Annotated in this window: 48 protein-coding genes, 1 tRNA gene and 1 pseudogene (1 of these 50 running past the window's edge); 24 read left to right on the forward strand and 26 right to left on the reverse strand. The window is 70.6% G+C overall.

All coding sequences use genetic code 11. The features are described from left to right. Window positions 1-787: HNH endonuclease signature motif containing protein (locus EJK16_RS15445; protein WP_164737368.1), on the forward strand; the 787-nt coding region annotated here is incomplete at its 5' end. A gap of 101 nt (window positions 788-888) precedes the next feature. Next, entirely contained in the window at window positions 889-1,485 is a 597-nt protein-coding gene (locus tag EJK16_RS15450; RefSeq protein WP_127130925.1) for an isochorismatase family protein, read from the forward strand. 10 nt (window positions 1,486-1,495) lie between these two features. On the opposite strand, the gene rsmI is transcribed toward EJK16_RS15450, so the two are convergent. After that, window positions 1,496-2,329, reverse strand: a complete 834-nt coding sequence (gene rsmI / locus EJK16_RS15455; RefSeq protein WP_240646118.1) for a 16S rRNA (cytidine(1402)-2'-O)-methyltransferase — start codon at window positions 2,327-2,329, stop codon at window positions 1,496-1,498. 327 nt (window positions 2,330-2,656) lie between these two features. On the opposite strand from rsmI, the gene EJK16_RS15460 reads away from it, so the two are divergent. Next, on the forward strand, window positions 2,657-4,759 hold the full coding sequence (locus EJK16_RS15460; RefSeq protein ID WP_127130927.1) for a dolichyl-phosphate-mannose--protein mannosyltransferase: 2,103 nt from the start codon (window positions 2,657-2,659) through the stop codon (window positions 4,757-4,759). 137 nt (window positions 4,760-4,896) lie between these two features. Then, the gene (locus tag EJK16_RS15465; protein ID WP_127130929.1) at window positions 4,897-5,718 is read left to right on the forward strand and encodes an SDR family oxidoreductase; all 822 of its coding nucleotides are present in this window, start codon (window positions 4,897-4,899) and stop codon (window positions 5,716-5,718) included. On the opposite strand, the gene EJK16_RS15470 is transcribed toward EJK16_RS15465, so the two are convergent. Further along, the gene (locus tag EJK16_RS15470; RefSeq protein WP_304999950.1) at window positions 5,719-6,390 is read right to left on the reverse strand and encodes a metal-dependent transcriptional regulator; all 672 of its coding nucleotides are present in this window, start codon (window positions 6,388-6,390) and stop codon (window positions 5,719-5,721) included. 136 nt (window positions 6,391-6,526) lie between these two features. On the opposite strand from EJK16_RS15470, the gene EJK16_RS15475 reads away from it, so the two are divergent. The 3 genes from EJK16_RS15475 (at window position 6,527) to EJK16_RS19915 (ending at window position 9,851) form a co-directional block, all read left to right on the forward strand. Continuing rightward, window positions 6,527-7,765, forward strand: a complete 1,239-nt coding sequence (locus tag EJK16_RS15475) for an Nramp family divalent metal transporter (protein WP_127130933.1) — start codon at window positions 6,527-6,529, stop codon at window positions 7,763-7,765. Between the two features lie 323 nt (window positions 7,766-8,088). Beyond that, window positions 8,089-9,291: an MFS transporter gene (locus EJK16_RS15480; RefSeq protein WP_127130935.1), complete on the forward strand. Its 1,203-nt coding sequence runs from the start codon at window positions 8,089-8,091 to the stop codon at window positions 9,289-9,291. Further along, complete coding sequence (locus EJK16_RS19915; RefSeq protein WP_240646108.1) at window positions 9,216-9,851, forward strand: sodium/calcium exchanger protein; 636 nt, start codon at window positions 9,216-9,218, stop codon at window positions 9,849-9,851. Before EJK16_RS15480 ends, EJK16_RS19915 begins: the two co-directional genes overlap by 76 nt. Here the strand turns inward: EJK16_RS19915 and EJK16_RS15490 are convergent. Further along, window positions 9,806-11,632, reverse strand: a complete 1,827-nt coding sequence (locus EJK16_RS15490) for an FAD-dependent oxidoreductase (RefSeq protein ID WP_127130937.1) — start codon at window positions 11,630-11,632, stop codon at window positions 9,806-9,808. The genes EJK16_RS19915 and EJK16_RS15490 overlap by 46 nt on opposite strands. Before the next feature lie 479 nt (window positions 11,633-12,111). Next, a complete protein-coding gene (locus tag EJK16_RS15495) occupies window positions 12,112-14,088 on the reverse strand; it encodes an MFS transporter (RefSeq protein ID WP_205739796.1) in 1,977 nt (658 codons plus the stop codon). Window positions 14,089-14,657: 569 nt separating this feature from the next. On the opposite strand from EJK16_RS15495, the gene EJK16_RS15500 reads away from it, so the two are divergent. The 6 genes from EJK16_RS15500 to EJK16_RS15525 all read left to right on the forward strand — a co-directional run bounded on the left by EJK16_RS15500 (window position 14,658) and on the right by EJK16_RS15525 (window position 23,125). Further along, window positions 14,658-14,957: an SDR family NAD(P)-dependent oxidoreductase gene (locus EJK16_RS15500; protein ID WP_205739797.1), complete on the forward strand. Its 300-nt coding sequence runs from the start codon at window positions 14,658-14,660 to the stop codon at window positions 14,955-14,957. Between the two features lie 352 nt (window positions 14,958-15,309). Beyond that, window positions 15,310-16,080 (forward strand): IclR family transcriptional regulator, encoded by a 771-nt coding sequence (locus tag EJK16_RS15505; RefSeq protein WP_164737369.1) that lies wholly within the window; start codon window positions 15,310-15,312, stop codon window positions 16,078-16,080. 279 nt (window positions 16,081-16,359) lie between these two features. Further along, complete coding sequence (locus EJK16_RS15510) at window positions 16,360-17,574, forward strand: Xaa-Pro peptidase family protein (protein WP_127130941.1); 1,215 nt, start codon at window positions 16,360-16,362, stop codon at window positions 17,572-17,574. Window positions 17,575-17,585: 11 nt separating this feature from the next. Beyond that, window positions 17,586-19,370, forward strand: a complete 1,785-nt coding sequence (locus tag EJK16_RS15515) for a hydantoinase B/oxoprolinase family protein (protein ID WP_127130943.1) — start codon at window positions 17,586-17,588, stop codon at window positions 19,368-19,370. Beyond that, window positions 19,370-21,487, forward strand: coding sequence for a hydantoinase/oxoprolinase family protein (locus EJK16_RS15520; RefSeq protein WP_127130945.1), 2,118 nt, complete (start codon window positions 19,370-19,372; stop codon window positions 21,485-21,487). Before EJK16_RS15515 ends, EJK16_RS15520 begins: the two co-directional genes overlap by 1 nt. A 162-nt stretch (window positions 21,488-21,649) precedes the next feature. Further along, window positions 21,650-23,125: a cytosine permease gene (locus EJK16_RS15525; RefSeq protein ID WP_127130947.1), complete on the forward strand. Its 1,476-nt coding sequence runs from the start codon at window positions 21,650-21,652 to the stop codon at window positions 23,123-23,125. A 1,022-nt stretch (window positions 23,126-24,147) separates the two neighbouring features. On the opposite strand, the gene EJK16_RS15530 is transcribed toward EJK16_RS15525, so the two are convergent. Together EJK16_RS15530 and EJK16_RS15535 are read right to left on the reverse strand one after the other, a co-directional pair. After that, the gene (locus tag EJK16_RS15530; RefSeq protein ID WP_127130949.1) at window positions 24,148-24,777 is read right to left on the reverse strand and encodes a hypothetical protein; all 630 of its coding nucleotides are present in this window, start codon (window positions 24,775-24,777) and stop codon (window positions 24,148-24,150) included. Window positions 24,778-25,383: 606 nt separating this feature from the next. Continuing rightward, window positions 25,384-26,799 carry an FAD-dependent oxidoreductase gene (locus EJK16_RS15535; RefSeq protein ID WP_127130951.1) on the reverse strand — a complete coding sequence of 472 codons (1,416 nt, stop codon included), beginning with the start codon at window positions 26,797-26,799 and terminating at the stop codon, window positions 25,384-25,386. 325 nt (window positions 26,800-27,124) lie between these two features. On the opposite strand from EJK16_RS15535, the gene EJK16_RS15540 reads away from it, so the two are divergent. Then, complete coding sequence (locus tag EJK16_RS15540; RefSeq protein ID WP_127130953.1) at window positions 27,125-28,366, forward strand: cytochrome P450; 1,242 nt, start codon at window positions 27,125-27,127, stop codon at window positions 28,364-28,366. A 210-nt stretch (window positions 28,367-28,576) separates the two neighbouring features. Here EJK16_RS15540 and EJK16_RS15545 read toward each other — a convergent pair whose 3' ends face one another. Beyond that, entirely contained in the window at window positions 28,577-29,362 is a 786-nt protein-coding gene (locus tag EJK16_RS15545; protein ID WP_127130955.1) for an IclR family transcriptional regulator, read from the reverse strand. A gap of 51 nt (window positions 29,363-29,413) precedes the next feature. Next, window positions 29,414-30,400: a PDR/VanB family oxidoreductase gene (locus EJK16_RS15550; RefSeq protein ID WP_127130957.1), complete on the reverse strand. Its 987-nt coding sequence runs from the start codon at window positions 30,398-30,400 to the stop codon at window positions 29,414-29,416. 197 nt (window positions 30,401-30,597) lie between these two features. Between EJK16_RS15550 and EJK16_RS15555 the strand changes: the two genes are divergently transcribed. Further along, the gene (locus tag EJK16_RS15555; protein WP_127130959.1) at window positions 30,598-31,380 is read left to right on the forward strand and encodes an IclR family transcriptional regulator; all 783 of its coding nucleotides are present in this window, start codon (window positions 30,598-30,600) and stop codon (window positions 31,378-31,380) included. Between the two features lie 164 nt (window positions 31,381-31,544). Next, window positions 31,545-32,462, forward strand: a complete 918-nt coding sequence (locus EJK16_RS15560) for a hypothetical protein (RefSeq protein ID WP_127130961.1) — start codon at window positions 31,545-31,547, stop codon at window positions 32,460-32,462. Between the two features lie 152 nt (window positions 32,463-32,614). Here EJK16_RS15560 and EJK16_RS15565 read toward each other — a convergent pair whose 3' ends face one another. The 5 genes from EJK16_RS15565 to EJK16_RS15585 all read right to left on the reverse strand — a co-directional run bounded on the left by EJK16_RS15565 (window position 32,615) and on the right by EJK16_RS15585 (window position 37,501). Next, window positions 32,615-33,100: a nuclear transport factor 2 family protein gene (locus EJK16_RS15565; protein ID WP_164737370.1), complete on the reverse strand. Its 486-nt coding sequence runs from the start codon at window positions 33,098-33,100 to the stop codon at window positions 32,615-32,617. Continuing rightward, on the reverse strand, window positions 33,097-34,065 hold the full coding sequence (locus tag EJK16_RS15570; RefSeq protein ID WP_164737371.1) for an NAD(P)-dependent oxidoreductase: 969 nt from the start codon (window positions 34,063-34,065) through the stop codon (window positions 33,097-33,099). The genes EJK16_RS15565 and EJK16_RS15570 overlap by 4 nt, the downstream gene beginning before the upstream one ends. A 70-nt stretch (window positions 34,066-34,135) precedes the next feature. Then, window positions 34,136-35,254, reverse strand: coding sequence for a TRAP transporter substrate-binding protein DctP (gene dctP, locus EJK16_RS15575; protein WP_164737372.1), 1,119 nt, complete (start codon window positions 35,252-35,254; stop codon window positions 34,136-34,138). A gap of 163 nt (window positions 35,255-35,417) precedes the next feature. Next, window positions 35,418-36,902 (reverse strand): TRAP transporter large permease, encoded by a 1,485-nt coding sequence (locus EJK16_RS15580; protein ID WP_127130970.1) that lies wholly within the window; start codon window positions 36,900-36,902, stop codon window positions 35,418-35,420. Beyond that, window positions 36,899-37,501 (reverse strand): TRAP transporter small permease subunit, encoded by a 603-nt coding sequence (locus EJK16_RS15585; protein ID WP_127130972.1) that lies wholly within the window; start codon window positions 37,499-37,501, stop codon window positions 36,899-36,901. Before EJK16_RS15585 ends, EJK16_RS15580 begins: the two co-directional genes overlap by 4 nt. A gap of 172 nt (window positions 37,502-37,673) precedes the next feature. Between EJK16_RS15585 and EJK16_RS20655 the strand changes: the two are divergent. After that, window positions 37,674-38,031 (forward strand): annotated as a pseudogene (locus EJK16_RS20655) (acetyl-CoA C-acyltransferase); the annotation flags it as partial. Between the two features lie 58 nt (window positions 38,032-38,089). Here EJK16_RS20655 and EJK16_RS15590 read toward each other — a convergent pair. After that, a complete protein-coding gene (locus EJK16_RS15590) occupies window positions 38,090-38,662 on the reverse strand; it encodes a TetR family transcriptional regulator (protein WP_164737385.1) in 573 nt (190 codons plus the stop codon). 231 nt (window positions 38,663-38,893) lie between these two features. Between EJK16_RS15590 and mftD the strand changes: the two genes are divergently transcribed. Together mftD and EJK16_RS15600 are read left to right on the forward strand one after the other, a co-directional pair. Further along, entirely contained in the window at window positions 38,894-40,153 is a 1,260-nt protein-coding gene (mftD, locus tag EJK16_RS15595) for a pre-mycofactocin synthase MftD (protein ID WP_127130977.1), read from the forward strand. 1,030 nt (window positions 40,154-41,183) lie between these two features. Continuing rightward, a complete protein-coding gene (locus tag EJK16_RS15600) occupies window positions 41,184-42,140 on the forward strand; it encodes a hypothetical protein (protein WP_127130979.1) in 957 nt (318 codons plus the stop codon). Between the two features lie 274 nt (window positions 42,141-42,414). Here the strand turns inward: EJK16_RS15600 and EJK16_RS20660 are convergent, their stop codons facing one another. The 5 genes from EJK16_RS20660 to EJK16_RS15620 all read right to left on the reverse strand — a co-directional run bounded on the left by EJK16_RS20660 (window position 42,415) and on the right by EJK16_RS15620 (window position 45,481). Continuing rightward, window positions 42,415-42,543, reverse strand: a complete 129-nt coding sequence (locus EJK16_RS20660; RefSeq protein ID WP_370276066.1) for a hypothetical protein — start codon at window positions 42,541-42,543, stop codon at window positions 42,415-42,417. After that, window positions 42,528-42,743 (reverse strand): hypothetical protein, encoded by a 216-nt coding sequence (locus EJK16_RS15605; RefSeq protein WP_370276067.1) that lies wholly within the window; start codon window positions 42,741-42,743, stop codon window positions 42,528-42,530. The genes EJK16_RS20660 and EJK16_RS15605 overlap by 16 nt, the downstream gene beginning before the upstream one ends. A 128-nt stretch (window positions 42,744-42,871) precedes the next feature. Further along, window positions 42,872-43,060, reverse strand: a complete 189-nt coding sequence (locus tag EJK16_RS20335) for a hypothetical protein (RefSeq protein ID WP_240646109.1) — start codon at window positions 43,058-43,060, stop codon at window positions 42,872-42,874. 230 nt (window positions 43,061-43,290) lie between these two features. After that, on the reverse strand, window positions 43,291-43,785 hold the full coding sequence (locus EJK16_RS15615; protein ID WP_127130980.1) for a MarR family winged helix-turn-helix transcriptional regulator: 495 nt from the start codon (window positions 43,783-43,785) through the stop codon (window positions 43,291-43,293). Between the two features lie 241 nt (window positions 43,786-44,026). Next, window positions 44,027-45,481 carry a glucose/sorbosone family PQQ-dependent dehydrogenase gene (locus EJK16_RS15620; RefSeq protein WP_127130982.1) on the reverse strand — a complete coding sequence of 485 codons (1,455 nt, stop codon included), beginning with the start codon at window positions 45,479-45,481 and terminating at the stop codon, window positions 44,027-44,029. A 420-nt stretch (window positions 45,482-45,901) separates the two neighbouring features. On the opposite strand from EJK16_RS15620, the gene EJK16_RS15625 reads away from it, so the two are divergent. The 4 genes from EJK16_RS15625 (at window position 45,902) to EJK16_RS15640 (ending at window position 49,617) form a co-directional block, all read left to right on the forward strand. Further along, the gene (locus EJK16_RS15625; protein WP_127130984.1) at window positions 45,902-46,663 is read left to right on the forward strand and encodes an SDR family oxidoreductase; all 762 of its coding nucleotides are present in this window, start codon (window positions 45,902-45,904) and stop codon (window positions 46,661-46,663) included. Beyond that, a complete protein-coding gene (locus tag EJK16_RS15630) occupies window positions 46,660-47,970 on the forward strand; it encodes a CynX/NimT family MFS transporter (protein ID WP_127130986.1) in 1,311 nt (436 codons plus the stop codon). The genes EJK16_RS15625 and EJK16_RS15630 overlap by 4 nt, the downstream gene beginning before the upstream one ends. A 43-nt stretch (window positions 47,971-48,013) precedes the next feature. Beyond that, window positions 48,014-48,952 carry a 3-hydroxyacyl-CoA dehydrogenase NAD-binding domain-containing protein gene (locus EJK16_RS15635; RefSeq protein WP_127130988.1) on the forward strand — a complete coding sequence of 313 codons (939 nt, stop codon included), beginning with the start codon at window positions 48,014-48,016 and terminating at the stop codon, window positions 48,950-48,952. 77 nt (window positions 48,953-49,029) lie between these two features. After that, window positions 49,030-49,617, forward strand: coding sequence for an NADPH-dependent FMN reductase (locus EJK16_RS15640; RefSeq protein WP_127130990.1), 588 nt, complete (start codon window positions 49,030-49,032; stop codon window positions 49,615-49,617). Between the two features lie 585 nt (window positions 49,618-50,202). Here EJK16_RS15640 and EJK16_RS15645 read toward each other — a convergent pair. The 6 genes from EJK16_RS15645 to EJK16_RS15670 all read right to left on the reverse strand — a co-directional run bounded on the left by EJK16_RS15645 (window position 50,203) and on the right by EJK16_RS15670 (window position 55,323). Next, window positions 50,203-50,275 (reverse strand) — tRNA-Ala (locus tag EJK16_RS15645). A gap of 94 nt (window positions 50,276-50,369) precedes the next feature. Further along, entirely contained in the window at window positions 50,370-51,638 is a 1,269-nt protein-coding gene (locus EJK16_RS15650; protein ID WP_127130992.1) for a hypothetical protein, read from the reverse strand. 76 nt (window positions 51,639-51,714) lie between these two features. Further along, a complete protein-coding gene (locus EJK16_RS15655) occupies window positions 51,715-52,326 on the reverse strand; it encodes a GNAT family N-acetyltransferase (RefSeq protein ID WP_240646110.1) in 612 nt (203 codons plus the stop codon). Continuing rightward, a complete protein-coding gene (gene glp / locus EJK16_RS15660) occupies window positions 52,323-53,537 on the reverse strand; it encodes a gephyrin-like molybdotransferase Glp (protein ID WP_127130996.1) in 1,215 nt (404 codons plus the stop codon). Before glp ends, EJK16_RS15655 begins: the two co-directional genes overlap by 4 nt. Further along, entirely contained in the window at window positions 53,534-54,553 is a 1,020-nt protein-coding gene (locus EJK16_RS15665) for a UTP--glucose-1-phosphate uridylyltransferase (protein ID WP_205739798.1), read from the reverse strand. The genes glp and EJK16_RS15665 overlap by 4 nt, the downstream gene beginning before the upstream one ends. Before the next feature lie 98 nt (window positions 54,554-54,651). After that, window positions 54,652-55,323 (reverse strand): alpha/beta family hydrolase, encoded by a 672-nt coding sequence (locus EJK16_RS15670; RefSeq protein WP_127130998.1) that lies wholly within the window; start codon window positions 55,321-55,323, stop codon window positions 54,652-54,654. 199 nt (window positions 55,324-55,522) lie between these two features. Here EJK16_RS15670 and EJK16_RS15675 point away from each other — a divergent pair, with 199 nt between their 5' ends. Then, entirely contained in the window at window positions 55,523-56,212 is a 690-nt protein-coding gene (locus tag EJK16_RS15675) for a 5-formyltetrahydrofolate cyclo-ligase (RefSeq protein ID WP_127131000.1), read from the forward strand. A gap of 77 nt (window positions 56,213-56,289) precedes the next feature. Here EJK16_RS15675 and EJK16_RS15680 read toward each other — a convergent pair whose 3' ends face one another. Then, a protein-coding gene (locus tag EJK16_RS15680; RefSeq protein ID WP_127131263.1) for a penicillin acylase family protein crosses the window boundary here: on the reverse strand, window positions 56,290-57,389 show its 3' end. It continues 1,690 nt past the right edge of the window; the window shows 1,100 of its 2,790 coding nt (coding positions 1,691-2,790); its start codon lies beyond the right edge, outside the window — the gene reads right to left on this strand; the stop codon is at window positions 56,290-56,292.

Consider the following 57,389-nt stretch of genomic DNA (forward strand, 5'->3'; position numbering starts at 1 on the left):
CGCCCTCGTCGGGCTCGCGCACCTCGCCCTGGACTCAGGGACCCTGCGCCCCGGCGCCCGCATCCGCCCCCACCTCAGTGTCACCGTCCCCTTCGACACGCTGCAGCGCCTCGTCGCCGCAGCCGCCATCCGGGCGCACCGCCCCGGCTGCCCCACCACCGGCCCCGGCGCCGCGTTCGGCCTGACCGCCGTCCACACCGGCCCGGTAGGCCTCACCGGCACCGCCGGGGCCGCCGGGGCCGCCGGGGCCGCGGGATTCTCCGGGACCGGCGCCGGGGCGGCGGAGGGCATCGTGGCGTGTGCGGGTGGCGAGGGCTGCACCTGCGAGCCCGGCACCCTCATCGAGGCCGGCCCCGACGCTGCCGCCATGGCGGACGTGGCCGCCGCCACCTTCGAGGACGGCACGATCCTCTCCCCCGCCCTCCTAGCCCGGCTCGCCTGCGACAGCCAGATGCACCGCGTCGTCTTCGGCCCCGACTCCGAGATCCTCGACGCCGGCCGCGAACAACGCCTGTTCACCGCCGCCCAGACCCGCGCCATCATCGCCCGCGACAAACGCTGCCAATACCCCCACTGCCACGCCCCACCCGGCGAGGGCGAGATCCACCACTCCATCGCCTGGTGGGCCCAATTCGGCTCCACCAACATCAACCTCGGCGTCCTGCTCTGCTGGTACCACCACGACTGGGTCCACGCCCACGCCATCACCATCGAACGCCGCCACGGCCACTGGACCTTCCTCCGCCCGGACGGCACCACCATCGGCGATGCCACCCTCGCCGCCTGACACCGGGGGCCGGGCGGAGGTGCGGAGAATGGGAGCAGGAGCGGTGCGCGAGAATGGCGCAGGAGCCAGGCACGACAGCCGTGGCCGGGTCGGAGGTCATCATGAGTCAGAGCACGGGAGCTGCAGGCACGCGCGCACTCATCCTCGTCGACGTTCAGCCGACGTTCTGCGAGGGCGGCGCGCTCCCGACCGAAGGCGCCCACGCCGTGTCCGAGCGGGTGGGCCGGTACGCCACCCAGCATCGCGGGGACTACGCCGCAGTGGTGACCACCCAGGACTGGCACATCGACCCAGGCGACCACTTCTCCGAGACGCCCGACTTCGTCGACACCTGGCCGCCGCACGGCGTCGCGGGCACCCCGGAGGCCGAGCTCCACCCCGCGCTCGCTGGTCTGCCCCTGGACGCGTCGGTGAAGAAGGGGATGTACGCGGCCGCCTACTCCGGCTTCGAGGGCACAGACGCGGACGGCCGCACCCTGGCGCAGATCCTCGAGGCCGCCGGCATCACGGCCGTCGACGTCGTCGGACTGGTCGAGTCACACTGCGTGAAGGAGACAGCGCTCGACGCCCGCAAGCTCGGGCTGGCCACCCGCGTGTTCACCGATCTGACGGTGCCCGTCAGCCCCGAGCAGGGCGTCGCGGCCCGCGAACAGATGGCGGCGGCGGGCGTCGAGCTGACGGAGTCCGGGCAGGCGTGAGCGCGGGCCGTCAGCCCTTGCGCGCCAGGGCTGCCTGATAGAGCTCACGCTTGCCCAGGCCCGTCTCGGCGGCCACGGTGGCGGCCGCGTCCTTGAGCCCGGAGCCCGAGTCTGCGAGCGTGAGCACCCGCTCCACGTGGTCCTCGACGCGCGCGAGGACCGGCGGCGCCCCGGCCACGACGATCGTGATCTCGCCTCGCACGCCGTCACCCGCCCACGTCGCGAGCGCGCCGAGCCCGTCGCGCTTGACCTCTTCATAGGTCTTCGTCAGCTCGCGGCACACCGCGGCGGGACGGTCGGCGCCGAACGCGTCCGCCATGTCCGCGAGGGTGCCGGCCAGGCGGTGCGGTGACTCGAAGAAGATCATCGTCCGCGGCTCCGTTGCGAGCGCGGCCAGCGCGCGCGAACGGTCACCGGGCTTGCGCGCGACGAAACCCTCGAAGCAGAACCTGTCGGTGGCCAGCCCGGAGATCGCGAGCGCCGTCAGGACGGCGGACGGCCCAGGCAGGACGCTGACCCGCACGCCGGCGTCGGCGGCGACACGCACCAGGCGGTAGCCGGGGTCCGAGACGGAGGGCATGCCCGCGTCGGAGACGACGAGCACGCGCGCGCCCTCCTGCGCCGCCCTCACGAGCTCGGGTGCGCGCTCGTTCTCGTTGTGCTCCTGGTAGCTGATGAGCCTGCCCTGCACCCGCACCCCGAGCCGCCCGGCCAGCGCGCGCAGGCGCCGGGTGTCCTCGGCGGCCACGATGTCCGCCTCCTCGAGGGACCGCCGGAGCCGCGGCGGGGCGTCGGCCGCATCACCGATGGGGGTGGCGGCCAGCAGGATGACGCCCGGTGTCATGGCAGGCACCGCCGACTCGGCCGACGTCGCCGACGCGGCCTGCTCCGCGTCCGCCGGCCCGTGGTGCATGGCCTCGCCCTCCGGCCGTGGTTCACTCTCGGGCTCGACGTGGGTACTCACCGCACCAGTCTCCCCCACCAGGCGGCACCCACTGCGGGGACGGCCGGGCGGCTGGGATCGGGCGGCCCCGGCACCGCGGACCGGGCAACCGGGTCAGCGCCGTCGTCACGTTGAAGGGGACTGGGCAGCCCGACCCGCGCCGCTTTCCCGTTGGCGGGGACTGGCATCGCATCTGACACAAGGCCTGGTCCGCCTAGACTCACCGGGGTGACGACGCCCGGCCCCACGCACCGTCTCGACGGCGACGCACCCGGCCCAGGTGCCAATGAGGACAGCGCGTCCCGCGCCCCCGACGAGACCGACGGCACCGACGCCCCGATGCCGCGACGCGACACGGCCCAGGCCTCACCGGGTGCCCCCGGGGACACCGTCGCATCCCCGCCCCGAGCCGTCCTGCGGCGCAGCATCCGCGACGTCGCACCCGGGGAGCCACCTTCCGCGAACCATGGCGGCAGCCGGCGCGTCGCCACCACGGCGCCAGACACCGCAACCATCGAGGACGGCCTGCGCGACCGGCTGGGACTGCGCCCGCTCGCGGCACGCCTGGACCCCACGGCGCGCCTGTGGGGATGGGTCGGGCCGCTCGCCGTCACCGTGCTGGCCGCCGTCATGCGGCTCGTGGGCCTCAACCACCCGAGCCGCCTGATCTTTGATGAGACGTACTACGTCAAGCAGGCGTACTCCCTGCTTACGCTCGGCTACGAGGGCGAGTGGCCGGCGAAGGACGCCAACAGCCGCTTCGTCCGGGGGGACTTCTCGGACCTGTCCACGGTGGCGGACTACGTGGTCCACCCGTCGGTGGGCAAGTGGATGATTGCCGTCGGGCTGCGCCTCTTCGGCTCCGACAACGGCGCCGGCTGGCGGTTCTCCGCGGCGGTGGTCGGCACCATCTCGGTCCTGATCCTGGCCCGGATCGCCACCAGGTTCTTCCGCTCCCCCCTGCTCGGCACGACGGCGGGCCTGCTCCTGGCGATCGACGGCGTGCACCTCACGGAGTCGCGGACCTCGCTGCTCGACATCTTCCTGATGTTCTGGGTCCTGGTGGGCTTCTGGTTCGTCCTGAAGGACCGGGAGTGGAGCCGTGCCCGCCTGGCCCGGCGTGCCGCCGTCGAGCTCGGCTCCGACGGGCATCTCGGCGACCCATGGGGCCCCCGGCTCGGGCCCCGATGGTGGCTCGTCGGCGCGGGCGTCGCCCTGGGCCTGGCCACCGGCGTGAAGTGGTCCGGGCTGTACGCCGTCGCCGTCTTCGGGATCATGGTGTTCGTGTGGGACGCCTGCGCGCGCAGGGCCGTGAGCCGTCGCAGGTGGCTCGCCTCGGGAGTCGTCCGCGGTGGCGTGCCGGCGTTCGTCGCGCTGGTCCCCGTGGCGGCCCTGACCTACGTCGCGACCTGGTTCTCCTGGTTCACGCACCCGGACGCCTATCGGCGTCAGTGGGCGGCCGACCTGCGCGCCACCGGCGAGGCCGTGCCCCGCGGCTGGCTCCCCGACGCCGTGAACTCCTGGTGGGAGTACCACCTCGCGATGTGGCAGTTCCACAACAACCTCGAGTCGGAGCACGCCTACGCGGCGCACCCGGCCGGGTGGATCCTGCAGATCCGGCCCACGTCCTTCTACTGGCCCGACCCGGCCCCGCCGCCCAGCGCCTGCGGCTCGGACCGGTGCGTGCAGGCGATCACGTCGATCGGCAACCCCGTCATCTGGTGGCTTGCCGCCGCGGCGCTGGTGGTGCTCGTCTATCTCGCCGTGCGCCGCAGGGACTGGCGCGCCTGGGCGATCCTCGCCGGGTACGCGGCGATGTACCTGCCGTGGTTCGCCTACGCCCACCGCACCATCTTCACCTTCTACTCCGTCGCCTTCGTGCCGTACGTGGTGCTGTGCCTGACCTTCGTCCTGGGCTGGGCGATGGGCGTGGTCCGCCTTCCCGGTGACCGTGACGAGGACCGCGCCAACGACGAGGACCACGGCCACGACGACGCGCCAGTCCCGGCCGTCACCGTCAGCGCCCGGGCCGGAGACACCCGAGGCACCGGCGGCTCCGGAGGCTCCGGCGGCACCGTCGACGGCGAGGACGCCGTCAGCCCCGACGGCGCCCCCGGTCCCCTCGAGGCGCCCGCGGCGTCGCCGTCGCGGGCGGCGCTGCTGGTGTCCGACGACGGGTCCGTCACCGTGACACGGACCGGCTGGGTGCTCTACGGCGTGGTCGTGGCCCTCGCCGTGGCCGTGTCCGCCTTCTACTGGCCGGTGTGGACGGGGCAGACCGTCTCCTACGACTTCTGGCACCTGCACATGTGGCTGCCGAGCTGGGTCTGACCGCCGCGCCCTCGGCAGGGGCGCCGCCCGTGCCTGTGGCCATAATGGGCGCGGCGGGCCCGAAGACCGGTTCCGTCCGGCGCCACGGCGCGATCCGGCGTCGTCGCGGCGCCCACCCCGAACCTGAAGGAGTCCTTGTGAGCCGCACCGTGCGCGGGGCCCGAGTCCTCATCACCGGAGCCACCCGCGGGATGGGCGCGCTCTTCGCCCGGCGAGCGGCTGACGAGGGCGCCAGCGAGCTGACGCTGTGGGGCCGCGACGCCGCGGCCCTCGAGCGCAGCGCCGCGGGGCTGGCACGTCCTGGCCTGCGCGTGCGCACCGACGTCGTCGACCTCACTGACCTGGCCGCCATCGACGACGCCGCACGCTCCGTGCTCGCGGGGAACGCCACGCCGGACGTGCTGGTCAACAACGCCGGGGTCATCACGGGCAACGGGTACTTCTGGGAGCAGAATCCCCGCGAGGCGGAGGAGACCCTGCTGGTCAACACCCTCGCCCCCATGCGGCTCGTGAGCCATCTCCTCCCGGCGATGATCGCGGACGCCGACCGGCCCAAGCGGGTCCTCAACGTGGCGTCCGCGGCCGGCCTCGTGCCCAACCCCCGCATGGCCGCGTACGCGGCCAGCAAGGCGGCCGCCCTGACCTGGAGCGACATCCTGCGCCTCGAGCTGGAGCAGGCCGATCACGGTCACGTGCTGGTGACGACCTTCTGCCCCTCCTACGTGAGCACCGGCATGTTCGCCGGCGCCGGCGCCGTGCGCATGACCCCGGCGCTGCGCCCGGAGCGGGCCGTCGACCAGGCGTGGCGCGGCATGCTCGCCGGTCGGCCGTTCGTCATCACCCCTCCCGGCGTCCACCTCGGCCGGGCCGCGCGCGGCATGCTCCCGGCGCGGGCGTGGGACGCGATGGCCCGGGTCTTCGGGGTGCACGGCTCGATGGAGTCCTTCACCGGGCGCTGATCAGGCGCGCGTCACCCACACCGCCTCCGCGGCGGTGAGGCCCACCTCCCGCAGCTCCGGCCGGCCGGCGACCTGCACGGTCAGGGTGCCCGCGAAGTCCCTGCGCTCGACGACCCGCAGCTCGGTGTCGAGCGTGAGGCCCAGGTCGGCGAAGTACCGCAGCACCTGCGGGTCGACGTCGGAGATCCGGGCGACCCGCACGTGCGCCCCGCCGTCCGCGAGGTGCAGCTGCATCGCCGACGGCGCGGGCACCGTGCCGCCGCGCGTGGGGATCGGGTCGCCGTGCGGGTCCCGCGTGGGGTGGCCCAGCCGCTCGTCGAGGGCGTCGACGAGCCGCTCGGAGACGGCGTGCTCGAGCACCTCCGCCTCGTCGTGGACCTCGTCCCACCCGTAGCCGAGCTCGGCCACGAGGAACGTCTCGATGATCCGGTGCCGGCGCACGACGGCGAGCGCCGACGCCCGGCCCGTCTCGGTCAGCTCGATGAGCCCGTACCGCGCATGGGCGAGCAGCCCCTGGGCGGTGAGCTTCTTGACCGCCTCGGAGACTGTGGAGGGCGAGAGTCCGAGCTTGCGGGCCAGCAGCGTGGTGGTCACGGGCTCGTCCGACCACTCCTGGGCGGACCAGATGACCTTGAGATAGTCCTGGTTCGCGGCCGTCAGCTCGTCAGTCACGACGGCCACGCTACTTGAGGGCGCCGTCGGGCTCGGCCCGCCCGGCTCCGCGGTGGTGACGCGGCGCCCGCGCTGTGCTTGACTGGTCGGCGTAGATTTCGGGTCACCGAAACTTCTAGGCCAGGGTGGTGAGAACGTGGCTTCGACGGTGCTGAGCGGGACGACACCCAAGCGCCGGGTGCTACCCCTCCTCGGGCCGGCCTTCGTCGCGGCGATCGCCTACGTCGACCCCGGCAACGTCGCGGCGAACATCACCGCAGGCGCGCGCTACGGCTTCCTGCTGGTGTGGGTCCTCGTGGTTGCCAACGCCATGGCCGTGCTCGTCCAGTACCAGTCGGCGAAGCTCGGCCTGGTCACCGGGCGCACGCTGCCGGAGCTCATCGGCCGACGGCTGCGCCGGCGTCAGCGCCTGGCCTTCTGGGCGCAGGCGGAGGTCGTCGCGGCGGCCACCGACCTCGCCGAGGTCATCGGCGGCGCCATCGCCCTGCACCTGCTGTTCGGCACGCCCCTGCTCCTCGGCGGGCTGATCGTCGGCGTCGTCTCGATGGGCATGCTGGCGGTCCAGGACCGCTACGGCCAGCGGCGGTTCGAGTCCGTCATCATCGCCCTGCTCGCGATCATCACCATCGGGTTCCTCTCGGGCCTTGTGGTCAACCCGCCCGCCGCGGGCGACGTCGTCGCCGGGCTCGTCCCCCGCTTCGCCGGCACGGACAGCGTGCTGCTGGCCACCAGCATGCTCGGGGCGACGGTCATGCCCCACGCGATCTACGTGCACTCCGCGCTGGTCCGGGACCGCCACGGGCACGCCACCGACCACGGGGGCCGCGTCCGGCTCCTGCGGGCCACCCGGCTGGACGTCGTCGGCGCGCTCGGCGTCGCCGGGGTCGTGAACATCGCGATGCTGCTGCTCGCCGCGACCAGCCTGCAGGGTGTGGCGGGGACGGACACGATCGACGGCGCGCACGCGGCGGTCGTCTCCGCCCTGGGCCCGGGGATCGGGCTCGTCTTCGCGATCGGGCTCCTCGCCTCCGGCCTGGCCTCCACGTCCGTGGGTTGCTACGCGGGCGCCACGATCATGCAGGGGCTGCTCGACCGGCAGGTCCCGCTCCTGCTGCGCCGGCTGATCACGATGATCCCGGCGCTGGCCCTGCTCGGCCTAGGCGTCGACCCGACGTGGGCCCTGGTCATCAGCCAGGTCGTGCTCAGCTTCGGCATCCCGTTCGCCCTGATCCCCCTGCTGCGGTTGACCAGCGACGCCGCGCTCATGGGCGGAGCAGCCAACCGGCCGGTGGTGCGCTGGGCGTTGACGGCGATCGTCGTCGTGGTCGCGGTGCTCAACCTCGTCCTGATCGCCCTCACCGTGACGGGCGTCTGACTCTCCCAGCCGGGCGGGACGTGACGAACCACGTCGCCGAAAACTTCGTACGGACTATCAGTACGAAGTTTTCGGCTGGTGTCCTATCAGTACGAAGTTACCGGCTGGGGTCGCGTCGCCGGGCGGCGGCGGACGGCGAGCGCTTCACCGGTGGCGGCCCTGCGGCGCCGGAGGGGGACGACGGTGGCCCCAGCGCGCCGCCGGGCCGGCCGCGGGGCGGTGCCGTACGGTGGCCCAAGATCCGCCCCTGCCCGGGAGCCGGCACCACCTCGCCGCCGCCCCGGGCCTGCCCTGGGCGTACACGCCCACCCGGGAGCGCAGCCATGACCATCCCCCCACGCGCCAGGCGCGCCCTCCCCTCCGGTCTGCTGCTGGTGGGGATCCTGCTCGTGGCGGCGAACCTGCGTCCCGTGATCACCGCCGTCGGGCCGCTGCTCCCGGAGATCGGCGCGGACACCGGCTTGCCGCCCTCGGCGCTCGGCATCCTGGCCGCCGTGCCGCTGGTGGCCTTCGGGGTCGTCTCGCCGGTGGTGCACCGGCTGGGCAGCCGCTTCGGCGTCGAGCGCACGGTGCTGCTCGCGCTCGTGCTGCTCGCCGCGGGGACCGTGCTGCGCTCCCTCCCCGGCGCCACCCTGACGCTGTGGGTTGGCACGGCCCTGATCGGCGCGACCATCGCCGTCGGCAACGTGCTGCTGCCGGTCGTGGTGAAGAAGGACTTCCCCACGCACCTGACGGGCGTCACCGCGGGGTACACCGCGGTCCAGAGCGTCTTCGCCTCCCTCGCGTCCGGGCTCGCCGTCCCGCTGGCCGCCGCGTCATGGGGGTCGTGGCGGCTCGCGCTGGGGGTGTGGGCCGGCCTCATGGTCGCGGCCGTCGCCGTCTGGGTGCCCCGGCTCCTCCACCCCGCGCCGGCGGCGGAGGGCCTGCCAGCGACCCGGCCGCACCGGGCGACCGGGTCGATATGGCGTTCGGGGCTGGCGTGGCAGGTGGCGGCCTACATGGGGCTGCAGTCCACGGTGTTCTACGTGCTGGTGAACTGGCTCCCCACCCTCGAGCAGGACCTCGGTGTCGACCCCACGACCGCCGGCTGGCACCTCTTCGCCTTCCAGGCGGTGGCCATCGTCTCGAACCTGGCCGCCCCGTCGCTGATGCGCGTGGGCGGGGACCAGCGCGTCGCGGCTGCACTGTTCCCCACGCTCACGCTCGCCGCCATGCTGGGCCTCCTCCTGGCGCCCCAGCTGCTGCTCGTCTGGGTGATCCTGATCGGGATCGGCACCGGCGGGGCCTTCGTCACCGCTCTCTCCCTGGTGGGGCTGCGCGCCGCCGACACCGCCACCGCGAGCAGGCTCTCGTCGATGTCCCAGGCGGTGGGCTACCTGGGGGCCGCCCTCAACCTCGTGCTCGCCGGCGTCCTGCGCGACCACACCGGCCCCGGCCCCCTGCTGCTGGTATGCGTGGCCGCCGTGGCCGTCGTCCAGCTGGTGGTGGGTCTCGGCGTCGGTCGCGGCCGGGTGCTGCACGCCTGACGCCGGTCCTCGCCGGTTCGAGCGCCTGCCTCACCTGCACGCCGGACGGCTCCTCGACTGGGCGGTCCGGCGGACCCGGCCCGGCACTCCTCCCATGGGGACCAGGTCGTTGGCCCAGCCTTGCAGGACGGAGGTCAGGACCCGCCAGCGGCGATGCGATCGCCGGTGATGTCGGCCTGTCCGGCGTCCTCTTCGGAGCGACCGTACTGGCCGCCGCCATCTCCTTGCCGGAGCTGTCCACCGGCATCGCCTCGGTGCGGCACGGGGACTTCCAGCTTGCGGTGAGCGACATCTTCGGCGGCAACGCGTTCCTTCCCGTGCTCTTCCTGCTGCCGGCTTGGTGTCCGGCACCGCCGTGCTCCCCCGCGTCCGGAGCCGGCGGCGAGCGCCGCCTGCAGCCGCGTCGAGGACCCGACGGCGGCCAGCGTCGCACGCAGGCCGAACCGGACGAGACGTGGCGATGGGCGACCTCGACCGCCGTCTCCACGGCGGCCGAGGTCAGGAAGCACCCGGCTCAGGCGGCGGCCTGCTGCCGGGCTGCTTCCCTCCCCGCCAGGTAGCCAAACACGAGACCCAGCGAGATCGTGCCGCCGGCGCCTCCGTAGAACCCCTTCGTGGGCGCGCCACCTGCGTTACCGGCGGCGTAGAGACCAGGGATCACGCTGCCTTCCGTGTTCAGCGCGCGCCCGAGCGCGTCGGTCTTCGGACCGCCCACGGTGCCGAGCGCGCTGGCCTCGACCTTGAGCGCGTAGTACGGCGCGGTGTCGACGGGCCCGAGCACGCTCGACCTCGGGCTCTTCAGGACGGGGCGGATGATCTTCGCGAGAGGCCCGACCACGATGGAGCGCAGCTGCTCGGGGTTGTTCTTCTTCGCCACCCGGCCCGCGAGCTTGCTCACGACCGGGCCGATCGCCCCGGCGATGCGCGTCCGAGCCTTCGCGGTGGCGGCCGGGAACAGCGCGTCCGGCGAGAGCCTGCCCAGTCGGGGGTAGAAGGCGCCGAAGTAGCGGTCGAACATGGTGTCGCCGCGGTTGAACTGCGGGTCGCGGGCGCGTGCGGCCTCCGGGTTGAACTTGTCGACGGTGCGGAGCAGGCCCATCTCGTCGACCCCGATCTTGCCCGCCAGCTCCGACAGCGTGTTGGCGCGGTGGAGGTAGTCGGGCACCTCTCCGCCCGGCGTGATGCCGAAGATCCCGAACTTCTCCCAGTAGTGCTGGTCGAAGATCAGCCACGCCGTGGCATTCGGCATGGTGCCCGTCTCGGGGTCGACCTCGCGCATGATCTGCCCGAACTGGTCGTAGGCCAGGGCCTCGTTCGCGAAGCGCTCGCCCTTGCTGTTCACCATGATGCTGTGCGGCAGCGCACGCTCGCCGAGGAACACACGGCTGAGCGGCCGGCCCTCCAGCTCCTCACCCGGCAGCTGCACGCCGGGCATCCACCAGGCGTCCTCCATCCCGGTCAGGTCGGCGCCGACCTCCTGGGCCAGCTGCACCGCGATGCCGTCGTGGCCCTTCGGGGAGACCTGCACGCCGAAGGGCGCGTCGAGGTAGGTCGTGGCGAGCTCGGTCGAGCTCTCGAACCCGCCGCTGGCGAGCAGGACGCCCTTGGTGGCCCCCACCGTGTGCTCGACGCCGTCGGCCCGGACGACCACTCCCCGCACCCTCGACTCGTCGATGACCAGGCGGGTCGCCGGCGTCTCGACGCGCACGTCGACGCCGTTACGCAGGGCAGCCTCGAGCAGCGCTCCGACCAGCGCCGGCCCGGCGAGCCAGACGTCATCGATGCCGATCCCGCCCAGCATCCAGAACGGGAGCGGGTTCTTGGCCATGCCCGTCGTCAGGGCCGGTCGCACATACTTCGCGGCCTCGCCCAGTCCCTGCGGGGCGTACGGGCCCGGGAAGAGCGCCCGGCCGACGGACGCGCCGTCGATGTCCGAGCGGTAGTCCGGCCAGATCGTCGGGATCCACCCGAAGGAGGTGTTCTCCTCGATGAACCTCGCGACGTGCGGCCCGGTCTCGAGGAACTTCTCCACCAGGTCATGGTCGAGAACCTGGTCGCGGCCCTGGCCGTAGATGTAGCGCCGAGCCTGGTCAAGGTCGTCGTCGACCTTCAGATCCTTGCTCGAGAAGCCGTGGTTGGGGATCCAGGCGGCACCAGCGGAGATGCCGGTGGCGCCCCCGACCAGTTCTCGCGACTCGACGACGAGGACGCGTGCGCCCGCCTTGGCCGCGGTCAGCGCAGCCATCAGGCCCGCCCCGCCGGAACCGACGATCGCCACGTCCACCTCGTCCGGGATTCCCTCCTGGGCCACGGTCCCGATGGAGCCACGCGCGAACTTCATAGCACTTCCCTCCCAACTGGCCGGCATGACGCCGACCACACGGCAGCAGTCGATGCAATTGCATCTACTTACTCGGGCCAACCCCGATCGGGCGTGAAGCATTCCCGTCGGAACCTGTCCTGGTATGCCAGGACCGTGCCGAGTACGACGGACCGCCCTGTCAGCCCCGCGGCACGTCTCTCAGGACTTCGGCGGCCGAGGCTGCAGGCACCATCGTGCCGAGCGCGCTGAGCTACTTCCCGACCGAACCGCGCCAAGGCTGCGGCGGAGGCGGTGATCGCCAAGGACCCGATGGATGCCCTGTTAAGCGCTATGCGAAGGCTTTGACCGCGATGCCGTCCGCGCGGCCCCGCCCGCCGTAGGACGCGGACGGTGACTCGCTGGTCCAGCCGGTGGCCTACATCGATGCCGGAACGACGAAGCGGGTGGGGCGCCGCTCGGCACCCCACCCGCTTAGTCGTGACCTACGAGACGTCCGCTCAGGCGAGCTGCGGCTCGCGCTCGACGGCGGTCTCGTCGTCGGCGGGCTGGACCTGCCCCTCGCGGGAGGCGAGGTAGGAGAAGATGGCCAACCGGTTCACCGCGGAGCGGCTGACGATGCCGATGACCGGGCCGGTCTCGCCGCGGACCACGGGCACCTTCTTGAGGTGCTTGTCGGACAGCACGGCGACGGCGTCGGCGATCGAGGCGTTCGCGTCCACCGTGACGACCTCGCGGGTTGCCAGGCGCATCACCGGCAGAGACACCAGGTCCGCCAGGGCGTCCTCGAGGTCGTCCGACTCGCCGATCGCGAAGGAGTAGATGTTGGTCGAGCTGGGGTGTTCGGCCGACAAGTACCGCATGACGTCACCGTCGGAGAGGAAGCCGGCCAACGACCCGTTGGGGTGCAGCACGGGGGCGCCGGAGATCCCGCGCTCGGTGAACATCTGCAGGGCCTCGAGCACATTCTGCTCGGTGCTCAGCGCGTAGACGTCGGTCTTCATGAGGTCCACGACGGTGCGCGTGCGGCCGGGCTCGATGGTCTCGGCCTCGGCGGCGCGGGCGGCACGGGCCGCGCGAGCAGCCCTGGTGGCTGCGAAGGCGAGGAAGATGCCGATCACCGAGGTGAGGGCGACCAGCGCGGCGGCGCCTCGGAAGCCGAGGATCGAGGCTCCCAGCAGATCAGAGCCGTTTCCGAGGTCGAGGGTGGTCAGCGCGTTGTACACGCCGATGGCGAGCGAGGTGCCCAGACATCCGGCGATCTGGAAGCTGGTGCTGACCACGGTCACGCCGTGGGGGCTGCTCTCACGGTCCAGGCTGGACAGCGCGAAGGTCTGTGACGGGCCGATGACCAGCGAGGTCGCCAGCACTGCGGGCACGTACAGCGCGGCGAACAGCAGCACCGACTCGTGACCGGCGGCGACGCCGACCAGCAGAGCGAAGGCAGCCATGATCGTGAAGCCGACAGGGATCATCACGCGACCGCCGTGGCGGTCGAACAGTCGGCCTGCGACCGGGCCCAGGACCACGGTCATGAGGATGCCGGGGGCCAGCGTGAGGGAGGCACCCATCGGGGTCTGGCCCTTCACAGACTGCAGGAAGATCGGGATCACCACGTTCATGGCGAACACGAAAAGCAGACCCAGCATGGTCATGGATACGCCCAGGACAAAGGAAGTGCTGCGGAAGGGCTTCAGGTCCAGCAGCGGGTGCTCGATCCGGTTCTGGCGCACGACGAACGCCGCGAGTGCCAGGACGCCGACCACCGCGGCGATCGCGGCGATGAGTGCTGAGCCGCTGAACGCGGTGGAGATGCCGTAGAGCAGGCCCACGAGGCCGAGGGCAACGAGCAGGAAGGAGAGGACGTCGAGCACGGGGCGGCCGAGCTCGGCGACGTTGCGCAGCAGTACCGCGCCGGCCAGCAGGACGATCAGCGACAGCGCGCCGAAGACCCACATCAGGGTGCTCCAAGGAGCGATGGTGAGCAGGGCGCCGGAGACCACGATCGCCATCGACGGGCCGAGCGTGGTCATCGCGGCCATGATGCCCATGGCTAAGCCGAGCTTCTCGCGCGGGGCGACCGCGAGGGTGATGTTCATGCCGATCGGGGTGAGTAGACCGGTCCCGATCGCCTGCAGCAGGCGGCCGGCCAGTAGTACGTCGAAGCTCGGGGCGAGGGCGCCGACGACGGAGCCGACCACGAGGAGTGCCACGGCGGCGACGAACAACGGCCGGGTGGGGAAGCGGTGGTAGAGGACGTTGGAGACCGGAACGAAGACGGCGGCGACCAGGAGGTAGCCGGTGGCCAGCCACTGCACGATGGAGACGTCGACCCCGAAGTCCGTCATGATCGGCGTGAGGGCGACGTTGAGGAAGGTCTCGTTGAAGGTGGCGAGGAAGGCCGCCGCGGCGGACACGGCGATCATGCCGATCGTGGCGCGCGAGGTGCCCTGCGCCTGGGCGTGATGGGAGGACAAGGAGGTGCTCCTGACGGTGGGGTACGGAGACGCGCGGTCGACCGTGCCGTGTCAGAAGTTGCTGTGGAGCACCTCGCGTGTCGTGTCATCGACGCACCATTGCGGCTCATGAGCCGTCGTCAAACATACGGGAAGAACGTCCCTGTTCGCCGGTGGTGTGCGCGAGGTCTTGGTCACCATCACCTGCCCGCCTCCGTACGCAGGCGTCGTCAACGGGGCCGGCTGTCACCGGGGATGTGAGGGCACGCGCGACGCCGCCCTGCGCGAGCTGGGGCACGCACTGCCCAGGTGGATGTGGGCACCGCAAGAAGCCACAGCTGCCTAGATCGACTGACCAGCTCAGGGCACGAGCAGGGACTCGTGCAGGAAGCTGTTGTGGAGGTGGAGTGCCCGGTGCGCGTCGGAAACACGTATGCATTCTCGGGGCGGCGCGCTGCGAGAATCTCCACCGCGAAGGCCGGCAACAAGGCGGCGGTCCGGGGGTGTGCAACTTGGCGCACAACTCCTCGAGCGCACGGCGGGGCGATCATCAACACCGCCTCGGTCGCCGGCATCATCGCCGACCCCACATGGCGCCCTACGTGGCCGCCAAGCACGGCGTCGTCGGACTGACCAAGGCCGCTGCCCTCGACTACGCCGCGGCCGGCGTCCGTGTGAACGCGCTCGCCCCCGGGCTGGTCGCCACCGGCATGACCAAGGGCTGGCTCGACAACCCAGAGATGCGCGACGAGGTCATTGCCGGCTCCCAGCTCGGGCGCCCCGCGGAGCCTGAGGAGATGACCGGCATGGTGCTCTACCTGGCATCCCCGCTCGCATCCTTTGCCACCGGCGGCGTGTACGCCGTCGATGGCGGGCAGACCGCGCACTGACCGAACGTCGCGAGCGGTCCGACCCTGCCGGGTCGGACCGCTCGTTTGTGCCGCTCCCCGACGCCAAGCGCCGGGTCTCTCATCCGAGGCCGAGGAGGCATCGGCCAGCAGGGGCCCGTGTAAGAGCACTCGCCACACCTACCACCCTGCGAGAACTGCTTCCGCCGCCATGCCCGCACGCTGGGTAGCCACCGAATTCCAGCGACCGTTCTCCCGCACACCGCCGACATCATCGTTCACATTTTCGGTCCAAAAGTTGGCGTACGCTCAATGGTCATCCGGACCGGAGTACCGCTCATCGATCGAGCGTCCCGCCATCCTCCAAGTGGCGGGTGAGGACCGAAGGACTGCGATGACCGCAACGGTGCGCTCAGTGGCCAAGGCCGTGGCGATGCTGCAGGCGTTCGACCGCCAGCACCGCCTCCTCACCGTGCGCGAGCTCAGCGCCCTCACTGGCGTACCGCGGAGCACCTGCCACGCGCTGTGCCAGACCCTGGTGGAGACAGGACTGCTGGAGATGCACGGCGCGGAGGGGTACCAGCTCGGCCAGTCGTTGGCCACGCTCGGTGGTCAGGTGATCGAGCGCACCGGACTCGTCGACGCCACCCTCGGGCCTGTCTCGACACAGCTGGCGTCCACCCGCACCGAGATCCACGTGGCCCAGTACGTCCCCACCGGCATCGTGTACCTCCTTCGCCTGCAGAACGGCAGGCGCCTGCCCAACCGGAACCGAACCGGGCGGCACTGGCCGCTGCACGGGAGCGCCTGCGGCCTCGCCGTGTACGCCGCCCTTCCGGCCGCCGCCCGGGCGCCCTACCGCGAGGGACTGCCGGAGGAGACGCTTGCGCTGATGGATGATGCCGCAGCGGCTTTCGTCAAACGCGGCTACATCGTCACTGAGGTCAGCCAGGAAGGCTTCCGCAGCGTCGGGGCACCCGTGCTGGATCAGCACGGGGTCGTCGTCGGCGCGATCGGCACAGGCGACGCCCGCAACCTCATGACCCCGCAGCGCACTCACGAGATCGGTGTGGCGATCCGCCGCGCCGCCGAGGCTTCCTCGCGCGTCCTCGGTTTCCTGCCGTCGCTCGCACCCGACGTCGGCCAGAAGCGCCGGCCCGCGTGACCCACGGGGCGCACTGGCGCGCGTGACGGCGCGGGCCTCCGCGAGCGTCACCGAGCGTCAGCTGGGAGAGCTCGGATTGCGCGAGCGCCGGGGACGTAACGCTCGCATGGCGGATCGGACATCCGATCGCACCGGCGCCACCGCGAGCGCGGCAGGACGATCTGGCCGCACCATCGGGGGCCGGGGCAGCTGGGACTTCGAGTGCCGTCGCACCAGTCGTGTCCAGCGATACGGGACACCCCGTGTGAGCGGCATCACAGCCTTACTTACTGTCACGCCATGGCTATCGACACACTCTCTCGCCAACGCGAGCACACGTCCCTTCCCGACCACCCCATCACCTCGCTGGCCGAGCGCGACCTGCGCTGGCGCCGCCTGCACGACGCCATGGCCGCCGAGGGCTACGACGCCCTCCTCTTCGCCGCCGCCGACTACCGCGGTCACAAGGGCAGCCTGCGTTACCTCTCCGACTACAACCTGTGCCACCGGTACGGCTACGCCGTGATGTTCGCCGGCGAGGAGCCCATCGTGGTGCTCCCGCAGAACCTCGAGGCGGACCGCCGGCCGGTTGCCGGCTGGGTCTCCGACTACCGCTTCCCCTACAACCTGGGCGCCGGCCTGGCGGACATCCTGCGGTCCAAGGGCGAGGCGCTGCGCGTGGGCATCGTCGGCCTCGGCCAGGTGATGAAGGTCGAGGACTACCTCGCCGTCACCCAGGGCCTGCCGCGCAGCACCTTCGAGGACGCCTCGGCAGTCTTTGACCGGGTTCGCGCCATCAAGAGCCCGGCCGAGACGCGCGCGGTCCGTGAGGGCGCCTACATCCTCGACCGCTGCTTCGACCGGCTCCTGGAGATTGCCAAGCCGGGCATGACGGAGCAGCAGGTCGCCGCCGAGATGTTCCGCGTGGGCGCCGAGCTCGGCGGTCAGGACCCGCTCTTCCTCACCATGTACGCCGAGGAGCGCGACGGCGTGGCCCGCGCGACCTTCGGCCAGCCCCAGGACCGGGTGCTCGGCGTCAACGACGTCTTCACCTTCTCCTACGAGATCGTGGGCCCCTCCGGGTACTGGGTGGAGCTCTCCCGCATGGTGACCTTCGGCGCGCCCGCCGCGAGCGTGGACCACATCGGCCGCGCCGTGGCCCTGGGCATGGACGCCGCCGCGACTGCGCTACGCCCGGGCACCGGGTTCGACGCCGTCCAGCGGGCCGTCATCGACGCCGTCGAGAGCCAGGGCGCACGCTCGGAGTACTGGTCCGGCCACGGCCTCGGCCTGGACGTCCTCGAGGAGCCCTGGGTGGGCCTCGACGTCGTCCAGGACGGCTCCAAGGCCGGCGCCGTCACCGCCGTCGAGCCCGGCATGGTCCTCGCCATCCACCCCACCCTGTGGGACGAGGACACCCGCGCCATGGGCTACATGGCCAACACCTACGTCATCGACGACGACGGCGCCCAGGCGCTGTCCCGTCACCCCGTCGCCGTCCATCCGATCCCCTGAGGGGCAGACCCATGACCACCACCGCACCCCCCGTCGACCCGATCCTTGCATCGGTGCTCCAGCGCCGGCTCGACGCGATCTCCAAGGAGATGGCGACCCTGCTCATGCGGTCCTCGCGCTCGCCGATCTTCAACGAGATCGGCGACCTCGTCACCGTCATCTTCGACGCCCACGGCCGCACCCTCGCCCAGGCGGAGTACGCCGCGATCATCGCCTTCGGCGCCCGGCCCCCGCTGGAGTACATCCTCGAGTACTTCGGGGACGACATCCACGAGGGCGACGTCATCATCCACAACGACGTCTTCACCGGCGGCAACCAGAACGCCGACACCGGCATCTACATGCCGATCTTCCACGACGGCGAGCTCGTGGCCTGGTCCGCCGCCAAGGGCCACCTGGCCGACATCGGCGGCATGACCGCCGGCGGGTACGACCCCAACGCCAAGGAGGTCTGGCAGGAGGCATTCCGCATCCCGCCGGTGAAGATCTACGAGAGCGGCGTGCTCCGCAAGGACGTGTGGGACCTCGTCGCCGCGAACATCCGCTTCAGCTTCGTCATGGAGGACGTCAAGGCCATGGTGGGCGCGTGCGCGATCGGGCGCCGCCACATCCAGGCGCTGCTGGGCCGGTACGGGCGTGCCACGTTCGACACCCACATGGAGTACGTCATCGACAGCTCCGAGCGGCAGGTGCGGGCGGAGATCTCGCGCTGGCCCGACGGCGTGTACCACGGCGAGAGCGAGATGGTCTCGGACGGACTGGACCCCACCCGCCGGTACCGCATCGCCTGCGACATCACGATCGACGGCGAGGAGATCACCTTCGACTTCTCCCACACCGACGACCAGGCACCCGGCTTCACCAACATGCCGCCGGCCTCCGCCTCCGGGGCGGTGCGCATCGCCTTCCTCATGCTGGTGGCCGCCGGCGACATCGTCATCCCGACCAACGAGGGCCTGTTCGCGCCCATCCGCACCGTGTTCCGCAAAGGCTCTCTGCTCAACCCGAACTTCCCGGCGGCCACGATCTTCGGCAACCAGATGAGCGACGAGATCATGGAGTGCGTCATGTCCGCCCTCGCGGACGCCCTCCCGGACCGCGTTACCGCCGGCTGGGCGAAGTACATGTCCACCTCGCTGCACGGCACGGACCCCACCACCGGCGAGCCGTACGTGACCCTCACGGTGTTCCAGCGCACCGGCCCGGGCGCCATGAAGGGCGCGCACGGCTGGGACGCCCTCGGCTTCTCGGGCACGGCCGGGCAGATGCGCGCGGCGGACCCGGAGATGTTCGAGATCACCTCCCCGCACTTCATGGAGTACCACGAGTACCTGCCCGACTCCGCCGGCGCCGGCCGCTGGCGCGGCGGCCTGGGCACCCGCTCGGCCTGGCGCAGCGACGGCGTGCACGCGCACGGCGTGACCATGGGCGAGGACATCGAGGCCGAGGGCGCCACCCCCGGGCTGGGCCTGTTCGGCGGCCACGACGCCGGCCTGAACCGGATGCTGCTGGAGTACCCCGACGGCTCCACGCACGAGTGGGGCTCGAAGGAGATCACCGACCTGCCGCCGGGCACCGTCATCCGCTCGTGGTGCGGCGGCGGCGCCGGGTACGGCGATCCGTTCCAGCGCGACGCCGGAGATGTGGCCGAGGAGGTCCGCTCGGGCCTGCTCTCGGCGGCCAAGGCGCGCGACGAGTACGGCGTCGTCGTCGACGCCGCCACCAACCTCACCGACGAGGCCGCCACCCGCGCGCTCCGCGCGCTGCACGCCACCACTACGAAGGAGAAGAACTGATGGGTACGCGTATCGGCATCGACGTCGGCGGCACGTTCACCGACTTCCTCGTGGTCGGCCCGGACGGCTCCCGCCTGGTGCACAAGACCAGCTCCATCCCCTCCGACCCGGCCCGTGCGGTGACCCAGGGCCTGCGGGAGATCGCGGAGAACCGCGGCGAGACCGTCGAAAAGTTCCTCACCGGGGTCGACACAATCGTCCACGGCACCACCGTGGCCACCAACGCCCTGCTCACCCGCCGCGGCGCGAAGACCGGCCTGCTGGTCACCGAGGGCTTCCGGGACGTGCTGCCGCTGCGCGACGGCACCCGGGAGGAGCCCTACGACAACCGGCTCCAGCCGCCGGCCCCGCTGGTCAGGCGCGAGCACACCGCCCCTATCCCGGGTCGGTTCGACGTGCACGGCCAGGAGGTCGCGCCCCTGGACGAGGACGCCGTGCGGCGCGCCGCCCGCCTGTTCAAGGACGAGGGCATCGGCGCCGTCGCCATCTCCTTCATGCACTCCTACACCGACGACCGGCACGAGGTGCGCGCCGCCGAGATCCTCGCCGAGGAGCTTGGGGAGGCCTACGTCACCCGGTCCGCGGACCTGCTCGCCCAGGCGCGCTACTACGACCGGACCAGCAGCACGGTGCTCAACTCCTACGTGGGCCCGATCATCCGCGAGTACATCCGGGTGCTCACGGCCACGCTGGAGGAGGCCTCCTTCCGGGGCGTCCTGCTGCTCATGCAGTCCAACGGCGGGGTCGCCACGCCCGAGGAGCTCAGCGCCCGCGCGGCGCTGTCCCTCCTGTCCGGCCCGGCGTCCGGGCCGACGGCGGGGCTGCTCGAGGTGGCCGCCCACGGCTGGGACCGGTGCCTCACGGTGGACATGGGCGGCACGAGCTTCGACGCCGCCATCGTCGACGGCGGCCGCCCGCTGGTGATGACCGACGGCAAGATCGACCGGTGGCGCATCGCCCTGCCGATGGTGGACATCCACACCATCGGCGCCGGCGGCGGCAGCATCGCGGCGGTGGACGACGGCGGGATGCTGCGGGTGGGCCCGCAGAGCGCGGGCGCCGTCCCCGGGCCGATCTCGTACCGCCGTGGCGGGCAGGTGCCCACCACCACCGACGCCGACGTCGTGCTGGGCTACATCTCGCCGTCGAGCTTCCTCGGCGGCGGCATGAGTCTGGACGTCGACGCCGCCCAGCAGGCCATCGGGGAGCAGATCGGCAAGCCCCTGGGCCTGGACGCGATCCACGCGGCCGCCGGCATCTACGACGTCGTCAACGTCTCCATGGCCGCCGGCGTCCGGGAGATCACCGTGCGACGCGGGCTGGACCCGCGCGACTTCCCGATCGTGGTGGCCGGCGGCGCCGGCCCGGTCCACGCCGCGGCGATCGCCCGCGAGCTGGAGATCCCGCTGCTCGTAGTGCCGCGTGAGTCGTCCATCTTCTGCGCCGCCGGCATGCTCGTGTGCGACTTCAAGCACGACTACGTCCAGAGCCAGCACTGGGATCTCGCCCATGTCGACTCTGGGGAGGTCGCCGCCATCTGGCGGTCCATGGCCGAGCGCGGCACGACCACGCTGCTCGGCGAGGGCGTGCCTGAGGACAAGATCGAGTACGCCCCCTCGCTGGACATGCGCTACAAGGGCCAGTGGTTCGAGATCAACGTGCCCCTGCCCGCCGGCTCCCTCGACACCCTGGACATCACCGCCGCGGCACGGGAGTTCCACCGCCTGCACGACATCCAGTTCGGATACCACACCGACGAGATGCCCATCGAGGTGCTCAACGTCCGGCTCACCGCCACCGGCCTAGTGGCCGGCTCCAGCGGCACCCCCGCCTGGGGCGCCGCCGGGGTGGCACAGGCGCATCGCGGGCAGCGGGAGATCTGGTCCCCCGGTCAGCGGCGCATGGTCGCCGCCGACGTCTACGCCGGTCAGGACATGGTGCCGGGCGACGAGATCCGGGGCCCGGCGGTCGTGGAGCTCGGCACCACCAGCATCGTGGTCCTGGACGAGTACGACGCCGTCGTCGACGTCACCGGATCGTTCGTGCTCTACCTGCGGGAGCGTGCGGAGGAGATGCGCGCGCGCATCCAGACCGGGCGGACGCCCGTGACTGCCTGACCCCCCGCACCACGTCCCGACGGCGCCCGGCTCCCCCCGCCGCCGCACCTCGCTCGTCCCCACTCCGGAACCGCACACCGCTTCCAGCCTCGTTGCGCGCGGTACGCGCGCGACGAGGCCCGGGCGGTGTGCGCCCTCAGCTCGTATTCGAAGGAGAATGCCATGAGCTCAGAGCGAACCACCCCCACCCTGCGCGAGCAGATGGAGGACAACGTCCTCAACCCGGTAGCCGCCGCCGACCGGCAGAGCGGCTGGGCACTGCTCTCCAACACCGCCGGCGTCGGCACCACCCTGGCGATGCTGCTCATCGGCGGCTCGGCCAGCTACCTCGTCGGCGTGAAGTGGGCGATCGCCATGTCCCTGGTCTCGGCCCTGTTCGGGTCGGTGGTCGGCAGCCTGGTGGGCCGCGTGTCCCAGAGCACCGGGATGTCCTCCACCGTCACCAGCCGATTCCACGGCCTCGGCGCCACCGGCTCGGTCGTGGCGTCGCTGATCTTCGCGTGGATGATCCTCAGCTTCCTGGCCCTCGAGAACGTGCTGCTCTACAACGGCACGCTGTTCATGCTGGGCTGGGCACCGAACCTGGCGAACTCGATCGGCATCTACGGCGCGCTGACCGCCCTGTGGATCTTCCTGGCGCTGTTCGGCGTCAAGCTGGTCCAGAAGACCTCCCTCGTGCTCACCCTCGTGGCGGGCGCGCTCATGATCGGGGTCGGCGTGCTGGCCCTCACCCGGTCCGAGCTGAGCGTCGGCCAGGTCTTCGGCGTCCAGCCGGAGCACGTGGGACCGGCCGAGATCATGGGCGTGCTGGCCGCCATGGTGGGCATGGCCGGGGCGCTGGCCCTCACCGGCGCAGACTTCGCCCGCTACGCACGCACACCGAAGGACGTGCGCATCATGGCGGTGGGCGGCAACATCGTCGTCAACTTCGGCGTGGTCTCCCTCGGCGCCCTGCTCTACCAGGCCGGCGACACCGTGGTCTCCCGGTTCCTCGAAGACCCCGCCAACGCCGCGGTCGCCGCCGCGCAGGTCGGCGAGACCACCGCCGAGCAGGTGCAATTCCTCGCGCACTCCAATGCCGGCGCCTACTTCATCCTCCTGGCGGGGGTCCTGGGCTTCGTAGTCATGTACGCCGCACAGGTCAAGGCCCAAGTCATCAACGTGTACGCGGGCTCGCTCTCGCTGACGAACCTCGTCGACGCACTCCTCGGCAAGAAGGTCAGCCGCATCCTCATGGTGCTGCTTGCCAACGCCATCGCGCTGCTCGCCGTGTGGGGCGGGATCCTCGGGGTCCTGATCCAGTTCCTCGGAGCCCTAGGCATCGCCACCTTCTCCCTCGCCGCCCTGGTGGTCACCGACTTCTACATCGTGCGCCAGCGCCGGCCCGCCCCGGTGGCACGGGTGGAGCGAGTGAACTGGGCCGGCCTGATCGCCATGGCCGTGGGCTTCACCGTGTCCTACCTCCTCCTGGTGACCGGAGTGTTCCCACTCGGTTTCGTGGTCACGCTCGTCCTCACCCCGTTGGTCTACGTGGCGCTGCGCGGGACCGTACTCCCCGAGGGCCGGGGTACCAGGTTCGTGGCCGGCACGGCGGCACTGAAGGAGGTGGAGGAGCTCAAGGAAGCACCAGTGCACTGACAGCTGCTGGGTGTGCCCCCTCACGTCGGAGGGGGCACACCCGTGCGCGGGTCCACGATCGCCCGGGCGCGCCGCCGGCGCCAATAGAATCGCCAACCGTGAGGGCAGGTGAGATGAATTCGACTGGAGGTCGCAAGCCGTTCTGCGGCTCCTTGGACCAAGCCCACCGGTACCAGTGGGCGTGGGGCAGACTCGAACCACCGTGGAGCCGGGTCGCGGCACATTGCGAACGAAACTGGACAAGAGAATGCCCGCGGGTGTGCGTCCTTGCAGGTCAGCGGCCATGCGGTTGAGCTAGAGGAACTCGAACCCTCGACCTTCTCCCGGTGGGAGGGTTGTTGCTCCGCCCAGCCAAGCCGCCAGTGATTATTAACGCCAAGGTCCAGAACGGCGGAATCTCGCAGATTTCGGGCCTTCACCGCTACTCTGGCAGACCTGATGACGCGCAATCACAACAGCTCGCGCCTGCCGCACCCGTGGCAGAACCGCGGCACGCGCCGATTCCGTGGCACAACCGTGGCACGAACTCGTCCGCCGTCTGCGGACGCGTCGCTCGCCTGGATCTGCTGACCGTCGTCATGAGGGTGGCCCGCGTCGATTACGCGGGCCACAGCACCGACAGGCCGGAGCACGTGCGAGAACGCCGTGCACTGGATGACCCCGGTGACCGACGAGGAGTACGCCGCGGCCCCGCCCGTCGACGACTGAGACCACCTGGCCAGACGAAGACTCCGGTAACGTCGCCGGCTACGGGCGACTGCTGAGAAGGGGACGGATGTACATCACTGCGAAGGTTCGCCACCCCGGCGAGTACGCCCACTGGCAGGGAGCGACCTACCGCGCAGCCGGGTTGCTGAGCGGTGTGGTGCAGCTGTTCGCCCGGCAGGACGACAGCCCGGGGGCAGGTTGGCGCCGGGAAGTCGACCGCCAGGGCCGGACCGAGTTCACCCGTCGCGTCTCGCTCGACGAGGTCGTGCCACCGTCGACGATCGAGGTGATCCAGTCCTGGCAGACCGCGGTGGTCAACTCCTGCAGCCGATATTGCCAAGCTTCGGCACCAGGTGCGTGCCGAGCAGCCGCTCATACTCATCGACCGTCTGCGACCGCCGCGGCGGGTTGGGCCACATGGACTGCACGCGCAGCTCGGTGATCCACTGCCGCGCCGCCAGGCCGACTCGGCTGTCCGGCTTGAGCTGGGCCGACCCTCTCGGCGCGTTGAGAAGTACGTCGATCTCGGCCTGCACCGCCAAGCGCGCAGCCGGCCCGCTCTTCCGGTTCCGGGAAACCTGGGTCTCCTCGCCGTCGAATAGCCGAACGCGCACGCGGGCCCGGAACTTGCCGCTCTTGTGCCGCTTGATGAAGATCTCGCCATGCTCGCCCGGCCGGAGCTTGTCGTGAGCCATGGCGGTCACCACCCCGAACCGTTGCCGGACGGTGACTTGTGGTCGGCTGTCGTGGCTCGGGTCTGCAGCCAGACGCGGACGTCGGCCTCCTCGAAGAGGAGGTGCCGGCCGATGCCGTACGCCTTGGGGGCGGTGCCGCGTTTGCCCCCAGGTGTGCACGGTGGCGGGCGTGGTGTGGAGCTTCGCGCAGAGCTCGTCGAGCGTCCACATCGGGGTGCGGTTAAGTGGAGGTTCCTTCTTCTCGCTCATGCCCCTCAGGTCCGCGTCGACCACCAGCGACCGTGGTCGTTCATGGGCATCGGCGAGCAGCGGTGATACGCGTAAGCGTGGAATCTCGCGTGGAATCAAGGGTCTCGACGTCCTCTCTGGCGAGGACTCCCGGGAATGCCGAAGGCCGCTGACCAGGGCTTTTACCCGACCAGCGGCCTCCAAGGAGTGGAGCTAGGGGATTTGAACCCCGACGTTCTCCCGGTCGGCGAGCCGCCTGACCCGCCCAGCCAAGACAACTGATTGGTCTCACCGAGCCCCAAGATCTCCGCGACATTCCGCGGATCTCGACGCCCTGACGAGAAGTTTCGCAGACGTTCGCGATGACGCGCAATCGCACGCAAACACGCTCGCTCAACCCGTGGCAGAACCGTGGCATGCGCCGATTCCGTGGCACAACCGTGGCATGAACTCGTCCGCCGTTGGGGTTATCGCGACGAATGTTCCCGCACGGATCGAAAAGTGCGTCGTCTCAGCCAGTCACCCGGGCCCATAGCGCCCTGATACCTGCGGCGTCGGTATCGGTGCCGGACCAGCACATGGGTGGTGGACTAGTCCCGCGCCTTCCTCCAGCGGTGCCGGGCCGTGTCATGGGTGCTGTCTTGCCGGGACGCGGTCCACGGTCGCCCCCCGACGTCCCGCGGCATCGAGCGCGACAAGACGTCCGAAAACGGCGCCCTTGCCCAGCGACGTGCCCGTCATGTAGGCGGCGCCGTGGAATCCCCCAGTAACCTCCCCGACGGCGTACAGACCCTCGATGATCTCGCCATCGATGTCGACCACCGCGCCGCGAGGGCTGATCGTGATCCCGCAGTAGGTGGTGGTCATGAGCGACTTCGCCGGATAGGCGTAGAAGGGCGCCTCGCTGATCGGGGTGAGCTCGCCGACGCCGTTGCACAGGGCCGTGCGCCCGACCTCGTCCTCACCCTGGCCGGCAATCGCCGTGTTGTACCGGGCCACCGTTTCCGCCAGCCCGGCCGGGTCGATGCCGGCGACCTCGGCGAGCTCCTCAATGGAGCCGGCCTCGTATACGTGGCCGATCTCCTCGAGGGTGTCGATGTCCTTCAGCGGCACCCCGCGGTGGGACTGGGCGCGAACCCGGGCGTCGAAGATCTCGAAGCCGAGTCCCTCCGGCTGCCCGAGGACCACGCGCCCCAGGGTCTTGTAGTCCTGCGACTCGTCCACGAACCGCTTCCCGGCGCGGTTCACGATGATGGCGCCCATGTAGTAGGCAGTGAGGAGCTCGTGGAACTCCTCCCCCGTGTCGGGGTGCGAGCCGTAGGTGCCGGAGACGAAGGACATGTCCGCCATGCCCGCGCCCAGCTTCCACGCCATCTTCAGGCCGTCGCCGGTGTTGCCCTTTCCGCCGTACGGGATGGCCGCGAGCTGCTCGGGCGCGAAGGTCTTCAGCAGGTCCGTGCCGCGCGAGAATCCGCCAGAGGCCAGGACGACGCCGCCGCGTCCGGTGAACAGCCTCTCACCGTTCGGGGTCTGGGCACCGACACCGGTGACCGTGCCCACGCCGTCGCGCACCAGCCGCACCGCCCGGTGCTCCAGGCGCGTCTCGCCGCCGGCCGCGGTGAAGTCCCGGTGCAGCGTCGCGAGCACCTCCTTGATGACCGAGTTGTGGCTTCGGCGGGCGGACTGTCCCGAGCTGATCTCGACCTCGCGGAACTCCACGCCGTGGGCCTTTAGCCAGCGGTAGGTCTGCTCCTGGTTGTCCAGGTAGGTCTGCAGCAGGGCCCGGTCGTTGAGGTACTCCCCCACCTCGAGCAAGTCCCGAAGGAACAGCTCGGCCGAGTCCTCCACACCTGCAGCAGATTGTTCCTCGGTCCCGGAGAACGCGAACCAGCCCCCGCTCATCGCCGACGAACCGCCCAGCGTGTCCGTCTTCTCCAGCAGGACGACGGACAGTCCAGCTTCCGCCGCCGTGGTCGCCGCCGTCTGGCCGGCGATACCAGAACCCACGATGACTAGGTCGAACACGTGCTCTGTCGCGGTCATGCCACGCGCTCGCCGGAGGAGCGGGAGGAACTGTCTGAAACCGTTGCGCGGATTGCCCGACCGCGCCCCCGCCAACTGCTGGTCATCAAGGACTCCTTCGTCAGATGAGGTCGTGTGGTGGGGCCCGCCTACTCCGGCACGGACGCAGTGACCGCCATCCACTCCGCCGGATCGAACTCTCGGCCGGCGACCGAACAAGCCCGACCGTACATTTCCGACCTCCACCGACACGGCTGCTTTTCACCGTGAGGAAAGCCCTGGCAATCGCCCGTCCCCGACCGGAAAGTGAGGGTCATCAGCGTCGATTGCACTAAGGAGCCTCGCCATGAGCCTGGACAGCCCAGAACGAACCTTGACCTTTCCTCTCGCCAAGCCTGAGGGTGACCCGCTGGGGCAGCCGGCCGAGTTCGCAGAGCTCCGGAGTAAGTGCCCCGTCTCCCGAGTCGACCACTGGGACGGCACCAGGCCCTGGCTCATCACTCGGTACGACGACTGCAAGACTGCAGCGCTGAGCCACGACCACCTCAGCAACAACCCCGAGTTCGCCGGGTACCCCTCGGGTAGCCCCGCCCTCGCCGCGACGATCGACAAGGAGCGCAACCTCCGCACGATGGACCCGCCGGAGCAGCTGACCGAGAAGGCGATGATCCAGCGCGGGCTCTCGCGCCGCGCCGTCGAGAAGATCCGACCGGTCGTGCGCGCGTACGCGCAAGAGCTCGTCGACGACTTTGATCCCTCGGGCGTGGTGGACGTCGTCGACAGGTACACCCGCTTCATCCCGGGCTACGCGATCTGCGAGCTGCTCGGAGTGCCGTACGACGATCGTGACTTCTTCGCGGAGCAGGGCGCCCTGTTCCTCTCCGGGGACTCGACCGCCGAGGTCGCGGCCGCGGCCGGCGAGAAGCTGACGGCCTACCTCGAGGGTCTCGTCCAGGCCAAGATCGACGCTCCCACCGATGACATGCTCGGTCACCTGGTCTCCAAGCACCTCCTCAAGGGTGCCATCACGCGTGACCAGGTGATCGGCTATGCGCGCATGCTGCTGGCGGGAGGATTCGAGTCCACCGCGAACGCGATGGCGCTGAGCATCCTCGCGCTGCTGGACAACCGCGACCAGCTGGCGGATTTCGTCGAGAATCTCTCCGACCGCCAGTACGTCGCCAACGCGGTGAACGAGCTCTTGCGGTTCACCTCCCCCAACCAGACGTCCCAGCGGCGGGCGGTCAAGGCCGAGATCACCATCGGGGACCAGCTGCTCTCCGTCGGGGACGGCGCCATCATCGCTAACGCCTCGGCCAACAAGGACGAGACGAAGTTCCCCGACCCGGAGAAGCTCGACCTGCGCCGCGCGAATGCCGCGGACCACCTCGCGTTCGGGTTCGGCCCCCACCAGTGCATCGGGCAGCTCCTGGCCCGCGCTGAGCTCGAGGAGTCTCTCGAGGTCCTCTTCGCGGCCTGGCCGAAGATGACGCGGGCGACTCCCATCGAAGAGATCCCCGTGGGTGGGCCCCACGAGATCACGTTCCGCATCCGTCAGCTGGACGTGGCGCTCAACCCGACGGTGTAGCCGGCGCCAGAGTCGCGAGTCGGGCCCCGGGCGAGAGCCCGGGGCCGGACTGTTTGCTTCCCAGGCATGGGTTCGCACGGTCGTGGCGTCCGTCTCCGGGCGCGTTGTGCGCGCTCCGGTCGACGATGACTGCGCGCATACAACAGATGGCGGCAACGGCCCTCCCGGGCCGTTGCCGCCACCTCTCAGCTGCTACCGCGCCACTCGGCGTCAGACGGAAGCGGCCAGTTGGACCTCTCGGTGCTGGAAGAGGTCCGCCTCGATCCTGTTGCGCGCGCCGATAACCCTGCCGATGAGGCCGTTGCGCACGTGCGCCTCGAACCGCTTGGACGGGCTCGCGACAGCCAGCGCCCCCACCCAACCGTCGTGCCCCTGCAGCGCAACGCCAACGCCACAGATACCCCGCTCAGCGGACTGCACGTTCGCGGCGAAGCCCTGGCGCCGGATGAGGCTGAGCTCACGCAGCAGCCCTGCAATGTCCACGGTGTGCTCCTCCGCGCGGAATAGGCGCGCCACGCTCACCTCATCCAACAGCGCCAGCATCGCCTTCCCGCCGGCCGTCTTGTACGCCGGGAGCACGGCGCCGCGGCGGTCCCCCACACAAGACGTGTGGCGCCCTTCCACCGTGCTCAGGAACCGGACGTCCAGCCCCACACGGATCATCAGGCTGACCGACTCCCCTGTCTCAGCGGCCAACTCATCCATGTACGGGCGGACGGCGTTCTTGACCGACAGCGCCGCCGTCGGGGCTGCCGCCTTGGCACCGAAAGCCGGGCCGGCAAAGTAGCGACGCCCGTCGTTCTGCACGGCGTAGCCGCGGTACACGAGCATGGACAGGAGGCGATGCGCCGTCGACGGCGAGACGTCAAGCTCGTGCGCAGCGTCGAGAAGCCGGATCGAGCCCGTGTCCCGGAGCAGCTGGAGGAGCTGCAGGACCTTGTCCACGGACCCGAGGACGTACGCTGGCTTCTGGTAAAGATTGTTCTCCACGGTCATTCCTTCTCGCGGCGTTGACACAGGTTGCTTCGGTGCGCTGATCGGACCGGGCTAGAGATCGAGCACCAGGCGGGGGCAGCGGGCTCGCGAGACGCAGATCATCATCGTTTCGCAGCTGGCGCGCTCGTCCTCGTCGAGTAGCGAGTCACGGTGGTCCGGTTCGCCGTCGATCACGTCGGTCTCGCAGGTGCCGCAAGTTCCGGCGCGGCACTGGGACTCGACGTAGATGCCGGCGTCCTCGACCACCTCGAGCACGGAGCGCCCGACGGGCACCGTCAGCTCGAGCCCCGAGCGCTCCAGGACCACCTCGAACTCGTGGTCCTCGACTGACGGGTCGAGCTCCTTCGGCACGAACCGTTCCACGTGCAGGCGCGGTGCTGAGTCGCCGGTGCAGAGCACCTCGAGGGCGCCGAGCAGGCCCGCCGGGCCGCAGCTGTAGATCTGCGTGGACGGGCTGCACGCACTGACGAGGCGGGCGAGGTCCAGCAGGCCGGTCTCATCCTGCGGGTGGAGTGCGACCAGGTCTCCGTAGAGAGCCTGCAGCTCGTCACGGAAGGCCATCGAGCTCTGCGTGCGCCCACCGTAGACCAGGCGCCACGGTGTCCCGCTCGCCTGCGCCGCCCGGAGCATGGGCAGGATGGGAGTGATGCCGATGCCGCCGGCGATGAAGAGATACTCCTCGGCCGGCGCGAGGCTGAAATGGTTGCGGGGCCCGCGGACCTCGACGATGTCGCCGACGGCCAGGTCCTCGTGGACGTGGCGCGACCCACCCTTGCCGTCGGGCTCGCGCAGCACCGCCACCTCCCAGTAAGGAGCGTCAGGATCGCCGCAGAGCGAGTACTGGCGGACGAGGTCCGGCCCGAGGCGCAGGTCGATGTGCGCGCCCGGCTCCCACGTGGGAAAAGGCTCGCCGACCGGATCCAGGACGAGACGGATGGTATCGGCCGCTACAGGCTCCTTCGCCACCACCCGGGCGTCGAGGGTCACCTCGACGGATCGGTCGGTTCGTCGCGCCGTGGCAACGCTGCCAACTGACATTGATCTGCTCCCTACATGTTCGGAACGACGCCGGATCGTCCTGCGTCACCGTGCGAGTGGGGCTCGCGCGACCTTGCCTCATTCGCGAGGCCCCACTTCGACGTCGATCGCCACCAGATACCTGGAGCAATCGGTCGAACCAAGACAATGAAGCCACACGGAGTGTGTCTTGCACAACATGACGCTAGGGTTGTTCTGTGCAGCACAACACTGACCCGTACGCCGTCCAGTCGGTGGACCGCGCTCTGATGCTCCTGACGCTGGTGTCAGCCCGTGGCGAGCTGGGCGTGCACGACGCCGCCCGCGCTCTGAACGTCGCCGCCTCGACGACGCACCGGCTGCTCTCGACCATGGCGTTCCGTGGCTACGTCATCCAGGGTGAGGACCGTCTCTACCGCCCCGGGCCGCGGATCCTCGGCCCGCGGGTGGAGGAACGCATCCCTCACCTCATCCGGATCGTCCGCCCGTTTCTCCAGGACCTGAACGCGACCGTCCAGGAGACGGTCCACCTCCTGATCCTGTCCGGGCAGGAGGTCAAGCTGCTGGACGGCTTCGAGAGCCACCACAACCTGCGCGTCACCCTGCGGACCGGCACCTCCGTACCGGCCCACGCCGCGGCTGCCGGCAAGGCGGTGCTCGCCGAGATGGATCCCCGCACCGTCGTGGCGCTGTACGCCGAGGGCGTACCCCCGAGCGCCGGCAATGGCCCCGGGTCGGTGACGGAGATCCTCGCCGCGCTCGGGGAGGTCCGTCAGCGCCAGTACGGGCTCAACGAGGAGGAGGTCGAACCGGGGGTCGGCGCCCTGGGAGCGTCGATCAGCCTCCCTGAGAGGGACCTGCATGCGGGGCTCTCGATCGCTGCACCGACGGTGCGCTTCGACCGATCGATCGCGGAGAAGCATGGGCAGGCCCTGCTACGCACGTGCGAGCTCGTCCGCGCCGAGCTGCGCAGCGCATGGGACAACGAACCCTCGAGCTGACCCACCGGCCGACCTTCGAACTGTCCACCGGCACGCTCAGGGCGCGGGCCGCCGTCGGGGTTTCCGCGCACGGGAAGTCCCGCCCGTCGGGTCCTGCGCCGTTGTTAGCGTCGCGAGATCTGTTGGACGCGCGAAGGGACCGCCCGTTGTTCAATCCATACCCGATGATGTTCCACCCCACGCTGGTCGTCGAGGACCTGGAGGATGCGGCCCGATGGTTCCGCCGCGTGTTCGGCCGACGCGCGGTGCGGTGGGAGGACAAGTTCGACCTCGCCGTGCTCAACCCGGACTACCCGATCAACTACTCCTACTTCTTCGTGGTCGGTGACGTGAGCCTCGACGTCCTGTGCCCGTCCCTGCTGAAGCTGCCGGGCGACCGCAGCGCGTCCGTCTACCGCGAGGGTGCGGGCCTGGTCGACATCGCCTGGTACACCGACCACATCGAGGACGTCGCACGCGACCTGGAGCGCAACGGCTTCCGCACCCGGGACCAGGAAGGCAACATCATCCACGACGGCGACGTGCCACCGTCCAACCTGGTCTGGGACTGCCCCATGATCTGGACGCTGCCGGAGGACACGGGGCTGACCTACGAGTTCTACCGGATGGGCCGGCGGCACTGGCCCAAGTACTCCCAGCTCGCCGACCCGCGCCTCGACCCCGCATGGCGGCCCGACGTCGTCTCCCCCGAGGATCCGCTGGGCATCATCACCAGCGCCCACCACACCGTGCTGACCCACGACCGCGAGCGCGCGCTCCGTTTGTTCGTGGAGGTCCTGGGCGGGCAGATCCTCGGCGAGGGGTACAGCGAGCGCCTGGACGCCGAATTCGTGGAGGTCTTGTACGCGAAGTCCGTCATGCGGTTCGCGACGCCGCGGACGCAGCCGATCCGCGACGTCATCTCGGGTGAGGACACCCTGGCCGACCAGTACGTCGGCATCACCTTCCGTGTGACCGACCTCGACGCCGTGGCCGGACACCTGGCCGGGCAGGACATCGAGTTCTCCCGATCCGCCGAGGGCATCCACACGGTGCCGGCAGGCTCATTCGGAGCCGTGTGGGGGTTCACCCAGGCCAGCTGAGGTTGGTCGCGCGAGAACCCCGCGCGAGGCCACCGGACAGACACGACTGCGGCTTACCCGGCACGACGCCAGGTAAACCGCAGTGCCGTCCGGTCTACGTGTGGTGGACGTTTCGGCGTCGCGCCAGGCGCGGTGAGCGCTTCGTACCCCACTTACCTCGGGGCGCCGCCGGCGAACAGCGCCCCGGGGTTCTGTGTGACGTCCATCTCGGTGGCCCACAGCGCCTGCTGCTGGATCCCCCGGATCTGCGCGCCGTCGGGCGTGGCGACGAGCTGCGCCGTGTACGTCAGCCCACGAACCACGGCACGCTCCCCGGTGACGGCCACGGCGACACCGTGGAACGACACCGACGCCGTGGCACCGTCACACTCGACGACGTTGGGCACGAGGAAGTGCTGGGTGAGGTCCGCGAGCGCCACCCGCTGCACGAACCCGACGATCCCGTCACGTCCGGTGACGGGATCACCGCCCGCGTACTCGGCCACGAGATCCTCGGTGAACAGCTCCTGGAACGCCACGAAGTCACGCCGGTCGAGGCAGTCCGCATAGCGGCCGACGACGTTCACCACGTCGTCGCGGGTGAGGGCCTCCACGGCACACTTCCCTGCGTTCTGCTGGGCGTTCGTCACGGACGTCACGCCGCCTCCCGTGCGGTGCGCCGGAATTCGGCGATGCAGGCCTCGACCGCGGTGCGCAGGTCGTACTGCGCCTCCCACCCGAGCTCCTCCCGCAGGGCCGTCGAGTCGCAATCGACGCAGTCGAAGACCTCCATGTCCCCCACCTGCTGGTCGAACAGGATCGGCGCGCCGGTCAGCTCGGTGGCCACCCGCATCATCTGCCCGATCGTGACGTACTCACCCGTGCCCGTGTTGTAGATGGGCTGCTGGAGCGGTTTCGGGTGCAGACAGGTCTCGATGAACTGGGACGCACAGTCGACCGCGAAGATCGGGTTGATGTGGGCGTCCTCGGACCAGTACTTGCCCACATGGCCGGTGCGCCCCTCCGATGCCTCACCGATCGCGGCGAGCAGCTCCCCCACGGCGCCGGTCTGCAGACCCAGACCATAGGTGGTCACGGGGCGCAGGCCGACGACGTCGAGCCCCTCGGCGGCGTAGCGCTGCGCCAGGAGCTCGCACAGCAGCTTGGTGGCGGAGTAGATGTCCCGGGGCGTGGGGGCATCGGTCTCGCTCATCGCGCCGCCGCGGCCTACGAGCTCCTCGTAATGATGCTTGCGGCCGTAGACGGCGGCAGTGCTCGCCCACACCACGCGCTCGACGCCCAGGCGGGTGGCGACGTCGAACACGTTGTTGGTGCCCAGGGCGTTGACCCGGAGCCCGCGGTCGGGGTCCGCCTGGACGTGCACGGAGAGCAGCGCGGCGAGGTGGATGATGCGGGTGACCCGGTGCTCGGTGACGACGGCCGCGAGCTGACCGCGGTCGCAGACGTCACCCTGGATCAGGGTGACCAGGTCGCGGATCGAGCCGATGTTCTGCTCGTTGATCCGCTGGTCGAACACCACGGCCTGGTGGCCGGCGCGGACGAGGCCGGCCGCTACCGCTGAACCGAGCATCCCGGACCCGCCGGTGACGAGTACTGTCTCCATGACTTCCTTACTGATCGTGTTGCGACGGCGGGCGCCCCCGCCTGGTGCCGTCACTGGTCTGAGGGGAGCGTCAGGCGCCCTGCATCTCCATGCAGACGCCGGCGGGGGTGAATGCGTCGTCCGCGCTCTCGCGCTCCTCGACGAGCTCGACGAATCGGTCGAACAGGGCGCGGGGGTCATCGATCGCACCGCTCGCATCCTTGACCCACTTGGTGATCTGGTCATCCTGGGCGGCCTTGGCCCACGCGACGCCGTCCTCCGACGGGCCGATCGGCTGCACCGTGCCGCCGGCGTCGATGATCTTGGTGCAGTCACTCTCGGCGCCGGCGCGGGCGAAGTCCGCCACGAACCGGCCGCCGACGTCGTCAGCCGCCGCAGTCATGGCGTCCTGGGCCTCGGGGCTCAGGCTCTCCCAGAGGTCCTGGTTGATGATGGTGTGCAGGAGCACGCCGTTGCCCATGTACTCACCGACGTCGTAGATGTGCGGCGCCACCTCGAAGAGGCGGCTGGAGGAGATGCCGTCGATCGACGTCTGGATGCCGCTGACGACGCCACGCTCGATCGACTCGTAGACCTCCGCGATCGCCATGTTGACCGGGCTCACGCCGAGCCTCTCCAGGGCGATGGCGGCCTCGCCAGCGGCGCGGATGGTGGAGCCGTTGAGGGCGTCGAGGTCGGCGAACTCCTCCGCCGAGGCGAGGACGTTCGGGGCGGCGGGCGTGTTGAACATGAGGCGGATGCCCTGGCCCTCGAACTCGGCCTGCAGCTCTTCGGACTCCTCGTAGAGGGCGGTGCCGGCATCGGCCTGGGCCTGGGCGTCGTTCGTGACGACGCCGATGGTGCCGAACATGGTGATCGGCAGGAGGGAGGGCTCGTAGGCGGCGGAGGTGAAGCCCATGTCCGCCGTGCCCGTGCCGACACAGGCAACGATCTCCCCGGCCGCGCACAGCGAGCCGTTGTAGTTGGGCTCGAACGTCACGGCGCCGTCGGTCGCCTCAGTAACCTGGTCGGCCCACTCCTGGAAAGCGAGGCTGTGGGGGTTCTTCTCGTCGACGAAGGACGCGTAGCTGATCGTGACCTCGCTCGTGCCGTCACCATCGGATGCGGATGACGGGGTGCTACAACCAGCGAGGACGATGGCGATGGCACCGGCTGCGGCGACCGCGGGGATGAGGTTGGACTTTTTCACGGGGATTGCTCCTCAAGATTGATGGACCCGATGGTGACGGGCAGGTGGATGGACCGCTGTGCCTGCAAGGACAGGGATGAGCTGCGGTTAGTTGCGGGGCTCCGACGCGCGCGAGTGTCTGTCACGTGCGGCGGGCGTGACTCGCTTATTCGTGGGTCCGGTCTTAGTCAGGCAGCAGGTCGGGCAGCCAGGTCACGATCTCCGGGAAGACGAAGAGCAGGGCGACGACCACGAGCGAGACGAGGAAGAACGGCATCGCACCGCGGAAGACCTTCTCGATCGGGATTCTCGACGTCGTCGACGTAACGAAGACGTTCATTCCCACGGGCGGGGTGATGAGCCCGAGCTCGACCATCATGACGAAGAGGATGCCGAACCAGATCGGGTCGAACCCCAGGTCGTGGACGACAGGTGCCACCAGGGGCACCACGATCACCAGGATCGAGAGCGACTCCAGGAACATGCCGAGCGGGATGAGGCTCAGCAGGATGGCGATCACGATGATCGCTGGTGCGACGTCGAGGCTGGTAATCCATTCGCTGAGCCGGTTCGGCACCCGTGCCATGACCAGGAAGCGGGTCAGGATCATCGCCCCGATGACCATGCCGAACGCCATGGCGATGACGGACGTCGATTCCAGCGCGGAGTCTTTCAGACGGCGCAGGACGACGCGGGGACCGGACTTGCCGGACTCCACGACCATCATGACCAGCGCGAGGAGAGCCCCGACGGCGGCCGACTCGATCACCGTGAACACCCCGGTGAACAGACCGCTCAGGATCGCGGTGAAGATGAGGACGATCCAGACAACGGCACGCACCATCTGGAACGACGTCGGGTTCTCCGGCGCCGCAGGGTCGTCGTCGCGCTCGAGCGTGGCGACGGCGGTGCCGCCGCCTGTGTGGGCACTCCCCGGTGCCGCGTTCATGGCGCGAGTGGAGGCGGTTGACTGGGCGGTGGCCGCCGCCGTCCGGGTAGTGGTGGTGGAGAGGCCGCCAGCGATGGCGAGCTCGGCCGCCAGGGTGGTTCCCGCGCCGAGATTGAGGTTCTTGGCTCGGATGAGCACATAGACGGCGTAGGCACCCGCCAGGACGATGCCGGGCACGATGCCTGCGACCAGCATGTTGCCGATCGAGACCTCGGCCAGGATCGAATACATGACGATGAGGATGCTCGGCGGGATCAGGACGCCGAGGGATCCGGCGGCAGCGACCACGCCGCCCGCCAGGGCCGGCGGGTAGCCGTAGCGGCGCATCTCGGCCGTCGCGAGCTTGCCGATCGTCGCTGCCGTGGCGATGCTCGAACCCGAGACTGCCGCGAAGCCGGCGCACGCCCCGACCGTGGCGATACCGAGCCCGCCGGGGAGCCAGCCCAAGAGCCGACTCGCCACCGCGTACAGCCGGGTGGCGAGCTTCCCATGGAGGGCGAGCATGCCGAGCAACACGTACATGGGGATGACGGTGAGGCCGTATTTACTGGTGGCGATGAACGGGACGGTGCCCATGGCGCCGTCGGCCACGCCGACGGACTTCAACAAGACGATTCCCAAGGCACCGGCGCCGGCGAGACAGAAGGCGATGGGCGTCTCGGCGACGAGCAGGGCCAGGAAGACGATTCCGACGATGACGAGGATCAGCTCGACGCTCATGCGCGCTCACCTCCGCCGACGCCTGCCATCATCGAGACTGAGGACGCGTCGTCGTTGGCGTTGGCGCCTTCGGCGTTGCCGTCAACCTCCGCCGCCGGGGTGGGCGCGGGCGCGACCACGAGGCTCGCCTGCTTGAGGAACCTCACGAGGAACTCGAAGATCAGCGCGAAGAAGCCGAGCACGACCATGATCTTGATGGGCCAGATCGGGAAGTCGACGACGCCCGCCTGCACTTCACGGACCCTGAAGGACGCGATGGCTTCCATCGCGGTGGCGCGGGTGAACCACAGCACGACGACGAGCGCGACCAGCGTGCCGGCCGCGCGGACGGCGGCCGCGACCCGGACGGGTAGGCGGTCGGTGAGCAAGGTGACCTTCACGTTGCCGTCGGCGCGCTCCACGTAGGAGATGCCGGTGAAGACAATGACCACGAGGAGCGCCGAGGCGAGCTCGTAGGCCCCTACGAGGGAACCACCTCTCAGGAGACGATGCACGACGTCGGCCAGGATCACCGCCATGAGCAGCACGGTGACCACGCCGGAGACCATGCCCAGGACGTTGGAGACCTTTGCGACGGCTCCATCGAACTTTCCGATCATGGGCGACACCCCCTCACAAAATCACGAAGGACGCCGACCTCGACACGGTCTACACGCCCCACGACATGGTCATCAAACATTTCGCCAACTCCTTCGTTTGCGACACGGCGAGGGCATCACGCTAACCGTGACGTTTGTGCGATTCCGCACGTTTCCAGCCTCTGGAACTTGCGCGGCGAGACTTCAGAACCTGGCCGAGGAAGGCCCATCGCGGACGGGTCGTGGGTGCGGGGAGGACAGGGCGGTCACGCTCCCCGACGGGACAGCGCGCGGCGCCGACGACAGCCCACGGCCCGGCGCCTCCCTGGAGCCAGTCTCGCGGCTGGAGCCGACCTTTCCGGCCTCGTGGCGACGTGACGGCCGGCAACGCGTGCCCCCTCAACGGAGGCGCTGCGGCGCTGGTGATTATGAGCGACAACCGTGCCAGGGAGCTGGCCCTCACGCGCTCGCGCGCATCGTGTCGACCGCCGCCAGCGGCCTCCTCCCGAGATCATGGCCCGGCCCCGGTGGAGGCCTCGCGAAAGGTGCTCCACGAGCCGCGGCGGGGTTCGCGCACCGCTGGTCGGCCTAGTTCCGCACCGACGGCCCTCAGCCTGGAGTGCGGCAGGTGTGCCTCAGCTCCTGGCTCTCAAGTAGGTGGTTCAGCCCCTCGCACACGGGTTGCAGTGCGTCTCGCATCCGTTGGATTACGTCGCCTCCGTAGTCTTCCGTGTGGAGCCATGTCCGTAGGGTCGCTGCGAAGGCTGCTTGGGCGGCGCCGCCGACGGCGGCGGGGATGACGTCATCGGGACGGGTGCCGGTTCGCTCAGCGACGAAGGCGGCGACGATTTGCGCCCATTCCAGCCAGTGGGCAGCGAGGCCGGGGCGCAGGGCGTCGGTCTGCTGTTGGACCGCGAACCGCCGTCGCCAGAGTTGTTCTTCGTCCACGGCTTCCGCGAACGCTTGGACCGCTGCGGAGTGCACGGCGGTCGCGATAGGCAGGGCTATTGGCTGTGCGGGGAGGAGGGTAGCCAGGCGGCGTAGGTGGAGGTCGAACCCTCGCCAGACGATGTCGGCCTTGGACGGGAAGTACCGAAAGAGCGTTGCCCGTCCGATACCGCAGGCTGCGGCAACCTCCGTCATCGAGGTCTGGTCGAAGCCCTTCTCGAGGAACAGGCGCATCGCGTGGTCCTCGAGTGCTGCTGCCGATGAGACGGCCGGACGGCCCCGTCGCCGTTCGCCGAGCTGAGGCATCGATTTGTCGTCCTCTCGCGCGAAGTGTTTTTGATACTCGGTACCACTAGTGTGTGTGGTGCGGGTACCACCTTCCCCCATCACAGCCGATAGGCGGAATCTTGGGCGATGCACGCGTACCGCCCGGTGCCCGAGTGACCGAGCAACTGAAGGAGTGACATGGCAAGGAAGCCGATCGAGAGTTTCGCCGAGGCGCAGCGGATCGCGAAGCGGCGCATGCCCGGCCCGATCTACACCGCCCTGATCTCGGGAAACGAGAAGGGCGCCACGATCAAGAAGAACCCTGAAGCGTTCAGCCAGATCGGATGGTTGCCGCGGGTCGCGCGCGAAACCCCGGAGGAGCAGCCCCTCAAGCGTGAGCTCGCGACCACAGCGCTCGGGATGGAGTTGTCCATGCCGGTGATGCCTGGTCCAGCTGGCGCGCAGGCCATCAATCCGGAGGCGGAGGTGGCGGTCGCGAAGGCGGCCAAGGCGGCTGGCACCGCCATGGGGCTGAGCTCGTTCGCCACGAAGCCGATGGAGGAGATCGCTGCGGCCAATCCCAACTGGCTGTACCAGCTGTACTGGACGGGGACGCGCGATGACATCCTGTGGCGGATCGAGCGCGCGAAGAAGGCCGGCGCCAAGGCGCTGATCGTCACCCTTGACGCCACCGGTGGCGGACTCGGGCGACGGGACTGGGGCAGCCCACCGGTCCCCACGCAGATCGACCTGGAGGCGGTCTTCCGCTTCGCCCCCATGGCCCTGTCCAGGCCGGGGTGGCTGATGAAGTTCCTTGCCCAGGGAGGAATCCCGGACCTCTCGGTTCCCAACTCCGCGAACCGTCCCGGCAAGGCGCCGACGTTCAAGGAGATCTACGTCGAGCTCATGTCCACACCGGTGCCCACCTGGAGCGACATCAAGTGGCTCCGCGAGCAGTGGGATGGCCCGTTCGTCGTCAAGGGTCTGATGCGTGGCGAGGAGGCGAAGCGGGCCGTCGACATCGGCGCGGACGCCGTCGTCGTGTCCAACCATGGCGGCAACAACCTCGACAGCAGCTACGCCAGCATTCGCGTGCTTCCCGCCGTGGCCAGGGCGGTGAACGGACAGGCCGAAGTCTGGTTTGACGGCGGTATCCGCCGCGGGATGGACGTCGCGAAAGCCCTCGCCCTCGGCGCGGACATCGTCCTCGTCGGGCGACTGTGGATCTTCGGTCTCGCCGCCGGAGGCCAGCAAGGCGTCCAGGACATGCTGGAGATGATCCGCGACGGGCTCCACTGGTCCCTCGTCGGATTGGGGCACCGGTCCTTCAGAGACCTGAGTCCGGACGACATCGTCGCCCCCGACGGCTTCTTCTTCGACCCGGACACCAAGACCCGCCTCGAAGACCTCGAACTGCGCAGAGCCAACTTCGAAATCAACCGCGCCGCAGCCAGATAGGCGCCAATAAGCTTCGCCCACTTGGTCCCCACCGGGCACGCACCAGCCCGGTGGGGACCTGGGTGCGACACTCCAAGGAACCGCGCCGAGCATGAGGAGTTTCGGCGCGCGCCCAGCAATCTCTATCGAAGCCGCGACAGGCTCCATCCACCTCGCGGACGGCGCCACGCTGAACGCTGACTACCTCCATCACAACGCACCGGGCCAACCCTCACCGGCTGCCGCACCGAAGGCACAGACGACGACTGATACCAGCACGTCGCTCGACGCCGACGAGATCCGTGCCGCCGCCGGCCCGCAGCCTCTCACTTCTGCACGCCACGACCCCCGAGCGCAGCCCAGCCGACGACCACGGATCAAGAGTTGCGTCGACGGAAAGGCAGACGAGGCCACTTCCTGCCCTGGCGGACGAGTGCACCGTTGGCATCGCTTGGCATCGGTGGTCAACCGTGGTCATCTCGCGTGGAACCACGCGTGGAATCCGAACATGACAAAGGGACCCTGCTCAGCGTTTCCGCTGATCACACGCCCCGTCTGGTGGAGCTAGAGGGATTCGAACCCCCGACCTTCTCCCGGTCGGAGGATCCCCCGCCCACCCAGCCAAGACGGCTCAGCTGGTTGTCTCAGTGAGTCAGAACACTGCGGGATGCTGCGGGTTTCTGGCGTTCGCGACGAACTTCGCAGACCTTCCCGATGACGCGCAATCGCACCCGAACCTGCCAGCTGAACCCGTGGCAGAACCGCGGCACGCGCCGATTCCGTGGCACAACCGTGGCACGAACTCGTCCGCCGTCTGCGGACGCGTCGCTCGCCTGGATCTGCTGTCGGTCGTCATGAGGGTGGCCCGCGTCGATTACGCGGGCCACAGCGCCGACAGGCCGGAGCACGTGCGAGAACGCCGTGCACTGGATGACCCCGGTGACCGACGAGGAGTACGCCGCGGCCCCGCCCGTCGACGACTGAGACCACCTGGCCCGACGAAGACTCCGGTAACGTCGCCGGCTCCGGGCGACTGCTGAGAAGGGGACGGATGTACATCACTGCGAAGGTTTGCCACCCCGGCGAGTACGCCCACTGGCAGGGAGCGACCTACCGCGCAGCCGGGTTGCTGAGCGGTGTGGTGCAGCTGTTCGCCCGGCAGGACGACAGCCCGGGGGCAGGTTGGCGCCGGGAAGTCGACCGCCAGGGCCGGACCGAGTTCACCCGTCGCGTCCCGCTCGACGAGGTGGACTCGTGGATAGCCGTGAGTGTCGACGCCACCTGGGAGGGGCTGGAATTCGGGATCATGCGCGTGGATCCCGACGGCATGGCTGGGGGCTACCTCGACGACCGGTGCACGAGCGCGCATGCCGCCATCGCCGAGCGGCAGGGTGGCACGCTCGAGCGGGTGGACCGCGGGGAGGTGCACCTGCGCGTCCCGCTGAGGTACCTGGAGGACCTCCGTGAACGCGTCAGCGACATGAAGGCCTCTGCCCTCAAGCGCCTGTCCCCGGAGTGGATCGCGGAACAAGCACGCGCCGCCGAGCAGGCCCGTATCGATCGCGAGACCGCCGTGGCGCGGGCCGCTGCGGAACAGGAGCAGCGTCGGCAAGAAGCTCTCAACGCGATCGCTGACTCGCTGGAGGACGACCTCGCACCCGGCTGGAGTGCAGCGCGGGTCGAGACCACGCTCGTGGGCTATGACCGGCGCGTCAACCTGCTCGTCACCCGCGGCGACGACGAGCGGCCCGAGCCGCCCCCGCACGACCTGCTGCCGCTGCTGCAGGACCTCCGGCACGTCGACCGTCGGTCCGACGGCGAGGGGACCTGGCTCTCCGCCACGCTCGCCGTCGAGCGTGGGAGCACCCGTGTGGTCGAGGAGAACCGGCACGCCGAGCCATCTGTGCAACCGCCCATCTCGGCGGCGGACTACGACGCAGAGCAGCTCTTCCAGCAGCGCAGCCATCCCCACCTACCGGGCTGGTGGCAAGAGAAGCTGGGCCGCTGACGGCGACTACGCGCTCTCGACGAGCGCCGCGTGGTCAGTGCGTACGAAGAACTGGTGAATGGCCTGCCGGCTGCGGGTGAGGCAGCTGATGCGCGCGTCGAGTTCAGTCAGCTCGGCTGCGAGCAGCTGCGCGACGTCCCGGCTGCACCTGGCGGCAAGCTCGGCGCCGCCTTGCCCCTTGAACTCGGTCTGTGCGGCGACGAGCGGAGTGTGCGCCCAGGCGAGAAAAGTGCACGTCCTCCCGGCGTCACGAGCGGCGAGGGCTCCGCGACGGTCAGGCGCGGTCGAGGGCGTCGAGGTGCTTCGGGCCGACCGCGACCACGTCCGCGGCGTACCCTTTGTGCCGGTCCAGGAACGCGCGGATGTACGGGCACACCGGCACGATCTTCAGTCCGGCGGCCACCGTGCTGTCCAAGGCGAAGGTCGCCAGCTTCGAGCCTGCCCCTCGTACTCCTCGGCGACAACCGCGTGGTAGTAGATCCGCTCTGGCACGGCGGCGTCGCGCAGCAGGTAGCGGGCCGTGCCGATGACCTTCCCGTGGTCGACGAGCTCGAAACGGCCGGCGCCGGGGTTGCCGCGGACGGTGATCGTGGCGGTGTCCATCCTTTTCCAGGCTCGGCGGACGGGATTCTCAGGGGCGGGTCCGGACGGGGTGCCGGCTCACGATCGACACCCGGTTGTAGATGTTGACTGCGATGGCCGCCGAGGCCAGGCGGAGAACTGCTCGTCGGTCAGGGGCTCACGTGCCCGGGCGAGCTCCGCGGTGCGGGGTCTCCTCCTCCGGCAGGGACGTCACCGCCTCCGCCACCCGCAGCGCCGCCATCTCGACCTTCCGAGAACAGCGCGGTGTCGCGCCAGGCCGACAGCACGGCAAGGCGCTGGGCCGTCTCGCCCGCTTCGAGAGCGAGCCGGGTGTGCATGTCGAGGCGGTAGGCGCACCCGTTCAGCTGGAGGCCCGCACGTTCATGAGCTCGACGAGCGTGCCCGGCAGGCCCGCCCCGTCTGTTGCGGCGCGGACCTTGAGCACAAACGCGTTGAGCGACATCCAGGCCGTGGGTCCGACATGTCCAGGTCGAGGTCCTCCGGTGTGCTCATCGTGCTCCCGCTGCCCGTTCCTGCGTCTCTGCCCTCGTCGGACTGCGGTTTGGAGCTAGTTCGTCGTTTGCTTGTTGGTTCGGTAGAGCTCGGTCATGGCATCGGCAACGAGGCGGGCCCGGTCCGGTCCGAGGACCTCGATGAAGTGGGAGCGGTTGATGTCGGCGACGAGGTGAGCAAGCTCGGCGGCGAGCTCGGTGCCGGCCGGCGTGAGCTCGAGGAAGGTGACGCGCCGGTCCTCGGCGCACGCGACCCGGGCTGCGAGGCCTCGGCTGACGAGCTTGTCCGCGATCTTGGTGTAGCCGCCGCTGGTGAACGAGGCCGCCCGGGCGAGCGTCGTCAGCGGCGCACGGCGCTCCACCTTGCGGTGGAGGCTGAGCAAGGTCTCGGCCTCGGCCTCGTTGAGGTTGACAGCGCCCTTGATGGCACTGTGTAACCGCCGGTTGGTCACCTGGAAGCCCTTGATGACCCGGCCCCAGAGCTCGACGGCGGTGATGTCGTCGATGTCGGCCGCGGACTCGTGGGTGGTCTCGATCGTGGTCTTGGCCATTGGGGGCTCCGTCCTACAGGTGGCTGAGACACTCAATTTACTTTGTGCGGAAGATACTTTCAAGCGAGTTAAGCAGTGTCGGCTGTCACCTGGCGTGCGGGGCGCCACCATGTGCGGAGAAGGGCCAGACGACGATGTCGAGGATCGGCACGGGCCCCGGAGCAGCCGTTCCTGGCTGGTCCTGGGCCCGTGCCGTCCACAGCTTCCCCCCGAAGCTGCGGCAGCCCGTCGAGCGGAGTGCTCAGTTGCCGGTGTAGGTGAAGGTGAGCAGGGCGCCAGGGTTCTCCAGCTCGGTGGTGGAGTCACCGTCCGTGCCACGCGCGAGGCCGCCGGAGTCGGTGGCCACGATGATGGTGGCGCCGTCGGGGCTGGTGGCGGTGTCGCGGTAGCGGTTGACCGAGCGGAACAGCCGCTGGGACTCGCCGACCTTCTCGCCGTCCTCGGTCAGCTGCACCCGGAAGAGCTCGCCGCTCTTGAGGGTGGGCATGAGGAGGGAGTCCTCCCAGCCCGGGATGGCCGTCTGGTCGTAGTGGTCAAGGCTGGAGGGCGCGATCGTCGGGTAGCAGATGAAGTACAGCCCGGAGGGGTCGCAGGCGTCGCCCTTGAAGTCGTGGTTGTCGGCGACGGTGAAGTAGGTGCGCAGCGGCTCGACGAAGTTGGCGGCGGTGAAGTCATGCTCGGCGTACTGCGGAACCTCGTCGGGGATGTTGAACCCGTCGTAGGGCAGCGTGGTGCCGGCGGACCAGTCACCGAACACGTAGGCGCTGTCGTCCTTGTACCCGGAGACGTAGGGCCAGCCGTAGTTGCCGCCGGCCTTGAGGAGGTTGAGCTCGTCGTCGCCCTTAGGGCCCTGCTCCGAGGAGTAGAGCTTGCCGTTCGCGAAGGTCAGTCCCTGAGCGTTGCGGTGGCCGTAGGTGAAGACGTGACTCTTGACGCCGTCGAGCTTGGGGTTGTCCTTGGGGATGGACCCGTCCAGGTTCAGGCGCAGGGTCTTGCCCTGGTAGGCGGTCCAGTCCTGGGCGTCGACCTCGTCCTGGGTGGGCAGGCGCTGCGCCTCGTTGGGCTTGTAGGCGTTGAGGTCCTGGTTGTTCCCGCGGTCGCCGATCGTGTAGTAGAGCGTCTTGTCGGGCCCGAAGACCAGGCGGCCGGAGTTGTGGTCGTCGCTGGCCGGCATGCCCTCGATCAGGGTCGTCGGGTCGACCAGGGTGTTGGCCTTGGCGTCGTAGATGTAGCGAACGATCCGCTGACGACGGTCGAGCTCCTCCCCCGCGGGGCCGGTGCCGCCGCCGTCGTAGGTGTAGGAGAGATAGACGTACTGGTTGTTCTTCTTGTTGTCCTTGAGCAGGTCGGGGTGCAGGGCCATGCCCAGGAGCCCGTCCTGCTCCCCGGCCGTGGCCAGGACCTCGTCGATGGTCAGGATCGTGGTCTTCTCCCCGGTGGCCGGGTCGACCTGGGTGACCCGGCCGGCGGTGCGCTCGGTCAGCCACAGCTTCCCGCCGGGGCCGTAGAGCACCTCGAACGGGTTCTCCAGTCCGGTCGTGAGCACCTTGCGCTCGAAGTCCACGGTCACGGCCGGGGCGGTGGTGGTGCCGCTGCCGCCGTCGCTGGGCGGGGCCGCGTCAGCGAACGCCGGGGCCGCCAGGCCGAGCAGCGAGACAGAGGCGAGGGCGGTAACGAGCGGGCGATTGCGTCGCATCGAGATTCACCTTCCAGGTAGTGGCCCCGGCGAGCCGGGACCGGGTCGAACCGAGGGCCCTGCGCCGAGCTCAGCGCAGGCAGGACCCCTGGTGCTCCACGGGGAAGCAGAGCCCGGCGAACGTAACCACGCGACGACGTAGTTGACAATTTAACTACCCGCTCGTAACGGGCCCCTCGGGTGTGGGGTTTCCCACCGCAGGCAAGCCACCGAACCTGCCACACCAAAGCGCACCGCCATGGCGTTGGTCACAGCGGACCTCGCACTTTCGGCGCCAAACGGCCGCTTGGCAACGGTTGCCCGCAACTCCTCACCCCGGCGTGCGATCCGCACCCCTTGCACGGGACGGCTTTCTCGGATACATCTTGCTCGCAAGCAATTGGCCTCGAAGGGGCCTCACGTCTGGAGAAGGGCAAGAACATGACTCAGCGGGTACTCGTCACGGCCGGCGCCAACGGCATCGGCCTGGCCATCGCCAAGGCCTACGCGGCCGGAGGCGCCAGGGTGCACATCGCCGACGTGAACGCCGAAGCCGTCGAGGCGGTCGTCTCTGCGAACCAGAACATCACCGGCTCGGTCACCGACGTCAGCGACGGTGCGGCGGTGGACGCCCTGTTCGCCGACGTGAAGCGGGAGCTGGGCGGGCTGGACGTCCTGATCAACAACGCGGGCATCTCCGGTCCCACCGCCCCGGCGGAGGAACTGGCCTTCGAGGACTGGAACGCCGTCGTCAACGTCAACCTGCACGGCACCTTCCAGGTGACCCAGCGCGCGATCCCGCTCCTGAAGCAGTCGGACGCCGGATCCGTGGTGACCATGTCCTCGCTCGCCGGGCGCTTCGGCTACCCCAACCGCATCGCGTACTCCACCACCAAGTGGGCGCTGGTCGGCTTCAGCAAGACCCTCGCGCTCGAGCTCGGTGAGTTCGGCATCACCGCCAACACGATCCACCCCGGCGCCGTCAAGGGACCGCGCATGAACGCCGTCCTCGAGGGCCGCGCGCAGGCCAACGGCACCACCGTCGAGGAGGAGACCACCAACGCGCTGAACAACCAGTCGATCAAGGACTTCATCGACCCGGCCGACATCGCCGCGCTGGTCTTGTTCCTCACGGGCCCGCACGGACGGACCATCTCCGGCCAGCTCTTCCCGATCGACGCTGACTCGAAGGCGGCGGCATGACCTCCGTCGACCTCCGCAACGCTGCCGGACACCGCGGGGATACCGTCGCGGAGGCCCCACGGCCCTCACCTACCGACATCGCACCGCCGGCCGGACCCGCGCCGCAGCCCTGGCGCGGCCGCATCATCTACTTCGTCGGCCTCATCCTCCTGGCCCTCTCGCTGCGCCACGCCGTCACCGGCATCTCCCCGCTGCTGACCCGCATCGGCGAGGACGTCGCGCTTGGCGCCGCCGGCACGACCATCCTCGGCATGCTGCCCACCATCGCGTTCGGCCTGGCCGGATTCATCGCCCCCGCCCTGATCCGCCGGTTCGGGCCCGCACGGATCGCCGTCGTCGCCCTCGGCCTGGGCGCCGCCGGCACCATCGCCCGGGTCCTGGGCGACTCCGCCGTCGGCTTCCTCGGGTTCGGCCTCCTCGCGCTGTTCGGCATGGGCATGGGCAACGTCGTCGGCCCACCCCTGGTCAAGCGGTACTTCGCCGACCGGCAGGCCACGGCCATGACCGTGCTCACCCTCATGACCCAGGCCGGCGCCACCATCCCCGCGATGCTCGCCGTGCCCATGGCCGACGCAGCCGGCTGGCGCACCTCGGTCGGCTCCTACGCGGTTTTGATGCTGCTCGCCGCGCTGCCGTGGACCCTCGCGGCCGTGCGCTCGGGCAGGGAAGGCCAGCCGGGCGCGACCGCGGCCGCCACGCCGGCCCAGAAGTTCGGCGCACGGAAGCTCTTCACCAACCCGGTCTCCCTCGGCGGCGCGATCTTCTACAGCATGGCCGCCCTGAACACCTACGCCATGCTCGCCTGGCTGCCCACCATCTTCCAGGCACAAGGAGCCAGTGAAGCCGCAGCGGCCGGGATGTACTCGATCTACACCTTCCTGACCCTGCCGATGGCGCTGATCACCCCGATCATCGCCTCGAAGCTGAAGAACCCCCTGTGGCTCGGCGTGCTGTTCCCCATCGCCTCGGTCGTCGGCTATCTCGGCATCATCACCGCCCCGTCCGCGGGCATCGTCTGGGCCTTCATCGCCGGCATCTCCGGCGGGGCGTTCCCCTTCGCGATGGTGATGTTCAACCGCCGCACCCGCACCCCCGAGGGCTCGGCCGCGGTCACCGGGTTCAGCCTGGGCATCGGCTACGCCTTCGGCACCGTCGGCCCGTTCCTGGGCGGCCTGCTGTCGAACCTCACCGGCGGCTGGACCCTCCCCCTGCTCGTCTTCGTCGCCTCCGCCGCGGTCATGGTCCTCGGGACCGCGCTCCTCAGCCGCGACCGCAAGTTCGAAGACACCCTCGCCGCGGCCCGATAACCCGCACCGCCACGGCCCAAGAAGTCAGAAGGACGTGACAGACATGACCAACACCTCCCGCACCGTCGCCGTCGTGGGCACCGGCGTCATCGGCGCCAGCTGGACCGCGTACTACCTCTCCCGCGGCTTCACCGTCGCCGCGGCCGACCCCGCCGAGGGCGCCGAGGAGCGCCTACGCGCCTGGGTCGAGCAGTTCTCGCCCGCGCTGGCGACCCTCGGCCTGGCCGACGGCGCCTCGACGGCGAACCTCCGGTTCACCTCGTCGATCGCCGACGCGGTCCGCGACGCCGAGTTCGTTCAGGAGAACGGGCCCGAGCGCCTCGAGGTCAAGCGGGCCATGCTCGCCGAGATCGAGTCCACCCTGGCGCCGAACGCGATCATCGCCACCTCGTCCTCGGGCCTGCTGATCTCCGATGTGCAGGAGGGCATGCGCCACCCCGAACGTATGGTCCTCGGGCACCCGTTCAACCCCCCGCACCTCATCCCGCTCGTCGAGGTCCTCGGCGGCCGGCAGACGTCGGCCGAGAACGTCGACAAAGCCATCGCCTTCTACGACGAGATCGGCAAGAAGCCCATCCGCATCAACAAGGAGATGCCCGGCCACGTCGCCAACCGGCTTCAGGTGGCGCTCTGGCGCGAGGCGTTCCACCTCGTCGAGAGCGGGGTGGCCAGCGTCAAGGACATCGACACCGCCATCGCCAACGGACCCGGACTGCGCTGGGCCCTGCTCGGCCCGTTCCTGAACCTGCACGCCTCGGGGGGCGACGGTGGCATCACCCACGTCCTCGAGCACATCGGCCCCGCCCAACGGGAGTGGGCCCGCACCCTCGGCGAGTACCCCGAGACCGACGGCTACATCCCCGTCATGGCCGAGGGAGTCGAGGCCGAGCTCGACGGCTACGACTGGGCCGAGACCCTCCGCACACGCGACGAACTGCTCCTCGAGCTCCTCGCCGCCAAGAACGCCACGCAACTGCCGTAACCGGCACGTCACCCCTGTGCACTGAACGGCGGGCACTGAACCCGTCGACGAACGAAGCATCAGAAAGAGAAGACAGAATGACCAAGATCGCCATCGTCACCGGCAGCGTCCGCCCGGGCCGCCAGAGCCTGAACGTCGCCAACTGGGTCAAGTCCATCGCCGACCAGCGCTCCGACGCCGAGTTCGAGGTCGTCGACATCGCGGACTACAACCTGCAGGTGTGGGCCGAGGCCACCCCGCCTTCCTACGGCCCCGGCGAGGGCGTCGAGGGTCGCGCCTGGGGCGCCAAGATGGCCGAGTTCGACGGCTACGTCTTCGTCGTCTCCGAGTACAACCACTCCATCACCGGCGCCCTGAAGAACGCCCTGGACTACGTCTACGGCCAGCTCAACAATAAGGCCGCCGCGTTCGTCTCCTACGGCTCCGCCGGCGGCGCCCGCGCCGTCGAGCACCTGCGCGGCATCCTCTCGGAGATGCAGGTCGCCCACGTGCGCAACGCCGTCCTGATGTCCCTGTTCACCGACTTCGAGAACTTCTCGGTCTTCACCCCGACCGAGCCGGCCACCGCCGCCGTCGAGCCCATGCTCGACCAGCTCCTCGCTTGGACCAAGGCTATGGAGGGCGTGCGCGCCGGTCAGTTCTCTCCGGTGGGCGCCAACGCCTGAGTGGCTTCAGCCTGATCCCTAGAATCAGGTCTGCCGTCGAGGAGGGCGGCCCGGCATTCCGGGCCGCCCTCTCGTCCCCCAACGTCAAAGGGCGACAACAGAAAATCAGCAAGAGTGTTGAGTCGCCGAGCTCGCGGACCCCAGCACCGCCTGCGATCTCGCCCCCTCCGAGCTCAACACTTCCCTCGTCGCCAAAACCGGACCTCTATGACGAGCAGGCCGTACGCGCCCTCGAACAGCGTCCAGCGGGCGCCCCAGCGTGACATCCGCCCAACCGGAGGCGGCGGTAAGCAGAGTAACTGCGAACGCCATGACCACCGCCGTCACCGGCGAACTGACGAACGGAGGACCGAACCGGCCCCGACGGGACACCACGACTCCATCGACTACTTCGGCGCCGACGCCGCACAGCGCGGGACGATCGTTGAATGTTTGACTCGGCGGGCGGATGGAGTCCGTCCCCGGGGGTGCGACCCCGGGATACGTGGAATATTCCACGCGTCAGACCTTGATTGCGGTTCGAAACCCGGCAGAGACGAAGGGCCTCTGATCAGCGTTTCCGCTGGTCACAGGCCCTTCACCGGGTGGAGCTAGGGGGATTCGAACCCCCGACCTTCTCATTGCGAACGAGACGCGCTACCAACTGCGCCATAGCCCCTTGCATGCCCTCGCGAGCACAAGCCACTCTAACACCGAGCCGGCCCCGCCTACGAAATCGGAGGTGGCCCGGGCGGCGTTGCGCTCGTCACACCTCACTCGCCGGCCGCGCGCCGGCGGGCCAGCACTGCGTCGAGGTCGAGCTTCACGGCGACCGGCTCGAGCAGCGCGGCGGCGGCGGACGCCGGCGACGCCACGGTCGGGCGCTGGGGCACCGCGGAGTGGGTGTCCGGGGCGGCGTCGGCGTAGGGCGCCACGTCGCGGCGGGGCACGTCGGGCTTGAGCGTGTACGAGGGCACCGGGACCGGCACGGGGGTCCACGTCTCGTGCGAGGCGCCCTGCGCCCCGCGCTCGGCCCAGGCGGTGTCCGGTGCCGCGGTGGCCGGAGGCGCGCCGACGTCCGTCCCCGTGTCGGGGCGGCCTGTCCCGGCCGGCGCCTCGAGGTCGTCCTCACCGTCGTCGCGGCGAGAGTCGGTCGAGGCGCTGCGGTCGGCGGAGGCCGGGCCGGCAGGGGCGCGCCCGACGGCGACGCTGTCAGTCGAGGCCCGGTCGGCAGTAGCACGGTCGACGGCGAGAGAGCCGGCGTCCGCTGGCCGGCCGGGGGTGGCCGACGCATCGGCAGACGTACCGGCCGACGTGCTCGCGTCTGCCGCCGCACCGGGGGCCGCACTCGCGTCCGCGTCCGCCGACGCGCCCGCCTCGGCGCCACGCGCACGCCCCGCGGCAGCCGACGCCACGCGCCGGGACGGGGGCCGCTGGGCGGCGGCGCGGCGGGTGATCTCGCGCAGGTCCGCCTGCAACCGGGCCATCTCGGCGCGGTCCCGCTTGTCGTGCGCCAGGGCCTGCACGGCCGTCCGGCGCCCGAGCACGAGAACCATGACGAGCAGGAGCGTGGGGACGACCGGCAGCAGCCAGGACGCGCCCACCAGCGGGACGGCCGCCCACGCACCCACGGAGACCACCAGCAGCAGGGTGGTGAGGATCAGCCGGCGGCGGGCGGCGGCGGCGCGCCGCGACACCCGGGCGGCGCGGGCGGCTCGCGCGGCCGCCAGGGCACGCGCGTCCTGCGGCGCGCGCCCGGCCGGTGCGTGAGGCCTGTTCGCCAAGGATGACTCCGGTCGTCGGCTGGGATCGTGCAGGTACGGACGGGTGGTCACCTGCGCGTGGTGCGTGCCGCCGTCGGCCGTGCCCGTCCGCCCGGCGAGGGCGGCGGTGCCGGCCGTGGCCAGGATCCGCAGGTCACCGGAGAACCGGTCCTCCACGCGCGAGTCGAGCAGCAGCTGCCGGCTGCGCACGAGGTTCGGCAGCAGGTAACCAAGGAGCACCAGGGTGAGCGCGATGAACACATAACCCTGGAGCTCCACGGCTCAACGCTAGTGGGCACAGTCGGGGACGGCCGGACCACCGGCGGCGTGTCTGCGGTGGAGACGGCTACAGATGTTAACGGACGCCTCCGCCCGCCTGGTGCCAGCGGCGCAGCAGGCCGCCGGGGACCTCCTCGGCGGTCAGCGCGTAGGAGCGGTGGTCGCGCCAGTCGCCCTGGATGTGCAGGAACCGCCGGCGCACCCCCTCGTCGCGGAACCCCAGCTTCTCCACCACCCGCCGCGAGGCGGCGTTCTCGGGCCGGATGTTGATCTCCACGCGGTGCAGCCCGAGCTCGAACCAGCAGTAGTCGCACACCATGGCCACGGCGGTCGGCGTCACCCCGCGGCCGGCGACGTGCTCGCCGACCCAGTACCCGATCACCGCGTTGTGGAAGGACCCGCGGGTGATGGAGGAGGCCGTCAGCTGGCCCACGAGCTCCCCGCCCAGCTCGATCACGAACGGCAGCGCCTGCCCGGCCCGGGCCTGCCGGTCCATGGCGCGGACGTACTCGTGGAAGGACGACGGCGGCGCCGCGGTGGGCGAGGTGGCCTCCCACCGCTCCAACCAGGCGACGTTAGCGCGGCGCAGCTCCTCCCACTCGCGCCGGTCCCGCAGGCGGAGCGGGCGCAACACGAGGAGTCCCTCCTCCAGGCGCGCCGGCCGGCGCACCGGCCAGTCCCCGCTCACGCGTCCAGCAGGAGGCAGTGCAGGCGGTCACCGGCCCGGACGTCCGTGACGTCCTCCGGCACGACCGCGAGCGCGTTGGACCGGGCCAGCGCGGAAAGCAGCAGCGCGGCCGGCGCCCCCATCGGCTCGGCCTGGTAGCCCTGCTCCGGGGAGCCGGTCAGGTGCACACGGACGAACTCGCGGCGGCCGGCCGGCGAGTACCAGCCGCTCGCCACCGCCGCCGGCACCGAGGGCCGGTACAGCTCGGTGTAGCCCGCCATGGCCCGCAGCGCGGGGCGCACGAAGGTCTCGAAGGCCACCTGCACGGCCACGGGGTCGCCCGGCAGCGCGAAGATCGGCGTGTCGTCGCCGATGTGCCCGACGCCAAGCTGCCGGCCCGGCCACATGGCCACGTTGTCGAAGCGCACGGTGCCCAGCGGGCCGAGGACCTCCTTGACGGTGTCGTTGGCGCCGTAGCTCAGCCCCCCGGTGGTGATGACCAGGTCCGCGCGCACGAGCTGGTCCTCGAGGGTCTCGCGCAGCTCGCGCCGCTCGTCCGGCACCGCGGCGACGCGGAACGTGGCGCCGCCCGCGTCCTGCACGGCGGTGGCCAGGGCGTGGCCGTTGGCGTCGTAGACCTCGCCGGGCTGGGCGGGGCGTCCGGGCTCCACCAGCTCGTCGCCGACCGAGACGATCACCACCCGCGGCCGCGGGTGCACGCTCACGCGCCCCCGCCCGACGGCCGCGAGCAGCGCGACCTGCCGGGCCCCGACCCGCTCCCCCGCCGGGAGCACCACCTCCCCCGCGCGCAGGTCCTCGGCGCGCCGGCGCACGTTCTCCCCGGCTGCGACGGCGCTGCGGACCGCCACCTCGGCCCGGCCGAAGTCGGTCTGCTCGACCGGGACGACGGCGTCCGCGTCCAGCGGCAGGGGCGCGCCGGAGGCGATGCGCACGGCCGCGCGGGGCACGAGGCGGAGCTGGTCGACCTGCCCGGCCCGCAGCTCGTCGGTCACCCGGAGGGTCACCGGCTCCTGCGGGCGGGCGTCCGCGACGTCGGCCGAGCGGACGGCGTACCCGTCGAGCGCCGCCAGGTCGGCGACGGGCAGGTCACCGGCGGCCACCACGTCCTCCGCGAGGATGCAGCCGACGGCGTCGGGCAGCACCACCTCGAGCGGGGGAAGCGGGCCCACCGCCGCCAGGCACGCCGCGAGGTGGTCCTGGACGCTCCTCACCGGGCGCTCGGGGTCCCAGGGGTCGGGGCCGCGGGACGGCCGGCGGCCGCGGGGTCCGAGCCGAGCTCGACGTGGCGGCCGGCCACGTACTCGGTCAGCCAGGCGCTGAAGTCGGGGCCGAGGTCCTCACGGTCGGCGGCGAGGCGCACGACAGCCTTGAGGTAGTCGAGCTTGTCGCCGGTGTCGTAGCGGCGCCCGCGGAAGACGACGCCGTGGACGCCTCCGCCGTCGGCCGGGTCCATGCGGGCGAGCGTCTGGAGCGCGTCGGTGAGCTGGATCTCGCCGCCGCGCCCGGGGGCGGTCTCCTCGAGCACGGCGAAGACGGCCGGGTCGAGCACGTACCGGCCGATGACGGCGAGGTTGGAGGGGGCGTCCTCCACGGCGGGCTTCTCCACGAGCTCGGTGACCTTGACGACGTCGCCCGCGGCGAGGGTGCCGACGGCGCCCGCGGCGGCCGGCTCGACGGCGGCGCAGCCGTAGAGGTTGATCTGCGCGGGGTCAACCTCGAGCAGCGCGATGACGGACCCGCCCAGGCGCTCGCGCACGGCGATCATGTCGGTGAGCAGGGTGTCGCGGGCGTCGATGAGGTCGTCGCCGAGCAGGACGGCGAAGGGCTCGGCCGCCACGTGGTCCTTGCCCTGCAGCACCGCGTGGCCCAGGCCCTTCGGCTCGCCCTGGCGCACGAAGTGCACGTGGGCGAGGCCGGTGGAGTCGCGGACCGCGGCGAGGCGGCCGTCGTCGCCCTTCTTCTCCAGGTTCGCCTCCAGCTCGGGGGCGGAGTCGAAGTGGTCCTCGATGGCGCCCTTGCCGCGGCCGGTGACCATGAGGACGTCGTCGATGCCGGCGCCGGCGATCTCCTCGACCACGTACTGGATGGCGGGCTTGTCCACGACGGGGAGCATCTCCTTGGGGATGGCCTTCGTGGCGGGGACGAATCGGGTGCCCAGTCCGGCGACGGGGACCACGGCCTTCCGGACGGTGGACACAACGGCCTCGGGCGACGTGTTCGCAGACATGACGTGAGGCTATCGGGGGCGGCGACGACACGGCGAGTCCCATCTGCCCTGCGGCTCCGCTCCGCGCCGGTTCTCGTGCGGGCGTGCCGCTGGACCGCTCAGCCGGCGGGTGTCGCCGCGACCTCGTGCACGAACGCGGCGACGGCGTCGAGCCACTCGTCGGCGCCGGCGGCGGGGTCCTTCCGCGAGCGCGCGAGGGAGTGGTCGGCGCCCGGGATCTCGAGGTGCCGGGCGCCGCGGACCCCCGCCAGCGCCGCCCGCAGCAGCGCCGGCCGGCACAGCGGGTCCTTCTCGCCCTGCACGAACAGCTGGGGGACGGGCACGTCGGCCAGGTGCACGGCGCGCAGCTTCTCCGGCCGGCCCGCGGGGTGGAGCGGGTAGCCGAGGTACACGGCGCCGACCGTCTCGGGCGCCCGCCCCTGCGCGAGGAGCATGGACGCCATCCGCCCGCCCATGCTCTTGCCGCCGATGACGAGGGGGCCGTGGCGGCGCATCGCGAGCGCGCAGTCGACCATGGCCCGCCAGGTGGTGAGCATGCGGGCGGCGGGGTCCGGCGGCCGGCGTCGTCCGGTGCGCTGCGCCTCTTCCATGGAGGGGAAGTGGAAGCGGACCACGCACAGCCCGCGCCCGACCAGGCCCTGGGCGGCCAGCTCCATGAAGGGGCTCGTGTACGGCGCGCCGGCGCCGTGCGCGAGGACCAGGAGCGGGCGGCCGGCGAGCGCCCCGTCGCGCCGCCAGCTCACCGGACGACCGTCGACCTCGAGCTCCATGGGCGCACCCTCGCGCACGGACGTGGTCCGGCGCAACGAGACGCCGTGGGGCCGGCGCGGGAACGGGGCGGCACGGGAACGGGGCGCGGCGCGGCGTGGCGCGGGCAAGGCGCGGAGCGGCCGCGGGCGCCTGTCCGCGCAGGGCGGAATGGCTCCCGAACCGGTGGTTGGTGTCCGTGGTGGCTGGGATGCTGGGGCCATGTCACGCGCCCAGCTCTCCCTTCCCCGCACCGACGGCTACGAGGCCGAGGACGCCAAGCAGCTTCTGCGGCGCCTGGTGCGGGAGGCGCGGGCGCAGCGCACGGAGCGCGAGCGCGAGCAGGCCGGTGTCGCCCTGGCCGCCCTGGGCCTCCAGGCCGTCGGGGACGCCGGCTGCGTGGCGGCGTACGTCTCGCAGGGCTCCGAGCCGCGCTCGTTGCAGCTGCTCGAGGCGTTGCGTGAGCGGGGCACGCGCGTGCTCCTGCCGGTCCTGGGCCCCGGGCTCGCCCGCACCTGGGCGGAGTACAAGGGCCCGGACGACCTCCAGGTGCGCGCCCCCGGGCGGCCGCCGGAGCCGTCGGGGCCGGTGATGCCGGCGGAGGCGATCGCGGAGGCGGACGCCGTCGTCGCGCCGGCCCTGGCCATCGACGCCGCCGGCACCCGCCTGGGGCAGGGCGGCGGGTGGTACGACAGGTGCCTGAAGCTGACGCTGCCCGGCACGCCCGTCTTCGGGATGATCTACGCGGAGGAGCTCGTCGCGGAGATTCTCCTGCCGGCGGCAGAGCACGACGTCCCGGTGGGCGCGGTGGTCACGCCGGAGGAGTGGTTCCTGCTGGAGGGCTCGGCGTTCCGGACGGCGTCCCGGGCGGCTCGGTCCGCGCCCGGGCCGGAGCAGCGCCCCGCTCGGTAGCGGGTCGCCTCCCGCCCGAACTGGGGTCGCCGCTCCCCCGCCGGCGGCGGCCGTGCCGCGGCGACGGCGCCGCCCCCTCACTCCGGCGGACGCAGCGTGAGCGTCTCCCTGGCGCCGTGCTCGGCCGCGGCACGAGGGCCCGGCCACGGGAACGTCTCGCCCGCCGCCCAGGCCGCGGTCTGGTCCGTGTAGTGCGTGGAGCCCGGGTGGCCCGAGACGCCGGTCGTGACCACCCAGGTGGAGGCGTCGCGGTCGCCGAGGTCGACCACCATGCGCATGGACGGCCCGTCCGCGACGGTGTAGTCGCCGCGCCCGAGGTCGTCGTGGGCGGACGCGTTGTAGCTCATGGCGTTGACGACGGCGGCGCCGCCGGGCACCTCGACGGGGCTGGGGTTGACGAGCCTGCGCACCATCTCGGGCGCCTCCGGGCCGCCGAGCACGGGGTGGGTCAGCCGCACCTCGTGCATCTTCCCCCACCGCCACTCCGCCGGGTTCTTCCCCAGCGAGTTCGTCAGCTGGTGCCGCGCCCCCACGAGCGCCTGCCGGAGGATCTCGTCGCGTCCCTCGACGATGTTCACGGTCGTCCGGTCGTCCCACCACGGGTTCTCCGGGTCCTTCATGAGGGCCTGGACCACCTGCAGCCAGCGGGCGCCGCCGTCGGGCGCCTCGGAGGCGGGCAGGTCGTCCGCGAAGGTCAGCCGCAGCAGGTTGGCCCACACGGCGTTGAAGTAGGCCGCGCCCGGCGAGTCGGTGCCGGTCGGGTAGCCGTTGGCCGACCACGTGCGCAGCAGGTCCACGGCCTGGGCGACGAACGCGTCCTCGACATCGACGTGGAGCAGGTCGGGGACCAGCACGGGTCCGAAGGGGCTGACGTCGTCGAGCATGACGGCGTTCATCGCGCCCACGTCGAACGGCCTGCCGCCCGCGATCCGTTCCTCCAGGAGCGTCCGGATCCGCGCGGCCCGGTAGCCGGGGTCCCAGTCGCCCGTCAGGAAGGGGCCTGAGCCCGGGGTGGTGACGGCCTGGTTGGCGGTGACGATGAAGCCCTCGGGCGGGTTGAGCTCGGCGGGCATGGCCTCCGGCGGGACGAAGCCCTGCCAGTCGTACCGCGAGTCCCAGCCCGGTCGCGGCCACGAGCCGTCGGAGGGGACGGGCGCGCCCTTGACGTCGGCGCGGA

Origin of the sequence: Georgenia sp. SYP-B2076, assembly GCF_003991205.1 — a bacterium.
Lineage (GTDB): Bacteria > Actinomycetota > Actinomycetes > Actinomycetales > Actinomycetaceae > Georgenia.

Bases quoted from the DNA above. Each gene is read 5' to 3' on its own strand.
- EJK16_RS15450 (WP_127130925.1), top strand. From the start codon at position 889: ATGAGTCAGAGCACGGGAGCTGCAGGCACGCGCGCACTCATCCTCGTC.
- rsmI (WP_240646118.1), bottom strand. From the start codon at position 2,329: ATGACACCGGGCGTCATCCTGCTGGCCGCCACCCCCATCGGTGATGCG.
- EJK16_RS15480 (WP_127130935.1), top strand. From the start codon at position 8,089: ATGACCATCCCCCCACGCGCCAGGCGCGCCCTCCCCTCCGGTCTGCTG.
- EJK16_RS19915 (WP_240646108.1), top strand. From the start codon at position 9,216: ATGCGTGGCCGCCGTGGCCGTCGTCCAGCTGGTGGTGGGTCTCGGCGT.
- EJK16_RS15490 (WP_127130937.1), bottom strand. From the start codon at position 11,632: ATGAAGTTCGCGCGTGGCTCCATCGGGACCGTGGCCCAGGAGGGAATC.
- EJK16_RS15500 (WP_205739797.1), top strand. From the start codon at position 14,658: ATGGCGCCCTACGTGGCCGCCAAGCACGGCGTCGTCGGACTGACCAAG.
- EJK16_RS15505 (WP_164737369.1), top strand. From the start codon at position 15,310: ATGACCGCAACGGTGCGCTCAGTGGCCAAGGCCGTGGCGATGCTGCAG.
- EJK16_RS15510 (WP_127130941.1), top strand. From the start codon at position 16,360: ATGGCTATCGACACACTCTCTCGCCAACGCGAGCACACGTCCCTTCCC.
- EJK16_RS15515 (WP_127130943.1), top strand. From the start codon at position 17,586: ATGACCACCACCGCACCCCCCGTCGACCCGATCCTTGCATCGGTGCTC.
- EJK16_RS15520 (WP_127130945.1), top strand. From the start codon at position 19,370: ATGGGTACGCGTATCGGCATCGACGTCGGCGGCACGTTCACCGACTTC.
- EJK16_RS15525 (WP_127130947.1), top strand. From the start codon at position 21,650: ATGAGCTCAGAGCGAACCACCCCCACCCTGCGCGAGCAGATGGAGGAC.
- EJK16_RS15530 (WP_127130949.1), bottom strand. From the start codon at position 24,777: ATGAGCGAGAAGAAGGAACCTCCACTTAACCGCACCCCGATGTGGACG.
- EJK16_RS15535 (WP_127130951.1), bottom strand. From the start codon at position 26,799: ATGACCGCGACAGAGCACGTGTTCGACCTAGTCATCGTGGGTTCTGGT.
- EJK16_RS15540 (WP_127130953.1), top strand. From the start codon at position 27,125: ATGAGCCTGGACAGCCCAGAACGAACCTTGACCTTTCCTCTCGCCAAG.
- EJK16_RS15545 (WP_127130955.1), bottom strand. From the start codon at position 29,362: ATGACCGTGGAGAACAATCTTTACCAGAAGCCAGCGTACGTCCTCGGG.
- EJK16_RS15550 (WP_127130957.1), bottom strand. From the start codon at position 30,400: ATGTCAGTTGGCAGCGTTGCCACGGCGCGACGAACCGACCGATCCGTC.
- EJK16_RS15560 (WP_127130961.1), top strand. From the start codon at position 31,545: ATGATGTTCCACCCCACGCTGGTCGTCGAGGACCTGGAGGATGCGGCC.
- EJK16_RS15570 (WP_164737371.1), bottom strand. From the start codon at position 34,065: ATGGAGACAGTACTCGTCACCGGCGGGTCCGGGATGCTCGGTTCAGCG.
- EJK16_RS15580 (WP_127130970.1), bottom strand. From the start codon at position 36,902: ATGAGCGTCGAGCTGATCCTCGTCATCGTCGGAATCGTCTTCCTGGCC.
- EJK16_RS15585 (WP_127130972.1), bottom strand. From the start codon at position 37,501: ATGATCGGAAAGTTCGATGGAGCCGTCGCAAAGGTCTCCAACGTCCTG.
- EJK16_RS15590 (WP_164737385.1), bottom strand. From the start codon at position 38,662: ATGCGCCTGTTCCTCGAGAAGGGCTTCGACCAGACCTCGATGACGGAG.
- mftD (WP_127130977.1), top strand. From the start codon at position 38,894: ATGGCAAGGAAGCCGATCGAGAGTTTCGCCGAGGCGCAGCGGATCGCG.
- EJK16_RS15600 (WP_127130979.1), top strand. From the start codon at position 41,184: ATGTACATCACTGCGAAGGTTTGCCACCCCGGCGAGTACGCCCACTGG.
- EJK16_RS15605 (WP_370276067.1), bottom strand. From the start codon at position 42,743: ATGGACACCGCCACGATCACCGTCCGCGGCAACCCCGGCGCCGGCCGT.
- EJK16_RS20335 (WP_240646109.1), bottom strand. From the start codon at position 43,060: ATGCACACCCGGCTCGCTCTCGAAGCGGGCGAGACGGCCCAGCGCCTT.
- EJK16_RS15615 (WP_127130980.1), bottom strand. From the start codon at position 43,785: ATGGCCAAGACCACGATCGAGACCACCCACGAGTCCGCGGCCGACATC.
- EJK16_RS15620 (WP_127130982.1), bottom strand. From the start codon at position 45,481: ATGCGACGCAATCGCCCGCTCGTTACCGCCCTCGCCTCTGTCTCGCTG.
- EJK16_RS15625 (WP_127130984.1), top strand. From the start codon at position 45,902: ATGACTCAGCGGGTACTCGTCACGGCCGGCGCCAACGGCATCGGCCTG.
- EJK16_RS15630 (WP_127130986.1), top strand. From the start codon at position 46,660: ATGACCTCCGTCGACCTCCGCAACGCTGCCGGACACCGCGGGGATACC.
- EJK16_RS15635 (WP_127130988.1), top strand. From the start codon at position 48,014: ATGACCAACACCTCCCGCACCGTCGCCGTCGTGGGCACCGGCGTCATC.
- EJK16_RS15640 (WP_127130990.1), top strand. From the start codon at position 49,030: ATGACCAAGATCGCCATCGTCACCGGCAGCGTCCGCCCGGGCCGCCAG.
- EJK16_RS15665 (WP_205739798.1), bottom strand. From the start codon at position 54,553: ATGTCTGCGAACACGTCGCCCGAGGCCGTTGTGTCCACCGTCCGGAAG.
- EJK16_RS15670 (WP_127130998.1), bottom strand. From the start codon at position 55,323: ATGGAGCTCGAGGTCGACGGTCGTCCGGTGAGCTGGCGGCGCGACGGG.
- EJK16_RS15675 (WP_127131000.1), top strand. From the start codon at position 55,523: ATGTCACGCGCCCAGCTCTCCCTTCCCCGCACCGACGGCTACGAGGCC.